General features: G+C 61.4%; 39 protein-coding genes (1 of these 39 running past the window's edge). 20 read left to right on the top strand and 19 right to left on the bottom strand.

Annotated features, from left to right (window positions below; all coding sequences use genetic code 11):
- From R3F00_RS14320 to R3F00_RS14295, 6 genes are all read right to left on the bottom strand, one after another.
- A protein-coding gene (locus tag R3F00_RS14320; protein WP_371282481.1) for an AAA family ATPase crosses the window boundary here: on the bottom strand, positions 1–929 show its 5' portion. The gene continues 67 nt to the left of window position 1, outside the view; the window shows 929 of its 996 coding nt (coding positions 1–929); it begins with the start codon at positions 927–929; its stop codon lies beyond the left edge, outside the window.
- 180 nt (positions 930–1,109) lie between these two features.
- The gene (locus tag R3F00_RS14315; protein ID WP_371282480.1) at positions 1,110–1,808 is read right to left on the bottom strand and encodes a DUF4159 domain-containing protein; all 699 of its coding nucleotides are present in this window, start codon (positions 1,806–1,808) and stop codon (positions 1,110–1,112) included.
- 110 nt (positions 1,809–1,918) lie between these two features.
- Complete coding sequence (locus tag R3F00_RS14310) at positions 1,919–3,253, bottom strand: TldD/PmbA family protein (RefSeq protein ID WP_371282479.1); 1,335 nt, start codon at positions 3,251–3,253, stop codon at positions 1,919–1,921.
- A gap of 18 nt (positions 3,254–3,271) precedes the next feature.
- On the bottom strand, positions 3,272–4,906 hold the full coding sequence (locus tag R3F00_RS14305) for a TldD/PmbA family protein (protein WP_371282478.1): 1,635 nt from the start codon (positions 4,904–4,906) through the stop codon (positions 3,272–3,274).
- A gap of 160 nt (positions 4,907–5,066) precedes the next feature.
- Positions 5,067–6,701 (bottom strand): TldD/PmbA family protein, encoded by a 1,635-nt coding sequence (locus R3F00_RS14300; protein ID WP_371282477.1) that lies wholly within the window; start codon positions 6,699–6,701, stop codon positions 5,067–5,069.
- 169 nt (positions 6,702–6,870) lie between these two features.
- Entirely contained in the window at positions 6,871–8,430 is a 1,560-nt protein-coding gene (locus R3F00_RS14295) for a YdiU family protein (RefSeq protein WP_371282526.1), read from the bottom strand.
- 448 nt (positions 8,431–8,878) lie between these two features.
- On the opposite strand from R3F00_RS14295, the gene ykgO reads away from it, so the two are divergent.
- The 11 genes from ykgO (at position 8,879) to R3F00_RS14240 (ending at position 25,897) form a co-directional block, all read left to right on the top strand.
- On the top strand, positions 8,879–9,004 hold the full coding sequence (gene ykgO / locus R3F00_RS14290; RefSeq protein WP_092410730.1) for a type B 50S ribosomal protein L36: 126 nt from the start codon (positions 8,879–8,881) through the stop codon (positions 9,002–9,004).
- Between the two features lie 367 nt (positions 9,005–9,371).
- Positions 9,372–9,671, top strand: a complete 300-nt coding sequence (locus tag R3F00_RS14285) for a hypothetical protein (protein ID WP_371282476.1) — start codon at positions 9,372–9,374, stop codon at positions 9,669–9,671.
- A gap of 13 nt (positions 9,672–9,684) precedes the next feature.
- On the top strand, positions 9,685–10,764 hold the full coding sequence (locus R3F00_RS14280) for an agmatine/peptidylarginine deiminase (RefSeq protein ID WP_371282475.1): 1,080 nt from the start codon (positions 9,685–9,687) through the stop codon (positions 10,762–10,764).
- A 183-nt stretch (positions 10,765–10,947) separates the two neighbouring features.
- Positions 10,948–11,835: a carbon-nitrogen hydrolase gene (locus R3F00_RS14275; RefSeq protein ID WP_371282474.1), complete on the top strand. Its 888-nt coding sequence runs from the start codon at positions 10,948–10,950 to the stop codon at positions 11,833–11,835.
- An 11-nt stretch (positions 11,836–11,846) separates the two neighbouring features.
- Positions 11,847–13,085 (top strand): TraB/GumN family protein, encoded by a 1,239-nt coding sequence (locus R3F00_RS14270; protein WP_371282473.1) that lies wholly within the window; start codon positions 11,847–11,849, stop codon positions 13,083–13,085.
- 34 nt (positions 13,086–13,119) lie between these two features.
- Positions 13,120–15,804, top strand: a complete 2,685-nt coding sequence (locus tag R3F00_RS14265; RefSeq protein WP_371282472.1) for a DUF349 domain-containing protein — start codon at positions 13,120–13,122, stop codon at positions 15,802–15,804.
- Between the two features lie 264 nt (positions 15,805–16,068).
- Positions 16,069–20,532 carry a glutamate synthase large subunit gene (gene gltB / locus R3F00_RS14260; protein ID WP_371282525.1) on the top strand — a complete coding sequence of 1,488 codons (4,464 nt, stop codon included), beginning with the start codon at positions 16,069–16,071 and terminating at the stop codon, positions 20,530–20,532.
- A complete protein-coding gene (locus tag R3F00_RS14255; protein WP_371282471.1) occupies positions 20,529–21,938 on the top strand; it encodes a glutamate synthase subunit beta in 1,410 nt (469 codons plus the stop codon). The genes gltB and R3F00_RS14255 overlap by 4 nt, the downstream gene beginning before the upstream one ends.
- 310 nt (positions 21,939–22,248) lie before the next feature.
- Positions 22,249–22,908: a response regulator gene (locus tag R3F00_RS14250; RefSeq protein ID WP_371282470.1), complete on the top strand. Its 660-nt coding sequence runs from the start codon at positions 22,249–22,251 to the stop codon at positions 22,906–22,908.
- A gap of 152 nt (positions 22,909–23,060) precedes the next feature.
- Positions 23,061–24,602 carry a CRTAC1 family protein gene (locus R3F00_RS14245; RefSeq protein ID WP_371282469.1) on the top strand — a complete coding sequence of 514 codons (1,542 nt, stop codon included), beginning with the start codon at positions 23,061–23,063 and terminating at the stop codon, positions 24,600–24,602.
- A gap of 281 nt (positions 24,603–24,883) precedes the next feature.
- A complete protein-coding gene (locus tag R3F00_RS14240) occupies positions 24,884–25,897 on the top strand; it encodes an NADP-dependent oxidoreductase (protein ID WP_371282468.1) in 1,014 nt (337 codons plus the stop codon).
- 233 nt (positions 25,898–26,130) lie between these two features.
- Here R3F00_RS14240 and R3F00_RS14235 read toward each other — a convergent pair whose 3' ends face one another.
- The 4 genes from R3F00_RS14235 to R3F00_RS14220 form a co-directional block, all read right to left on the bottom strand.
- Complete coding sequence (locus R3F00_RS14235) at positions 26,131–26,580, bottom strand: hypothetical protein (protein ID WP_371282467.1); 450 nt, start codon at positions 26,578–26,580, stop codon at positions 26,131–26,133.
- A complete protein-coding gene (locus R3F00_RS14230) occupies positions 26,577–27,476 on the bottom strand; it encodes a c-type cytochrome (protein WP_371282466.1) in 900 nt (299 codons plus the stop codon). The genes R3F00_RS14235 and R3F00_RS14230 overlap by 4 nt, the downstream gene beginning before the upstream one ends.
- Positions 27,477–27,650: 174 nt before the next feature.
- Positions 27,651–28,196, bottom strand: coding sequence for a hypothetical protein (locus R3F00_RS14225; protein ID WP_371282465.1), 546 nt, complete (start codon positions 28,194–28,196; stop codon positions 27,651–27,653).
- A gap of 164 nt (positions 28,197–28,360) precedes the next feature.
- The gene (locus tag R3F00_RS14220) at positions 28,361–29,116 is read right to left on the bottom strand and encodes an isoprenylcysteine carboxylmethyltransferase family protein (RefSeq protein ID WP_371282464.1); all 756 of its coding nucleotides are present in this window, start codon (positions 29,114–29,116) and stop codon (positions 28,361–28,363) included.
- A gap of 283 nt (positions 29,117–29,399) precedes the next feature.
- On the opposite strand from R3F00_RS14220, the gene R3F00_RS14215 reads away from it, so the two are divergent.
- On the top strand, positions 29,400–31,121 hold the full coding sequence (locus R3F00_RS14215) for a sialidase family protein (RefSeq protein WP_371282463.1): 1,722 nt from the start codon (positions 29,400–29,402) through the stop codon (positions 31,119–31,121).
- Positions 31,122–31,378: 257 nt separating this feature from the next.
- A complete protein-coding gene (locus tag R3F00_RS14210) occupies positions 31,379–32,449 on the top strand; it encodes a DUF481 domain-containing protein (RefSeq protein WP_371282462.1) in 1,071 nt (356 codons plus the stop codon).
- Positions 32,450–32,542: 93 nt separating this feature from the next.
- Here R3F00_RS14210 and R3F00_RS14205 read toward each other — a convergent pair whose 3' ends face one another.
- The 5 genes from R3F00_RS14205 to R3F00_RS14185 all read right to left on the bottom strand — a co-directional run bounded on the left by R3F00_RS14205 (position 32,543) and on the right by R3F00_RS14185 (position 39,670).
- On the bottom strand, positions 32,543–33,709 hold the full coding sequence (locus R3F00_RS14205; protein ID WP_371282461.1) for a BamA/TamA family outer membrane protein: 1,167 nt from the start codon (positions 33,707–33,709) through the stop codon (positions 32,543–32,545).
- Between the two features lie 242 nt (positions 33,710–33,951).
- On the bottom strand, positions 33,952–36,150 hold the full coding sequence (katG, locus tag R3F00_RS14200) for a catalase/peroxidase HPI (RefSeq protein WP_371282460.1): 2,199 nt from the start codon (positions 36,148–36,150) through the stop codon (positions 33,952–33,954).
- 286 nt (positions 36,151–36,436) lie between these two features.
- On the bottom strand, positions 36,437–37,282 hold the full coding sequence (locus R3F00_RS14195; RefSeq protein ID WP_371282459.1) for a cytochrome c: 846 nt from the start codon (positions 37,280–37,282) through the stop codon (positions 36,437–36,439).
- A gap of 85 nt (positions 37,283–37,367) precedes the next feature.
- Positions 37,368–37,907 (bottom strand): hypothetical protein, encoded by a 540-nt coding sequence (locus tag R3F00_RS14190; protein ID WP_371282458.1) that lies wholly within the window; start codon positions 37,905–37,907, stop codon positions 37,368–37,370.
- A 185-nt stretch (positions 37,908–38,092) separates the two neighbouring features.
- A complete protein-coding gene (locus R3F00_RS14185; RefSeq protein WP_371282457.1) occupies positions 38,093–39,670 on the bottom strand; it encodes an arylsulfatase in 1,578 nt (525 codons plus the stop codon).
- 301 nt (positions 39,671–39,971) lie between these two features.
- On the opposite strand from R3F00_RS14185, the gene R3F00_RS14180 reads away from it, so the two are divergent.
- Complete coding sequence (locus R3F00_RS14180) at positions 39,972–40,568, top strand: DUF502 domain-containing protein (protein WP_371282456.1); 597 nt, start codon at positions 39,972–39,974, stop codon at positions 40,566–40,568.
- 134 nt (positions 40,569–40,702) lie between these two features.
- Here R3F00_RS14180 and R3F00_RS14175 read toward each other — a convergent pair whose 3' ends face one another.
- The 3 genes from R3F00_RS14175 to R3F00_RS14165 form a co-directional block, all read right to left on the bottom strand.
- A complete protein-coding gene (locus R3F00_RS14175; protein ID WP_371282455.1) occupies positions 40,703–42,913 on the bottom strand; it encodes a TonB-dependent receptor family protein in 2,211 nt (736 codons plus the stop codon).
- Positions 42,914–43,242: 329 nt separating this feature from the next.
- Positions 43,243–43,833 (bottom strand): hypothetical protein, encoded by a 591-nt coding sequence (locus R3F00_RS14170; RefSeq protein WP_371282454.1) that lies wholly within the window; start codon positions 43,831–43,833, stop codon positions 43,243–43,245.
- A gap of 162 nt (positions 43,834–43,995) precedes the next feature.
- Positions 43,996–44,985 (bottom strand): NAD(P)-dependent alcohol dehydrogenase, encoded by a 990-nt coding sequence (locus R3F00_RS14165; protein WP_371282453.1) that lies wholly within the window; start codon positions 44,983–44,985, stop codon positions 43,996–43,998.
- A gap of 39 nt (positions 44,986–45,024) precedes the next feature.
- Between R3F00_RS14165 and R3F00_RS14160 the strand changes: the two genes are divergently transcribed.
- The 6 genes from R3F00_RS14160 to R3F00_RS14135 all read left to right on the top strand — a co-directional run bounded on the left by R3F00_RS14160 (position 45,025) and on the right by R3F00_RS14135 (position 56,121).
- Positions 45,025–46,134 (top strand): MBL fold metallo-hydrolase, encoded by a 1,110-nt coding sequence (locus R3F00_RS14160; RefSeq protein ID WP_371282452.1) that lies wholly within the window; start codon positions 45,025–45,027, stop codon positions 46,132–46,134.
- A gap of 335 nt (positions 46,135–46,469) precedes the next feature.
- Positions 46,470–49,052 carry a hypothetical protein gene (locus R3F00_RS14155; protein ID WP_371282451.1) on the top strand — a complete coding sequence of 861 codons (2,583 nt, stop codon included), beginning with the start codon at positions 46,470–46,472 and terminating at the stop codon, positions 49,050–49,052.
- 196 nt (positions 49,053–49,248) lie between these two features.
- Positions 49,249–50,907 carry a 7TM diverse intracellular signaling domain-containing protein gene (locus tag R3F00_RS14150; protein ID WP_371282450.1) on the top strand — a complete coding sequence of 553 codons (1,659 nt, stop codon included), beginning with the start codon at positions 49,249–49,251 and terminating at the stop codon, positions 50,905–50,907.
- 157 nt (positions 50,908–51,064) lie between these two features.
- A complete protein-coding gene (locus tag R3F00_RS14145) occupies positions 51,065–53,035 on the top strand; it encodes a TonB-dependent receptor (protein ID WP_371282449.1) in 1,971 nt (656 codons plus the stop codon).
- Positions 53,036–53,660: 625 nt separating this feature from the next.
- Positions 53,661–54,446, top strand: a complete 786-nt coding sequence (locus R3F00_RS14140; protein ID WP_371282448.1) for a DUF2189 domain-containing protein — start codon at positions 53,661–53,663, stop codon at positions 54,444–54,446.
- 238 nt (positions 54,447–54,684) lie between these two features.
- Positions 54,685–56,121: a hypothetical protein gene (locus R3F00_RS14135; RefSeq protein WP_371282447.1), complete on the top strand. Its 1,437-nt coding sequence runs from the start codon at positions 54,685–54,687 to the stop codon at positions 56,119–56,121.
- A 77-nt stretch (positions 56,122–56,198) separates the two neighbouring features.
- Here the strand turns inward: R3F00_RS14135 and R3F00_RS14130 are convergent, their stop codons facing one another.
- On the bottom strand, positions 56,199–57,323 hold the full coding sequence (locus R3F00_RS14130) for a DUF2855 family protein (RefSeq protein ID WP_371282446.1): 1,125 nt from the start codon (positions 57,321–57,323) through the stop codon (positions 56,199–56,201).
- Positions 57,324–57,671: the final 348 nt, after the last annotated feature.

Raw genomic sequence — 57,671 nt, 5'->3', positions numbered from 1 at the left:
TCGGCGGCAAACGAAAGCAACAGCCGATGCCGCAGAACCGGTGAGGCCAGTGCGCGAACGTCCTCGCGTGTGGCGGCAAGGCGTCCGTGGATCAGCGCACGCGCCTTCGAAGCGAGCACCAGCGACTGACCAGCACGCGGACCCGCACCCCAGCGTACCCATTCGCGCACCTCGTTGATGACACTATCCTGCGGACGCGATGCACGCACGAGGCGGGTGATCCAGGTCAGCAGATCTTCGCTGACGTGCACCTCGCGAACCAGCTTCTGCAAGGCGATCACCTCGGCACCATCCATGACTTCGCTGACCTTTCCGGAACCGCTGCCGGTAGTACGCACGAGAATGGAGCGCTCCTCCTCCTCACCCGGATACTCGACCCGGATGTGCAGCAAGAAACGGTCAAGCTGCGCCTCGGGCAAGGGATAGGTACCGGCCTGCTCCAGCGGATTCTGCGTGGCCAGCACGAAGAATGGTTCCGGCAACGGATAGGTTGTACCGGCATAGCTGATGGTGTGCTCCTGCATCGCTTCGAGCAGGGCCGCCTGGGTTTTCGGCGGCGTGCGATTGAGCTCATCGGCGAGCAGCAGGCTGGTGAACACCGGCCCCTTCTGGAACTTGAAGTAGCGCTTGCCGGTGCCATGATCCTCTTCGAGGATTTCGGTGCCGAGGATGTCGCTGGGCATCAGGTCGGGCGTGAACTGGATGCGCCTGAACTCCAGTCGCAAGGCTTCGCCGAGCGAACGCACGAGCAGCGTCTTGCCGAGCCCGGGCACGCCTTCGAGCAGGCAATGTCCGCCTGCCAGCAAGCCGATCAGCAACTGTTCGACGACCTCATCCTGGCCGACGATGGCTTCGGCGATCGAGCTGCGCAGTTGCGCGAGCTTCTCGATTTGCCGCTTTACGCTTTCTTCTGTCACTGCACTACTCATGGTGTTGTTCCAATGTCAGTCTCTGAACCGCTTTGCCAGGAGCAAGCTTCAGCTGCGATGCTTTTCGGCAAGATTCTTGAGAAGCATGATGCTCGAAAGCATCGCGGCTGAAGCCTGCTCCTGCAGTGCAAGATGCCAGCGTCCACGCGACCGAAGAACCTTGCGTTCACCACAGCGCCTTCACGTCGTCATCGCGTAGACGGCGATGTTGACGGCGAACCTGGTGTTGTCTTCGGCCAGGAATCGCTTGTTGCGCCAGTCGTAGTCCCATTCGCATCCGTAATCCTTGTTGCTGTAGAGCACGCCGAGACGGCCGTCGATTTCGATGCCCTTCAGATACTCGTGAACCAGATCATCGCCCCAGCCATTCAATTCGAATCCGGTGGCCGGCGGCCCGTCGAACTTGAAGAAGCAGGAATACAACGGGTGGTTGTTCGGCAGTTTCTGCATCGCAGCGGGGCCGAAAATGGAGGCCATCTCCGCTTCGAAGGACTTGGCGAACAATCCGTCGATATCGTGGTTGCAGTCGTCAACCAGGACGAAGCCCCCGTTGCGCACGTACTTCTCGAAATTGCGTCGTTCGTCCGGATTGAATTCGACCAGCTTGTGTCCGGCCAGATAGCAGAAGGCCGCGCCCAGCATGCGCGGGTCGCCGAGCGGAATAACCTGCTCCTTTGGATCGACGCGCAAGGTCGTGTACTGGATCAGCGCATCGATCAGGTTCGAAGGCATGCGCTGGTCGACATCCCAATCCCCCGATTCGTACATGAGCCGGGTGAACACGAAGTCGTAGGCAGACTCCGCCGCACGCAGCGAACGAGGCAGCAGCGGAGCAAACGCGCAGGCTGCCATCAATCGAAGAAACTCCGCGCGCGTCATCGGACAATTCCGCGCAACAGAATCGGGAAATCGGGCCTCACATCGCAGTCTGCATTTGCCCTGCTTCGCTCAGCTTTCACGATTCCCGATTCCCGATTCCCTGTTCCCGGCTATACGGCATCCGACAGCGATGTAAACGTGAAGTCACGGATCTTGAGCGGCGGGATCATCATCACGAACGGTGATTCATCATCACCGACGCGGACCGGCTTGCCGATCTCCTCGATGTTGTTGAGCATGATCACGGGCGATTCGTTGAAACGGAAATTCTTGACCGGATACTTGATCTCGCCATTCTCGACGTAGAAGGTGCCGTCACGCGTCAGGCCGGTCAGCAGCACGGTCTGGGGGTCGACCATGCGGATGTACCAGGTACGCGTAACCAGGATGCCCTTCTTGGTCGACTTGACCAGATCCATGGTCGACTTGTCGCCGCCGATCATGATCAGATTTCCCGGCTGGCCAATGGCCTGCTTTTCCTTGAGCTTGGCCCAATAGCGGGAATACTGCAGGTATTCGACCTTGCCCTTGGTGATGATCGGCGTGCGCTCGCGGACCAGACCATCGTCATCCCAGGGCAACACTGCCGCGATCGGATCGGCCGGATCGGCATACAGCGTCACGCGCTCGTCGTAGAGTTTTTCGCCCACCTTGTTGCCGCCGCCCTTCTTCGAAAGGAAGCTGCGGCCCTCGTCGGCCTGGCGTGCGTCGAAGCCGAACATCATGTACGAGATCAGGCCCGATGACGCGGCCGGCTCGAGGATCACGGTGTACTTGCCCGGTTCCAGGGCCTTGGCGTCCTTCGAATCCTGCGCCTTCTGGATCGCGATCTTGATTTCCTCGTCGGCGTTGAACTGCGAGACGTCAGCCACATTGCGCGCCACCCAGCCCGAGCCGGTGCCGTCCTCGGTGCGCACGGTGCAGGTGAAGTCGACATTGGTGCTGGTCTGGTAGCCGAAGTTGCCATTGCTGTTGGCGATGGCCGAGAAGCGATTGCTGTCGGAAAAGAAGCCGGCCGCAATCAGCTTGGCCTTCTTGCAGGGATCGATCGAATCGGCAGCCACGGTGGCCCGATATTCCGGCTTGATCTCTGCCGTCGTCTTGAACCAGGTCGGAGTCGGCTTGTAGGTCTGCTTCTTGATCGCCGGCATGAACTCGGGATTTTCGGGTGCCAGCCTGGCCAGCTCCTCCGCGCGCCTGACCACTTTTTCCAGCGAGGCGTCGTCGAATTCGTTGATCGTGGCCGTGCCGACCCGCTTGCCGAATGCCACCTGCACGACCAGTTCGGCATCGCTGACGATGCCGCTGGTGGATACTGCATTGATGGCGTAGCGGATGTTGCCGTCAATCTGGCCGTTCAGCGTGGCCGTGCATTCGTCGGCTTTCGACAGCTTGATGACCTTGTCGAGGATCGCCTTGGCGTCCTGTTCGGAATAGATGCTCATCGATTGGATCTCCTGTCCTCAGCCGAGGCTGCGTGCGGTGTTGATGACGTTGATGCCGTCGAAACGTGACGTGCTCGATCCGTGCGAGACGGCCGAAATCTGGCTCGGCTGACCCTTGCCGTCGAAGAACGAACCGCCCATGCGGTAGTCGCTCTTGTCGCAGATGGCCGAGCAGGCGTTCCAGAACTCCGGCGTGCGGATCTGGTAAGCCACGTCCTCTATCATCTCGGTGATCTTGCCGTCCTTGATTTCGTAGAACATCTGGCCGCCGAACTGCGCGTTGTAGCGCTGCTGGTCGATCGAGAACGAACCATCGCCAATGATGTAGATGCCGTTTTCGACATCCTTGATCATGTCGGCCGGGCTGAGCTTTTCCTTGCCTTCGGCCAGGGACACGTTGGCCATGCGCTGGAACTGCACGCTGGACCAGGAATCGGCATAGCAGCAGCCGTGCGACTCTTCCTCGTTGATGATGTGTGCCTGGTCACGGATGGCCTGGTAGTTGACCAGGATGCCGTCCTTGACCAGATCCCAGTTGCGCGTCTTGACGCCTTCATCGTCGTAGGCGACCGCGCCCAGCGAGTACTTCTGGGTCTTGTCGGCGAACAGGGTGACCTTGTCGCTGCCGTACTTGAAGTTCTTCGACTTCCACTTGTCGAGCGTGGCGAAGCTGGTACCGGCGTAGTTGGCTTCGTAGCCGAGCACGCGATCGAGTTCCAGCGGATGGCCTACCGACTCGTGAATGGTCAGCCACAGATGGGTCGGATCGAGGACGAGATCGTACTTGCCGGGCTTGACCGAGCGCGCCTTGAGCTTCTCGCGAGCCTGCTTGGCGGCGGCGATTGCGTCCTCTTCCATGTCGTAGGAATCGGAATAGGCGACGACGCCACCTGGTAGCTGGATCTTGCCGGATGCTGCGCCATCGAGGTATTCGTAGCCCATGCCCATGGGCGCCGAGAGACCATCGCGGCTTCTGAACTTGCCGCTTTCCTTGTCGATCGCATTGACCGTGAACGGCGCCCAGATGCGATGCACGTCCTGATCGATGTAGGAGCCATCGGTCGAGGCGAAATATTTCTGCTCGTTGACCTGGAACAGGATCGAGTTGATGTAGTCGGCGCCGGCCTTCATCGCGGCTGCATTGACGCCCAGCAGGAGCTCGACCTTTTCCTTGATCGGCACTTCCATCGAATTCTTCTTGATCGGCGTCGACCAGGAGACTTCACCCACTCCCTTGGTCGGGGCAAGTTCAACCGCTGAACTGGTCAGCGAGGAATTGGCCTTGGCGATCTGCACGGCCTGGCGTGCCGCCCTGGCCACCGAATCGGGACTGAGATCGTTGGTTGCGGCGAAGCCCCAGGTGCCGTTGGCGATCACGCGCACGCCCATGCCGGTCGATTCCGTATTGACGACGTTCTGAACCTTGTCTTCGCGGGTGATGACGAACTGGCGCAGATAGCGCCCGATGCGCACGTCGCAATAGGTCGCGCCATCCGCCTTCGCCGCCGTCAGCGCCGTGTCCGACAGGCGCTTCTTCAGCCCCACATCAAGCTTGGAGACCAGCTCTTCCGCCGCGATGACCCGCCCGTAGGCTGGAAGCATCAGGGCCCCAAGTCCAAGGCTGGTCGCCTTGATGAAATCTCGTCGTTGCATCGTCTTCCTCCGCAGGAAACGGGTGTCGGGAACGCTGAAAGCGGTCAGCTGCCGGTGCAGTGCGCGGGGAAGTCCTTCCCGCACGCCCTTGTTTACCGACCAAGAATGGTCGCAGGTGAGTGGATAGTCATGTGGCGAATGGCATGGTCCTTAAGAATGCTCAGCCCAGGCTGCGCGCCGTGTTGATCACGTTGATGCCGTCGAAGCGCGTCGTGCTCGATCCATGGGATACGGCAGATACCTGCCCCGGTTGCCCCTTGCCGTCAAAGAAAGTGCCGCCGATCCGGTAGTCGCTCTGGTCGCAGATGGCGCTGCAGGCATTCCAGAATTCGGGGGTGCGGATCTGGTAGGCCACATCCTCGATCATCCCGGTCACCTTGCCGTCCTTGATCGCGTAGAAAAGCTGGCCGCCGAACTGTGCGTTGTAACGCTGCTGATCGATCGAGTACGAGCCTCGGCCAACAATATAGATACCGTTCTCGACGTCCTTGACCATCTGTTCGGGCTTCAGCGGGTCCTTGCCGGCGGACAGGGACACATTGGCCATGCGCTGGAACTGCACGCTTGACCACGAGTCGGCGTAGCAGCAACCGTGCGATTCTTCCTCGTTGATGATGTGGGCCTGATCGCGAATGGCCTGGTAGTTGACCAGGATGCCGTCCCTGACCAGATCCCAGGCGCGCGTCTTCACGCCCTCATCGTCGTAGGCCACGGCCCCGAGCGAATGCTTCTGGGTCTTGTCGGCAGTCAGCGTGACGATGTCGCTGCCGTAGTGGAAATCCTTCGAGCGCCACTTGTCGAGCGTGGCGAAACTGGTGCCCGCGTAATTGGCTTCGTAACCGAGCACACGATCCAGTTCCAGTGGATGGCCGACGGATTCATGGATCGTCAGCAGCAGATGGGTCGGATCGAGCACGAGGTCGTACTTGCCCGGCTTGACCGAGGGCGCCTTGAGTTTTTCCCTGGCCTGCTTCGCTGCAGCCACGGCATCCTCGAGCATGTCGTAGGAATCCTTGTAGACGACCACGCCGCACGGCAACTCGACCTTGTCGGCCGCCTTGCCATCGAGGTATTCGTAGCCCATGCCCATCGGCGCACCCAGTCCGTCGCGACTGCGGAACTTGCCGCTGGCCGTGTCCACGACGGTGACCGAGAACGGTGCCCAGATGCGATGGATGTCCTGGTCGATATAGGAACCGTCGGTCGAGGCGAAATACTTCTGCTCGTTGACCTGGAACAGGTTCGAGCTGACGAAACTGGCACCGGCATTGATTGCGGCTGCGTTCACTTCAAGCAGGCGCCCGACCTTTTCCCTGATTGGCACGGCCATCGGGTTCTTCACGATCGGAGTCGCCCACGACACTTCGCCGGAACCGGTAACCGGGGCCAATTGCACCGGCGTGGTCGTCAGGCGCGAATTGGCCAGGGCAATCTGCACGGCCTGGCGCGCAGCGCGGGTGACTCCGTCGACACTGAGATCACGGGTGGCGGCGAATCCCCAGGTGCCCTTGGCGATCACGCGGATGCCGACGCCGGTCGATTCGGAATTGACCACGTTCTCGATGCGGTCTTCGCGCGTGTTCAGGAACTGACGCAGGTAGCGTCCGATGCGCACGTCGCAGTAGCTGGCGCCGCCTTCCCTTGCTGCGGACATGGCAGCATCGGCCAGTGCCTTCTTTACTGCCACATCGAGCTTGCCGACGAGCTCTTCGGCGGCAATGACACGGCCCCAGGCCGGAGCCAGCAGAACGCCCAGCCCGATACCGGTGGTTTTCAGAAAGTCGCGACGTTCCATCCGGGGTTCCCTCCTGCCCTATGAGAAAACCGGCACGATGCCGGGTCCGCGGCGTCGCGGAAAGTCTGCAATCCTGACCTGTTCACCCGGATTCGTCATGTGCAAATGGGCATGTCCGCCATGGCTCCAGATCGAATGCCGCCCGGGCAGCGGTGCGCTCCGCTGATCATCACGAGCTGCAGGAAAGCATCGAGCAGCCTGCCTTGTGGCGCGCCCAGTCCGGTCGGCGGGCAGCGTAGCCTTCACTGCCCGGCTGGTCGTCATAGGGGCGCCGCATCACATCGAGCAGCCTGTGGATTTCCGACTCGTCGCCCTCGGCGGCCTTGTCGATGGCTTGCTGGGCCAGCCAGTTGCGCAGCACATACTTGGGATTGGCAGCACGCATGCGCTCGCGTCGCTGCTCGGCGGATTGGGGATCCTCGCGCAAGCGGCTGCCATAGCGATCAAGCCATTGTTGCAGCGTGACCAGGCCTTCCTCTTGCAAGCCCGCATCGTAGAACGCGTCGCGAAAAGACTCCGATGTCATTGATGTTGAAGAGTCTTCCGACAGCGTCCTGAAGAAGATCGTCATGTCGATCTCGGTCGCGGCCATCCATTCGTAGACGTCCTGCATCAGGGCCACGTCCTCGTCGCGGCATTCAATGAGACCGAGCTTGGCGGCGATATTCGCGCCTTCCGCGCGGGCGTAGGTTTCGGCGTAGCCCTTCAAACCTGCCTGCAAGGGTTCGATCGAGGCGAACGCAGGGGCCAGCGCCTGGGCGAGTGCGGCCAGATTCCAGTGGGCGACCTGGGCCTGCTGACCGAATCGATAGCGGCGGTTCTGCCGATCGGTCGTATTCGGCGTCCAGTCCGGATCGAAATTGTCGATCCAGCCATAGGGACCGTAGTCGATGGTCAAGCCCAGAATCGACATGTTGTCGGTGTTCATCACGCCATGCACAAAGCCGACCCGCATCCAGTGCGCGATCATCGTTGCCGTGCGCGCGCAGACCTCGGCAAACCAGTCGGCGCGCAGTGTCTCGCCCATGCCGTGCAGATCCGGGAAATCGCGCCGAATGGTGAAATCGATCAGGCGATCGAGCAAGTCGAGTTCGCCGCGAGAGGATGGCAGTTCGAAGGTGCCGAAGCGGATGAACGAAGGCGCGACCCGGCAGACGACAGCGCCGGGCTCGGCGGCCGGATGGCCGTCATAGAACATGTCGCGGACGACGCTCTCGCCTGTCGCGACGAGGCTGAGTGCGCGCGTGGTCGGCACTCCCAGATGATGCATGGCCTCGCTGCAGAGGAACTCGCGGATCGACGAACGCATCACGGCGCGGCCATCCGCACTGCGAGAGTACGGTGTCGGCCCGGCGCCCTTCAGTTGCAGCTCCCAGCGCTGGCCCTGGCGGTTGACAACTTCGCCCAGCGAAATGGCGCGACCGTCACCGAGCTGACCGGCCCAGTGGCCGAATTGGTGTCCTCCGTAGTTGGCCGCATACGGCCGCATGCCGTCCAAAAGCGCATTTCCGGCGAAAACATCGGCAAACTGCTTCGAATTGACGTCATCTACCGAAAAACCGAGGAAATTCGCCACTTCTTCGGAGTGCGCCACCAGCCTGGGCGCACGCACCGCAGTCGGATCGACCCACGACCAGGTTGCCTCACGTACCTCGCGCAGGGCGGAGCCGGAGACAGGGTCGCCCGGCAGATCACGGGTAAACACATTGTCGAACTCGAGACGGGTCATCGGCGGGGAGTCTGGCATGGGAACCAAGCTCGGGCCCTTTCCGGATCAAATCAAGACCGGGCCGGGTCGGCAGAATTCGCGCATGCAATGCGCCCGAACCCTCGTGAACAGGGGCTTTGCCCCTACTCCATTCGAAGGATCGTGCCCGCAGGGCGGATCGAGGAACGCAGCGCCAGGAAAGGCCAGATTTGGCCCAGACTTCGAGGACCGCTTCCCGATTGCCTGAAGTTGTTGCTCCAACCGCACCCTCGGCAACTGCTCCATGCGTCGCTCTACCTCCTGCATCCATGCAGTCGTCACCCCAACCCCTCTCCCGAGGGGAGAGGGGCTCAAGACAGCGCCCTCCTGCCGCCGCTGCACATTCGGCACCCGATAATGCTTTGCAACATTCTGAATTCACCGATATACTTGCGCGCTTTGCTCAAGCCCGTTCGCCCCGAGGTTTCCCATGAAAGTCCTTTCTTCGCTCAAGTCCGCCAAGTCCCGCCACCGCGATTGCAAGATCGTGCGCCGCCGCGGCAAGGTTTTCGTGATCTGCAAGAGCAACCCGCGTTTCAAGGCGCGTCAGCGCTAAGCGGCAGCCTGCAGATTCACCGTCGAGAGGCCGCGAAAGCGGCCTTTTGCGTTTCCGGGGTGGTGTGCAGCCGGTTCGAACAGGAACCGGATGAACAGCCATTCGGCTGAATTGAAGTGCTTCCAGCCTGCCCTGGCACGACCGCGTGACGCGAGAAGCGGCACTTCGAGCCGGCGATGATTTCTCGTGGAGCTTCTGCAATGCAGGGAGCTCAATCAACAAGCTTTCGTCATCCCGGCGCAGGCTTGGGTCCAGCTCCTGATCTGCTTCGGCCCCACAATGTGCAAGCCAGCATGGAACTGGCGCGACGCTTCTGATACAACTGCGCCATTCGTCAATTCACCCATTGAGATCAGGAGGTTCGGTGATGAACTTGAAGTTTGTTCTCGCAAATACGCTGCTGGCTTCAGGCCTGTTCGTGGCCGCTCCGATGATCCATGCGGAAACCGTGACCCTGGGCCAGACCAATGTGCGCGCCACCAACGTGCCCCAGCGCGGCCTCAACATGAGTCAGGTCGAAAAGCGCTTTGGCGCGCCGGAAGCCAAGCTTCCTCCTGCGGGTGGCGACACACCGCTGCACCCGGTGATCAACCGCTGGCAGTACAACGGCTTCACGGTCTACTTCGAAAAGAACATCGTGATCCACAGCGTCCGCGACGGCGCCTGATTCCCGACACTCCATGAACACACCCCGATTGCGCCTGCCCGCCGAATGGGAGCCGCAGGACGCGATCCTTGTCGCCTGGCCACATGCGGATACGGATTGGGCCGACCGGCTCGAGTCGGTCGAGGCAACCTATGTTGCGCTGGTTGCCGGCATCACCCGTTTTCAGCGAGCCATCGTCCTGGTGGGTGATGCGTCCGTGCGGCAGCGAGCCGAACAACTGCTGACTGCGGACGGCATCGATTTGGCACGCCTGCAGTTCGTCGAGGTGCCCTATGACGACACCTGGCTGCGAGATTCCGGTCCGATCTGCTTGAAGAACGCCGACGGCTTCACCCTGAATGACTTCCGCTTCACCGGCTGGGGCGGCAAGTTCGAGGCCAGCCTCGACGACCGGATCGTCAGCGAACTGATCCGTCGCAAGTTGTTCGTCGAATCCGCGCATCGCCCTATTGACTGGGCGCTGGAGGGTGGTGCCATCGAATCCGACGGCGCAGGCACGATCCTGACCACCTGGAAGTGCCTTGCCCTGCGCCACCCGGATCAGTCTCGCGAAGAGATCGATGCCGTGCTGCTCGACACCCTGGCCGCAGAACGCGTGCTCTGGCTCGATCACGGCTATCTTGAGGGTGATGACACCGACGCCCACATCGATACCCTCGCAAGGCTGGCGCCTGACGAGGCCATCGTGTTCCAGGCGTGTGACGACCCGGGAGACGCGCATTTCAACGAGCTGGGCAGGATGCGGGACGAACTGGCCACCCTGCGAACGGCCGAGGGCAGACCCTATACCCTGCATGCCCTGCCCTGGCCGCAGCCCATTGTCGATGGCGGTCGCCGCCTGGCCGCCTCGTATGCGAACTACCTGATCATCAATGGCGCCGTGCTCGTTCCGGCCTATGCTGACAAGGCCGATGATGAAGCCGCGCGCATCATCGGCATCGCCCATCCGGGCCGGGAAATCGTCCAGATCCCGTGCCGCCCGCTGATCTGGCAGAACGGCAGCCTGCATTGCGTGACCATGCAGTTGCCGAAGGGCGTACTTGCGATGGACGCGGGCGCTGCTCCCACTCCCCCCGGGAGAGGGTTGGGGTGAGGGTAAGCGCGGAACGGAATTTCCGGCACGCGCGCACGCTCATCCGCCCAATCGGGCACCTTCTCCCGAGGGGAGAAGGAAAAGCAACCTCCAGATCCTGCGGACTTCGCGTTTCTGCCCTTTCGTTTTCCTCGCAACAGGCAATCCGCGTTACCATTCCGCCTTTGCCCGTTTTCGAATCCAATGAGCCAGAAATCCCTCAAGGTCGGCCTGCTGCAGGAGATCGACCACGGCAGTACCGAAGCGAATCTCGACGCCATCGAAGCCGGTCTGCGCCAGGCAGCCCGGGACGGCGTTGAACTCGTGCTGCTGCAGGAACTGCACAACGGCCCATACTTCTGCCAGCACGAAAGTGTCGACGAGTTCGATCGCGCCGAATCGATCCCCGGCCCTTCGACCGAGCGCATCGGCGCCCTGGCCGAGGAGCTCAAGCTGGTCCTCGTCTGTTCGTTGTTCGAACGCCGTGCTGCCGGGCTTTATCACAACACCGCGGTGGTCTTCGATCGCTCGCGCGCGATCGCCGGCACCTACCGAAAGATGCATATTCCGGACGACCCGGCGTTCTACGAGAAGTTCTACTTCACGCCGGGCGATCTCGGCTTCGAGCCGATCCAGACTTCGGTCGGAAAGCTCGGCGTGCTGGTCTGCTGGGACCAGTGGTATCCGGAGGGCGCACGCCTGATGGCCCTGGCCGGTGCCGACTTGCTGCTCTACCCGACCGCGATCGGATGGGATCCGGACGACAGCAAGGAAGAAAAAGACCGACAGCGCGATGCCTGGATCACGATCCAGCGCGGCCACGCCGTTGCAAACGGCATTCCCCTGCTCGCGGTCAATCGCACCGGCTTCGAAGCCTCGCCCGATGGCGGCCGCGGCATCGATTTCTGGGGCTCCAGTTTTGTCGCCGGACCGCAAGGCGAGTACCTCGCCCAGGCTTCGATCAAGCAGCCCGAACTGCTGATCGCCGATATCGACCTCGCTCGCAGTGAATCCGTGCGGCGCATCTGGCCTTTCCTGCGTGACCGGCGCATCGACGCCTATTCCGACCTGCTCAAGCGATATCGCGATTGAACACTGAAACCTTGCAACACCCCCAACCCGAACATGAAGCCAGCGAGACGCTCGCGGCGCAGCCGATTGCACGCGTCCATCGCGATGGCATCGAATACGTCCTGCTCGGCACTGCGCATGTCTCGCGCGCGAGTGTCGAGGCCGTGCGCGAAATCCTCGAGCGCGAATCCTTCGATGCCGTGGCCGTGGAATTGTGCGAACCGCGCTACAAGTCGATGCGCGATCCGGAATCGTTCCGCAATCTCGATCTGTTCCAGATCATCCGCCAGGGCAAGGCCGGCCTGGTCGCCGCCAATCTCGCCCTGTCCGCATTCCAGCGTCGACTTGCCGAACAGTTCGGAATCGAACCCGGCGCGGAAATGAAGGCAGCCATCGATGGTGCGGAAGCGCGCGAACTGCCGGTTTGGCTGATCGATCGCGAGGTCGGTATCACCCTCAAGCGGGCCATCCGCAGTGTCGGCTTCGTCGACCGGCTTGGCATCATGGGTGGGCTTGCCGCGAGCCTGATCTCGCGCGAAGACGTCGAGGAAAGCGAAATCGAGAAGCTCAAGGAAGGCGACATGCTCGGCAGCATGTTCAACGAGTTCGCCAGGGAGTCGCCCCCGCTTTTCGAGGCCCTGATCTCCGAACGCGACCGCTACATGACCGCGCGATTGCGCGAAGAGTCGGAACAGGCATCGAATGCCGGCAAGCCGGTGCAGCGCGTACTTGCGGTGATCGGCGCGGGTCATCTGGCCGGCATCGAGAAAGCCATCGAGTCGCAAGTCGATGCACCGGGACCGATGCAGAAGACCCTTTCCGAGTTGCCACCCGGATCGCCATGGCCGAAGCGCATCGGATTCGCGATCTTCGCCATCATTGCAGTGGCCATCGCCAGCCTGTTCTACCGTGGCGCCGAATTCGGCACCGACGCCTTGTGGGTCTGGATTCTGTGCACCGGCATCGGTGCAGCCATCGGCACCTTCGCCGCAGGCGGACATCCGCTCAGTGCGCTGGCCGGCTTCATCGTTGCTCCGCTGAAACCGTTCCGGCCGGGTGTTCCGGTGGGTGCGGCAAGCGCGGGTGTCGAAGTCTGGATTCACCGGCCGCGAGTGGCGGATTTCGACAGTCTTCGCGACGACGTCATCCACTGGACCGGCTGGTGGAAGAACCGCATCTCGCGCACCCTGCTGGTCTTCGTGTTTACCAATCTCGGCATGATGTTCGGCACCTGGATAGCCGGTTTCCGCATCATCAAATCCCTGCTCTGAGCCTCGCGCTCGACAACTTCCTGCGAATCCACCCATGAGTCTTGCCCGTTTTTTCTCCAAGCCGCGCTGGCAGTCCAAGGACGAGTCCGTGCGCCGCGCCGCAGTCGCCACCGACAAGAGCCCCGAGCTGATCGAATCCCTGCCAAGGCTGGTCCGTGAGGACACCGATGCCGGCGTTCGCATCGCCGCACTGAAACGACTTGCCGATCCCGCCCTGGCCCAGAGCATGGCCACCGATGACCGCGACGAAGGCGTACGCAAGATCGCGCGGAACCTGTTCGTGGAACTGTTGGCGGGAACGCATCCCTCCGCGCCCGCCCTGACCGATCGCCTGCGCCTGCTGCGTGCCCAGGATGACCCACGTCTTATCGAGCAGATCGCCACCAGCGCACCGGAGGCGGAACTGCGCATGGCTGCGTTGCAGCGCATCGACAAACCGGCCTTCATGCTGGATCGCGCGACCGCTGATTCGGATCCAGATATCCGACAGGCCGCACTCGAACGCATCACCGAGGAATCCCAGCTCGCCCGCATCATCGAACGCACACGCAAGACCGACAAGTCCATCAGTCGCCGTGCCGCCGAACGCCTGGAGAATCTTCTGGTCGATCGTGGCGACGCAGTCGCAATCGAAACACGGGCACGTCAACTTTGCGAACAGATGGAGCGCCTCCTGCGCGAAGGCGAAGGCGGCGATGGTGCAAGCCGGATTGCCGAAGCCTGGCAAAGCGTTGCCGGCAAGGCCGATCAGACACTTGTCACGCGCTACGAGAATGCGCTCGAGCTGTATGCGCTGAGCCGCGACCCGGACCAGGTGGCAAGGCTTCGCCAGCGCGCGCTCGACCGTCAGCACATCGAGCAAGAGCTCGAAGCCATCGCGCAGGTGCTGGCCGGCGGCTCTGCCAGAAGCCGCTGCGAGGAGTTGCTGCAGCGCTTCGAGGCGCTGACCGGCTTGCACGCCGCCTACGCACGCGACGGCGATGAAGCCAGTGCCGTGGTGTCGGTGCGCTTCACGCGTCTTGGCGCACAGCTGGCTGCGCTGCAATCGATGCCGGAAACCAGCGACTCCGAAGCAAGAGCCATCGCCGTGGCGGAAGCCAGGGCCGACCAGGATGCCGCGATTGCGGCACGTAACGAATTGCAGGCGGAGGCACGTGCCGAACAGGCCCTGAAACAGAAGCGGGCCGTGGAAGCCTTGCAGGCTGCGATCGCGACCACGTCCGAAGCGATTCGGGCTGGAAAGACCGCCGAAGCGCACAAGGGTCACGCTGCGGTGAACCGGCTCCGGCGCCAGATGAAAACCATACCTGCAGCCATGCGCGACCAACTGGCTGACATCGAAAGCGAATACGCGAAGATAGCCGAGTGGCAACGCTGGAGCGACAACGAGCGTCGTCAGCAACTGTGCGAAGAACTGGAAGTCTTGCCGGAAACAGGACTGCATCCGGACGCGATCGCAACGCGCGTTCGCGAGATCCAGACGGAATGGGCGCATCTGGACCAGATCGAAGCACGCCCGGCGCGCTCCGCCGACGGCATGACCCGGCGTTTTCGCGCGCTCTGTCACAAGGCCATTGAACCGGCCAAGCCCTATTTCGAGAAGCGCGACGAGTTGCGCAAGCAGGGCACCGGGGAAACCGAGGCACTGGTTGCCGAAGCCAGGGCAGCCGCCAGTGCGGAAGAAGCGGACTGGCGCGGCTTGGCCAATCTGCGCAAGCAGGCCACCGACGCCCTGCGCCGGCTCGACCGGGTCAACCCGCGCGAGCGCAAGCACCTCGCCGCCGAACTCAAGGCGGCCCTGAGCGCCATCGATGAGCGCATTAGTGCGCAGTACGCACTGATCGAAACAGCCAAGCAGGATCTGATCGCGCGCGCGCTGGCCCTTTCCGAACAAGCCGACTTGCGCACGGCGATGTCGCAGGCACGCGATCTGCAGAAACTCTGGCAGAAATCGGGCAACGGCAAGCGATCACGCGACCAGGCGCAGTGGAAGCAGTTCCGTGCGGCGCTGGATGCCGTGTTTGCACGCGCCGACACCGAGCGCGACGCACGTGCCGCGCAGGAACAGCAGACGCTCGATTCGGCGGCCAATCTGTGTGCCGAGATGGAAGCCCTGGCCCATGCCAGCGCCATGCCGGAGCGCAGCAGCGTGCAGCGCGTCGAAAACGAGTGGCGTGCGCTCGGCATCCGGGATGGCGCACTGCGCCAGCGTTTCGAATCGGCCCGAAGCGCACTGTCCGCGCTCCAGGCGCGGCATGACCGTGAGCAGCGACGTGCCGAGTTCGATATCTGGCTGGCTCATTATTCCCTGGCTCGAAGACTCGAACGTGGCGAAATCGACGCGTCGGCGTTCAACGCCTCCCGCTCCGGGCTGGCCCCGCTGAGCCTGGCTGCCGAGGAAATCGAGGCTCGCATCCAGCCCTTGCTCGACGGCAATCCCGTTGCGACCGGTGAGCGAGATGCGCTGCGCGATTGCGTACTCGAGATCGAGCAACTGGCCGGCATGGAAGCGCCTGCCGAAGACCGTCAGCGCCGCATGGACATGCAGGTCGAAAAGCTTGCTGCCCGCATGCGTGGCGTGCAGGCCCCGGCACCCGGCAATGCCCTGCGCGAGTTGATTGCGACCTGGTCGCAACTGGGAACCGTTGACGATCGCGACGCGGCACTCGAATCGCGCTTCGAGCGTGCCCTGCAAGCGACACTGGAAACACTGGCCTGAGGCCACGCTGACTGCGTCGTCATTCCAGCCCCCGCCGGGATGACGAGCAGAAACATTCCGGCGCTCCGCCTGTCCCGAAACAGGATTCAATGGTTTCCGTTGGAACCATTTGGACGTCCAAACAGTTTGACGCATAGCAGCATTTGTGATTGATTGGGATCACGCCGACACCCGGTCGGCGACGCTGCGTCATGGAACCACGACAGCCCTCCCGAGCACATCCGCCATGGATAGGTGCGCTCATCCACCGCGCAGGACGCCTTGATGACACCGCTGCAGACGACCGGACTCTACGATCCCGCTTTCGAACACGACAGCTGCGGCTTCGGGCTGATCGCGAGCATCGACGGCAAGGCCAGCACGTGGCTGGTCGACCAGGCGTTCTCCGCCCTGGCGAAGATGTCGCATCGTGGCGGCGTCAATGCAGACGGCATCACCGGCGACGGCTGCGGCGTGCTGATCTATCGGGCCGATACCTGGTTGCGCACGCTGGCCGAGGAAGCGTCGATAGCGCTGGCGTCGAGTTTTGCAGCGGGCCTGGTCTTTCTCGATCACGATGCGAGTGCAGCGGCGAGCGCCCAGTCGCAACTCGAAGCGAGCTTGCGTGAGGAAGGACTGGAGCCAGCCGGCTGGCGTGACGTGCCGGTGTCCGATTCGCCCTGTGGTCCGCTGGGATTGTCCAGTCGGCCGCTGATCCGTCAGATCTTCGTCAATGCGCCGAGCGAGCTGGAAGAAGCCGTGTTCGATCGCGCCCTGTTTCGTGCGCGCCGTCGCGCCGAACTCGCGCTGGCCGAAGATGCCGCCTTCTATGTGGTCAGCCTCTCGGCTGCGACAATAGGCTACAAGGCGATGGCGGCACCCGGACAGTTGCGCGCTGTGTTCCCGGACCTTCAGCGTACGGAGTTGCTGAGCAGCGCAGTGACCTTCCATCAGCGCTTCTCCACCAACACCCTTCCCAACTGGCGTCTGGCCCAGCCATTCCGGATGCTTGCCCATAATGGCGAGATCAACACGATACGGGCCAATCGCAACTGGGCCCTGGCCCGCCAGCCCAAGCTGCATTCGCCGCTGCTCGACCTCTCGGACATCGGCGATCACGTCAGTCGTACGGGCTCGGATTCACAGAGCCTGGACAACATGTTCGAGTTGCTGGTCGAGGGCGGCATCGATCTGCTGGCAACTTCGCGCATCCTGGTGCCGCCGGCCTGGAGTGCCGATGAAAACCTCGACCAGGATCTCGAGGCTTTCTACCAGTATTACGGCCTGCACACCGAACCCTGGGATGGCCCGGCCGGCCTGGTCATGTGCGATGCGCGACACGCGGTCTGCGCGCTGGACCGCAATGGCCTGCGACCGGCCCGATGGGCGCGCAGCGATGACGGTCACCTGATTGTCGCGTCCGAAGCCGGTCTCTGGGACGTGCCGGAACAGCACATCCTGGCCAAGGGTCGCCTCGGTCCAGGCCAGATCCTTGCCGTTGACCTGGTCGAACACACTCTGCTCGATAGCGCGGCCGTCGATCGCATCAATGCGCAGCGCGCGCCGTTCCGCCAATGGCTGCGCGAGGGCGTGGTCTACCTTGAATCGCATCTGATCGACCCGGCCCTGGCCGCCGAGCCGATGCCAGCGGACATGCTCGCCCGATTCCAGAAGCAGTTCGCCCTGACCTGCGAGGAACGCGACATCGTCCTGAAGACGCTGGCCGAAACGGGTGCCGAAGCAACCGGATCGATGGGCGACGACACGCCGATCGCGGTGATGTCGCAACAGTCGCGTTCGCTCTACGACTACTTCCGCCAGGGCTTCGCGCAGGTCACCAACCCGCCGATCGATCCGTTGCGCGAACGCCTGGTCATGTCACTGGTGTCGCAGATCGGACTCGAAGGCAATCTGTTCGATCTTTCGGTCGACAGCGCCCGCCAGGTACTGCTGAGTTCGCCCGTGTTGTCGCAGCGAAAATTGCGCCAGTTGCTGGCCTTGCCGCACCTGGTCGATCGTCAGGTACGCATCGACCTGTACTACGACGAAGCCATCGGCCTGAGGAAGGCGCTGGAAAACGTCTGCGCGCAAGCCGAGGAAGCGGTCGCCAAGGGCGCGGCCATGGTCCTGTTGTCTGATCGCTATCCGCAGCCCGGATTGACCCAGATCCACGCGCTGCTCGCGACCGGCGCCATCCACGCACACCTGACCCGCAAGCAGCTGCGCTGCGACTGCAACCTGATCGTTGAAACGGGCACCGCACGAGACTCGCATCACTTCGCCTGCCTGATCGGATTCGGCGCCACCGCCGTCTACCCGTTCCTGTCCTATCAAACCCTGTTCGACATGAACCAGCGCGGCGAGATCAAGGGGGGCGAGAACGAGACCGTGCATGAAATCGGGCGCACCTATCGGCACGGCATCCGCAAGGGTCTGCTCAAGATCCTTTCGAAGATGGGCATCTCGACCATCGCCGGCTACCGCGGTGCGCAACTGTTCGAGATCATCGGCCTGGACAGCGAGGTCGTCGACATGTGTTTCCCGGGCACGCCTTCGCGGATCAGCGGTGCCGGCTTTGTCGACATCGAAAACGAGTACCGCGCCCAACTCGCGCGTTCACGCAATCCGAACTACACGCTGCCCGCCGGCGGCCTGCTCAAGGCGATCCCGGATGGCGAGTACCACATGTACAACCCTCCCGTCGTCGGGCATCTGCAAACTGCCGTACGCAGCGGCGAGATGCGCCATTATCGGAAATACGCGGACGCCGTGAATTCGCGACCGCCTTCGACCCTGCGCGACCTGTTGCAAGTGAGGGACGACTGCACCCCGATTTCGATCGATCAGGTCGAGCCGCGCGAGCGTGTGCTCAAGCGTTTCGACTCGGCAGGCATGTCGCTCGGCGCCCTGTCACCCGAAGCGCACGAAGCGCTCGCGATCGGCATGAACCGTCTCGGTGCGCGCTCCAATTCCGGCGAAGGCGGAGAAGACCCGGCCCGCTATGGCACCGAGCGCAGCTCGAAGATCAAGCAGGTGGCGTCCGGACGATTCGGGGTCACCGCCGCCTTCCTGGCCAGCGCGGAGGTCCTGCAGATCAAGATTGCCCAGGGTGCAAAACCGGGCGAAGGTGGCCAGCTGCCGGGGGACAAGGTGAATCCGTTGATCGCGCGGCTTCGCTATGCCAAACCCGGCATCGGGCTGATCTCGCCGCCGCCGCATCACGACATCTATTCGATCGAGGACCTGACCGAATTGATCCACGACCTGCGCGAAGTCAATCCGACCGCCCTGGTATCGGTGAAACTGGTTTCGCATGCGGGCGTCGGCACGATCGCGGCGGGTGTGGTCAAGGCGGGTGCCGATCTGGTCACGATCTCGGGCCATGACGGCGGCACCGGCGCGAGTCCGATCACATCGATCCGCTACGCAGGTACACCGTGGGAGCTTGGTCTGGCGGAGACCCACCAGACCCTGGTCATGAATGGCCTGCGCGATCGGGTCATCGTGCAGACCGACGGCGGCCTGAAGACGGGACTCGACGTGATCAAGGCCGCCATCCTCGGCGCGGACTCGTTCGGTTTCGGCACCGGTCCGATGGTCGCACTCGGCTGCAAGTACCTGCGCATCTGCCATCTCAATTCCTGTGCAACCGGCGTGGCAACGCAGAACGACATTCTGCGCCGCCAGCATTTTGTCGGCGCGCCTGAAATGGTCCAGCATTTTTTCCAGTTCATCGCCGACGATGTGCGCGGCCTGCTGGCCGGCCTGGGCCTGCATTCGTTGCAGGAACTGGTCGGACGCACCGACCTCTTGCGCATCCTGCCCGGCATCACGGCGAAACAGGGCAAGCTCGATCTGTCGCGATTGCTTCGCAGCCCGGAAGCGAATGCCTCGGTTCGCGATTACTGCGTGGCCGGACCGCTCGCTCCTGGGCCGACCGATCTCGCTCTGGCCACGGTCCGCGACACGCGTGCCGCAGTCGCCAACAAGCAGGGCGGCCAATTCCGCCATGCGATCAGCAATGTGGATCGTGCGATCGGCGGCCGCCTGTCGGGCGAGATCGCGCGCACCTGGGGTGATCAGGGCATGGTCGATGCACCGATCACCCTGACTTTTGACGGCGCGGCCGGACAAAGCTTCGGAGCCTGGAATGTCGGTGGGCTCAACCTGGTGCTGAATGGCGAAGCCAACGACGGCGTCGGCAAGGGCATGGCCGGAGGACGCATCGTCGTACGGCCCGTCGAGGGCGTGCAGTTCGCGACCCAGGAGGCCAGCATTATCGGCAATACCTGCCTGTATGGCGCTACCGGTGGAGAGCTTTTCGCCGCGGGTCGCGCCGGCGAGCGCTTTGCCGTGCGCAATTCCGGCGCGGTCGCCGTTGTCGAAGGCGTGGGCGACCACGGTTGCGAATACATGACCGGTGGAACCGTCGTGGTGCTCGGTCGCAGCGGCCTCAATTTCGGCGCCGGCATGACCGGCGGTTTCGCCTACGTGCTCGATCTCGAGCGCAACTTCTTCGACCGCTACAACCACGAACTGGTCGACATCAACCGCATTTCGCTCGAGGGCATGGAGAACCACCTGCAGCATCTGCGCGCCCTCATGCAGGCGCATATCGATGCAACCGGAAGTGCCTGGGCGCAGCAGTTGTTCAGCGATTTCCGCGATGTGCTGCACAAGGTCTGGCTGGTCAAGCCGAAGGCCGCCAGCCTTGCCGCGCTCAACAGCGAACTGAGGGAAGCGGCATGAGCGAACGCCCGTTTCCGTTCCTCAAGTTCGCCCGCGCCCTGCCGGCTGAAGTGTCGATTCCGATCCGGGTCGCCGACTTCAAGGAGATCAACAGGGATTTCGTCGATGGCGAAGCCGCCGACCAGGCCTCGCGTTGCATCGATTGCGGCAATCCCTACTGCTCATGGGGATGCCCGCTGGGCAACCGGATTCCGCAGTGGCTCAAGCTGGTCAAGGACGGGCGCATCGAGGATGCTGCGACGCTCATGCACGAGACCAATCCCCTGCCCGAGATCTGCGGACGCGTGTGTCCACAGGATCGGCTCTGCGAAGGCATCTGCACGCTGGATGAGGGCTTTGGTGCCGTCACCATCGGCGCCATCGAGCGCTCGGTGACCGATGAGGCCATCAAGCGCGGCTGGCGACCACCCGAGGCGACTTCAAGGACCGACAAGCGCGTTGCCATCATTGGCGCTGGTCCGGCTGGCTTGTCGGCTGCCGATCGTCTGGTGCGCGCGGGTGTCAGTGCCGACGTCTATGATCGTCACGAGGAAATCGGCGGACTGCTGACATTCGGCATCCCCGCATTCAAGCTCGAGAAGGACATCGTGCGCACCCGACGCCGCGTACTCGAAGAACAGGGCGTGCGCTTCCATCTGGGCGTCGAGATCGGGCGCGACATTGCCTTCGGGAAACTCGTCGACGACTACGACGCCGTGTTCATGGCCACCGGCGCCTATGCAGCGGTCGATGCGCGCTTGCCCGGGCAGGACATGCCAGGAGTCATTGTGGCCCTGCCCTTCCTGATCGCAAACGCGCGTCATCAACTCGGCACCGCGACTGATGCCGATGTGTTGCCCGATCTCAGGGGCAAGCGTGTTGTCGTCCTCGGTGGTGGCGACACCGCCATGGATTGCGTGCGCACATCGGTCCGTCTCGGCGCCGAACGGGTCACCTGCATCTATCGGCGCGATGAAGCGAACATGCCGGGCTCGCGCAAGGAAGTGAGGAATGCACGCGAGGAAGGCGTCATCTTCCGCTTTCTTGCGCAACCGCTGGCCATCGTCGGCAATGGCGTCGTCGATGGTGTCGAAATCGCCGAAACGCGGCTGGTCGAGGACGGCGATGAGCGTGCCCGATGTGAAGTCATCAAGAACAGCAGCCAGACCATTCCAGCAGACGTCGTCATCCTGTCTTTCGGATTTCTGGCCAGTCCGCCCGAGTGGTGCGCACGGTTTGGCATCGAAACCGACGACAACGGACGCCTGAAGGCAGGCGGCGGATCGCGTCTGCCCCTGCAAACCAGCCACGCGAAGGTCTTCGCCGGCGGTGACAATGTGCGCGGGGCGGATCTGGTCGTTCGGGCCGTGCTCGATGGGCGCGAAGCGGCACGCTCGATCCTGAGCCAACTGAATGTCGTTGCCTGACGCACAGACAATAGGATTGAACGCAGGCTTGCCTGACAATATCAGTCTGGTGTGAAACGAGGGGCGATATGAACGAGGGACGCTACAAGGCAATGCTGGACACGCTGTCATTCCAACGCAGGCCGAACGCTTTTCGGCGGTGGAGTGACGGCTCGTCCGGTTCTTGTACTGATCTTCGCAAATCAGGTGAAGAACTGGATGGCAATCCGTTCCAGCATGCCCTTCGGGCCACCGGCTTCCTGCCAGCACAGGCCAGTCCTTGCCGGGATGACGATGCCGGGCCTGGTCCGCGCTGCCTTTTTCCCTGCGCATGAACCGGATCCTGATCGCCGACGACCATCCGCTGTTTCGCCTGGCCCTGGTCCAGGCGGTCGGAAACCTGGGCGCGGACGTTGAAGTGCTCGAGGCGGACAGTCTCGATTCGGCACGTGTCGTGCTCGGCGATCGGTCGGACATCGACATCGTTCTGCTCGATTTGCACATGCCGGGCAGCCACGGCCTGATGGGACTGGTCGCGCTTCGCACCGAGTTTCCCTCGGTCGCGGTTGTCATGATTTCCGCAAATGACGACCCGCTGGTCATGCGGCGCGCGCTGACCTATGGTGCAGCCGGCTTCATTCCCAAACGCAGCAGCATTGCCGATATCCAGACCATGTTGCGCACTGTTATCGCCTGCGAGGAACCGCTGCCCCTGTCGCGTCATGCCAGCGAAGACACCGAGGCCGAACAGGACCGAAACCTTGCCAAGCGCCTGGCCTCGCTGAGCCCGCAGCAGCTCAAGGTATTGATCCTCGTTGCCGAAGGGCTGCTCAACAAGCAGATTGCGGACCGCCTGGATATCCAGGAACGCACGGTGAAGGCGCACATGAGCGCCGTGTTCGAGCGTCTCGACGTGCGCAACAGGACGCAGGCCAGCGTGCTGCTGCGTTCACTGGAAATTGCCGATCCGTCCCGCTCCATGGATGGTTGATCGACGCGCCGCAGCGGGACGCTCCCGGCGCGGTTGCCTGCCTTTCCGACCGACGCGTAGACTTCGCCCGGACGCTGGTCGAGTCTGGTGAAATTGCGGCGCAGCGGCGAAGTCATGAGGGTGGTACTTGCTGCCGCTGCGGAGGGGATCCCATGAGGAAAGGTTGGTCTGATGTCGCCCTGGTCATCCTGTCGGGCCTGACGGCGTTCTCCCCCGTCCTGGGTCAGGTAACAACCTTCACTGACCAGACCGCTGCCGCGGGTATCGGCAATACCTCGACCAGTATCGGCCTGGTCAGTCCCATTCTCGGCGGCGGAGTCGTTGCCGACTTCAATCGCGATGGCTGGCAGGACATTTTCTACCCGACCGGCGGTAATGGCGCCGACAGGCTGTTCATCAACAACGGCAACGGAACATTCACCAATCAGGCGGCTAGCTGGGGCATCAACCAGGTGCATCTTTCGAGCGCGGCTGCGGTGGGTGACTACAACGGCGATGATTTGCCGGATATTTTCGTCACCTGCTTCGGTCCGACGAGCACGCCGCAAATGGGTCACCATCATCTGTATCGGAATACGGGTAGCGCCTTTGTCGACGAAGCGGTTGCAGCGGGTGTCAACCGCTGCAGCACGATATCGCCGGATGGCTGGGGTGGATCCTGGGGAGACATTGACCTCGATGGCGATCTCGACCTCGCGATTTCCGGATTCCTTGACCCGGCGACCGGCAATTGCCTAATGCGCAACAACGGCAACGGCACGTTCACGGATATCACGACGAGCAGCGGACTGAGACCGTCGATACAGGGGTTGTCCGGGTATACGCCCCATTTCGTAGACATGAACGATGATCGTTATCCCGAATTGATCTGGATCGGGGATTTCTCGACAAGCCTCTACTACATCAACAACGGCGACGGAACATTCACCAACGGGACGGCCGCGTCGGGCACCAGCCAGGACTTCAGCGAGATGGGCATGACCGTGGGAGACTGGAACGAGGATGGCTTGTTCGATTTCTATGTTTCAACCATCGGCACCAACAATTTCTATGTGAATCAGGGCAATCATGTCTACCAGAACCAGGCGGACCTGGTCGGCGTGACCAACGGTGGCTTTGGCTGGGCAACGGTTACCTTCGATATCGATCACGACTCGCATATGGATCTGATCAACGTGGCCCAGGTCGGTCGAAACTCCGTCTTCAGGAATCGACTCGACAACGGCGTCCTTGCCTTTGATGAAATCGCCGTTCCGATCGGACTGGGGTTCAATGGTGATGGTCGCGGCCTGGCGCGTTTCGACTATGACAACGATGGCGATCAGGATCTGATCTTCTTTCCGGGCGGATTGCCCATCATATTGATGCGCAACGATCTCGGCGGACCCGACAGGAACTGGCTGAGAATCTTCCTCGAGAACGATGGCGTCCGTGGTGCGACACCGCACGGAATGGGCGCAAAGGTCAGCATCCAGATCGCGGGCCGAACGCTGATCAGCCGCATCGAAGGCGGCAGCAACTACCTCAGCCAGAACGAGGCCTCAGCGCATTTCGGATTGGGCGCTGCCACCAGCGTTGACCTGCTGCGAGTCGAATGGCCCAACGGAATGGTCACCGAAGCCGCCGATGTGGCGGCCAACCAGACTCTGACCCTGCACCCTCCGGACCTGATATTCCAGGCCGGGTTTCAGTAGGGACCTCTCGATCTCGGGTTGGCCTGCGAAAGACAGAGGCGCATTCCCGAGGCGCACGGGGCGGAATCAAGCCCATTGTCCGTGACCGCCTGGCGGCAGAGTTTCGAGGACCGGAACGGGAACCGTGAGCTCGCAGTAGCGCACTCGCGGGTTCGCGATGACTGGTTGCCTGCATACGCTATTCTTCGAACAGCGATTGCGACTATGGTGTCATCCTGATCGTGCACGGCACTGCAGCGCCGCGCGATCCACATCCTCTTCCCCCAGCAAGCGAGTAGCTCATGCCCTCAAGTATCAACCGTCAATTCAAGCTGGCCCAACGACCGGTTGGCATGGTCAAGCGCAGCGATTTCGATTTTGTCGAATCTCCGGTTCCGCAACCCGGCGAGGGAGAAATCCTGGTCAGGATCCTGTTCATCTCGCTGGATCCCGCCATGCGCGGCTGGATGAACGAAGGCAAGTCCTACATCGCTCCTGTCGGCATCGGTGAGGTCATGCGCGCCGGTGCCGCCGGCGTGGTCGTCGCCTCCAATAGTCCTGCGTTCTCCGTGGGCGATCACGTGGTCGGTGCGCTGGGCGTGCAGGACTACGCCATCTCGAATGGCAAGGGCCTGAACAAGGTCGATACGCGCCTGGCGCCCCTGCCGGTTTATCTCGGAACACTGGGCATGCCCGGAATGACCGCCTATTTCGGCATTCTCGACGTCGGCCAGCTGAAATCCGACGACACCGTGGTTGTTTCAGGTGCGGCCGGCGCAGTCGGACAGGTTGTCGGACAGATCGCAAAGATCAAGGGATGCAAGGTTATCGGCATCGCAGGTGGCGCCGACAAGTGCCGCTACATCACCGAAGACCTCGGTTTCGATGCGGCCATCGACTACAAGTCGGAAGACGTCAAGGAAGGCCTCAGGAAGCACTGTCCGAAGGGTATCGATGTCTACTTCGACAACGTGGGGGGCGAAATCCTCGATGCCGCCCTCTCACGACTGGCCATGCATGCGCGCATCGTGATTTGCGGTGCGATTTCCCAGTACAACAACACCGAGCCGGTTCGCGGCCCTGCCAATTACCTTTCCCTGCTGGTCAACCGCGCGTCCATGAAGGGCATGGTGGTGTTCGACTACGCGGCGCGCTATGCGGAAGCCGCCACGGAAATGGCGGGCTGGATGCAGCAAGGAAAACTGAAGACGCGCGAAGATATCGTTGACGGCCTCGAAAATTTCCCGGAAGCGTTGCTCAAGCTCTTCAGGGGCGAAAACACGGGAAAGCTCGTCTTGAAAGTCGCCGAAAGCTGAGGCCTGGCACGACTGAAGCTTTGCAAGAACAAAGCCCCGGCATTCCGGGGCTTTGCTTTCCGCGAGCCTCTGGAGCGGCGCCACGCTGTCGGTTTGGAAACATGCTCTTGCAGAGGTCCCTGATCCGGCGCCTTGAACTGAACAGGGTTTCCGCTTCGACCTCCACAAAGCGCCCGGCCCGAAGCTCGGCCGTCGTTGTCTCGAACAGTCTCGCGACCACGCTCATGAGACGTTCAAAGTGACCAGTCGACCTCGACGCCAGCTCGCTCGTTGTCCCAGATCATCGAGGTGATCTGCCACTCTCCGGCCGCGCTTCTAAACAACTGGATGGAATTGATGCCACGTCGTTCGGGCGTCTTGTCGTTGGGCGCGTTGCGCGCTTCATAGACGCTCCATACGTGCGCCATGTTCCCGAAAAGCTGGACGCGACGCGCGACTTCAACCTCGAAAAAATCATGCGTCTCGAAGAACGCACGCGTGTCCGCCGAATATTCGTCCAGCGTCATGATCTTCATCCAGGGCACGCCCTGATCATCGACACCGGTTCGCATCTGGCGCGCGTCTGGATGAAATACCCTCGCCTGCAGCGACCAGTCGCGCGGTCCGGCAGGGCCGGATACCATCGCGTACATGGCATCAATCACGCTGGAAAGTTTTCCTGGATCCAGAGTCGGCATGGTCATTGCTGCACTCCACTCGCTATTGCTGGTACGCTGCGAAGATAGGCGTACAGAGCGCTGACTTCATCGTCGGTCAGGTGCTTGGTCGCTGACACCGGCATGTATTCTGTCTGAAGCGGCCGGCCATCCCGCGATATGCCCTCGCGCAGCGCCTTCTTCAGATCGGCTTCGCTCCACTCGGCCAGTCCGGTCGGATCGGGCGTCAGATTGGCGGCATCCGGCCAACTCGGCGGCGTACCGGCGATATGACCTCCCGCGAACGTTTTTCCATGACAGCCCTGACAGGCGGCTGCAAGGTATGCCCCGTATTCGGCAGTTGCTCCGACAACAGGTTGTTCCGGCTTCGCCGCATGGTCGACGTGTTCGGCCGGCAGCAACGGAACCTGGTCCGCGACCAGCAGGATGCGACCAATCGGGCCCACGCGGTTTTCGGGTGGCGTGCGCTCCACGGCAGGCAAGCTGTGCAGGTAGGCGAGAAGATCGCCCATGTCCTGCTCGCTGAGACCGACGAATTCCTGGGAAGGCATCAGCAGCAGCGAACGCCCGTTCCTCCCTACGCCATGGCGAATGGCACGAACCAGATCCACGTCGCTGAGTACACCACCGCTCGCACCCGGGGTCAGATTGGGACCCGAAATGCGTGCAAACATCGCGTCGTCTATCAACGTGCCGCTGCCCATGTCACTGCCATGGCAATCCCTGCAACCGCGAATCGTGGCAACGTGGAGTCCGCGCTCGACTGCGCCAGGGTCGACCGGAACGGGCGGTACAGTCGGCTCGATGGCATAGACCCTGGCCATGCGCTGTTCACTGAGCAGGTAAACCGCGACGAGACCGACAGCCAGCAACAACACGACGGCCACCATCGAGCGGCCAATCCACTTCATCAGCTTGCGCATTTCGCTCCCCCAAAGAACGCTGGTTGCAAAGTGTATTGCGAAGCACAGGGTAGAGCCAATGCACCCGCCATTGCGCGTTGTGCAGGTCAACTCGCCCGAACGCACAGCCTTGTCGATCACTGGCGCGCTCCTCTCCCCGAGTCGGGGAAAGGAGCACTTCGGTCCTGTCCGGAACTACTGGAAGCCGTCCCTGAAGATGATGTCGGTAATCAGGGTGTTGTTGTCGGCGGCCGTATTGTTGCCGGGATTGGTGTCTGAAACAGGAGGCTGCACCGTGGCCGTCACCGAGGTATTGATCGAGGCCGGTGGGGTACCTGCTGGCGCGTTGACGGTAGCCGTCACCAGATAGGTCAGGCTGCTGTTCTTCGGCATGGCCCGGGTCTGATTGACGGCGCCGGTACCACTGGCCGGACAGGTCGCTCCGCCGGTTCCGGAGCAGGTCCAGCTGACATTGATCAGCAGCGCCGGCAGTGTTTGCACAATGGCCACGGCAGGTATGTCAATGATCGTGCTGGTGTTCGTGACGACAATCTCATAAGTGGTCGTGTCGAGTGGAGCCACCCAGTTGACGCCGTCACTATTGCTGACCGACACGTCGGCAAACAGGTCGTCGTTGACAATGAGCCCGGTTCCCTGAGCCTGGCTGACAGTCACGCCTGCCGTGGCGCTACCGAGATTGACGAAGTAAGTCTCGTCGGCCTCCGGCACGGCGTCACCCACGACGAGTCAAGCGCAGGTTTCCGAAAGCGGAAACGCTCGAATCCGGTCGAGCGGCACGGACTGTGCAACCCCGGCTGGCTGTGACCGGAACAGTTCCATGCCAGTGGCGCGCCCGGCTTTCGCATCCGCTTTGCGCCATCGTCTGGCCGGCGCGATGCCCTCGATCAGAAAACCCCCGGCAACAACCACCAGGTGCGCTTCCTGTACGCCGCCCATTCCGGATAGCGCGACATGCTCGCTTCCTTCATGACCATGTTGGTCGAGAACAGCATGCCCCAGAAATACGCGAGCACGAGCAGCGGGATCCAGTGCCAGGACAACAGTGCGAGTGCGCCGTAGATCATCATTTCACCCAGATAATTCGGGTGGCGAATGCTGCGGAACATGCCGTCGGTGATCAGGCCTGAATGCAATTTGAGCGTGCAGTACTTTTGCACGTCGGCAGCAACCATGATGACGCAGCCGAGCACGCACATCGACACGCAAAGGCAATACCAGGCCACGTCAGGCAGCGGATAATCCATACTCGTACGGCCCGAGATCAGCAGCCAACCCGCGAGCCAGTAGCCGGCAAGACCCAACGCGCCGACGACGCTGCTTGCGATCGTTGCCCGCCCCTGCCAGCTTGCATCGGGAAAGAGCAGGTCCTTGCCCAGCCAGACCAGACCGTAACTGCCGTGCAGCGCAAGATAGAGCCAGGCTGCCGTGGACGTCGCTGCAGGCGTGGTGTCTGCATACAACCAGATCAGCAACCCGAAGAATGGAAACGAGCCGGCCTTCTGCAGATTGATGATCCAGGCCAGCTTGAATGGACGCGGGCCACCGCCCAGATCAAACATGATCCACTGATTGAAGCGGCGCAATGACCTGGCCCAGGCGGGCGCGGGGTACTGTGTTGGCGAAACAGGCGCCTGATTCATCCAGAATTCTCCGAGATGACTCCTGCCTGGGTGTCAGCCGGAATCGATGCCGAGCGTGCTTCATCCTATCATCGGCATGGCGCATGGTTGCTGCGGTCGAATCAGCCAGCGGCCCTGTTTGCCCCGCAATGGCGTTGCCCGTGGCCATTCCTGCATGGGCCGGATGTCGTGACTGCTGCCTCTCCCTGGCCAAGAATTCGCCGTCCGATCCCGGGTGGAGTAACCTTCCGCATTGCGGCGACTTTTTCGGCGGCCGTACCCTCTCATTGCGGAGAACACAGTAATGCCCATTTTTCCCCTCGCCCACCGAATGGCGACCAGTCTTGTGCTCCTGCTCGTGCTGACCGTGGCATCGGCGAGCGCTCTTGCTGCCAACAGGGTCGTCCAGTCGCGCGGTGCGGATGCCGACGTCAACTACGCTTCCCTGGTCAACTTCGGCCCCTGGGATGATCGCAACTATGCACTGACAAAGGCCGACCTCGCCGTACTCTCCGACGACGAAGCCAGCGCCAAGGATCCCATTCCGGCGTTCTTCCGCGTCGAGATGCGCCGCGCCAATCCCGGCCTGGTCAGAACCGGCCCCGCGCAGTATCCGCGCAGCGCGCTGCAGCGCTTCGAGATCAAGTACTACGGCTACCTGATCAACGGTCGCATTTACCACGACATCAAGCTCGATGCGAATGGCAACTACGAAGTAATCCTTGAGGAAGGCATTCCCGAGAAGACCTACGCCAAGTCCCTGCTTGCAACCGAGATCCGGGTCAGCGGCCCCGCGCACGGCGGAGCGGAAACCGCCATCGCCATCAACCCGACCAATACCACTCAGGTCGTTGCCGGTTCCAACGGCCCCGGCGGCGGCCAGAAAATGTGGCTCTCCTCGGACAGCGGAGCCACCTGGACGCAGTCGGCCAACCTGCCCGGCTCCGGCATCTGCTGCGACCCCACCGTGGCCTGGTCGGGCGACGGCACCACTGCCTATTCCGCAACGCTTGGCAACGGCGTCTATGTGTATCGATCAACCGACGCGGGTGCAACCTGGGACGGACCGGTGGTCGTGCCGACAACCAATGGCAGCGTGGACAAGGAATACCTGCACGTCGATACCGAGCCGACGTCGCCGTACTACGAGAATGTCTACGTTTGCTGGCACCTGAACAACGTGCAGAAGTTCTCCAGATCCGAAGACATGGGCGTGACCTTCAGCACGCCGGTAACATTCGGCAGTTCGTCGTCTGAGCGCGGCATCGGCTGCGACCTGACATCCGACAGCAGCGGCAACGTCTACTACCTCTACCCGGTAACCTCGGCAAGAACGATAACGCTGCTGAAATCGACAGATGGCGGCGCCACGTTCGAGCCACCTGTGGTCGTTGCGAATACCGCGGATGGCTATGACTTCCCGATTCCGGCCATGCCGGTCCGGCGCGCGTTCATCTACGCCTCGGCGGATGTCGATCTGAGCAACAGCCCCTATCGCGATTCCATCTATGTCGCCTACACCGACAATACCGGGCCGGAATCGGGCACCGTAGCGAACAACCACGGCCGGATTCAGGTGGCTTACTCGCGGGACGCGGGCGCGACCTGGACGGTTCGCACCCCCCATCCCACCGCAGACGCCAACACGGTCGATCGATTCCATCCCTGGATGAAGGTCGACAACAACGGACGCGTCCATGTCGTGTTCTATGACACGACCAACAGCCCGGACAGAACGGGCGTTGACTACTACTACAGCTACTCGGACAACGGTGGCGATGGCTGGAGCGCGCCTACGCGCCTGACCAGCATCAACATGCCGAAACCGAGCGGCAGCTTCGAGTGGGGCGACTACAACGGAATGGACATGGTTCTGACACAGGCACTGGGCATCTACACCGACAATCGCGACGAAGGTGATGGTTCGGGCGTTTCCCGCGATGCCTATGCCGTCGGCGACTTCGCCATTACAGGCGCTGTGTCGGAGAACATCTTCACGTACGGATTCGATCCTCCCATCCAGTAAGACGTTGCCATCCAGGTGCGGATAGCGGGTCGAGGACCCGCCCGCACCGAACACCGGCATTGCCCGCGCCGGATCGCACGCAGACCAGCCTGTGTCCCGGGATTCCCGCGCCAGCGCGGCAGAGCTCGAGGACTTTCGGGCCAGATCGGACGCGCTTCGCAATTTCGGCCTTTCACCTCCTTCATGCAAAATGGCGCCCTGAACAGCATCGGCGCGCCATGGTGGTGCGTCGAACCGGCCGGTCGGGAGATGAAGCGATGAACAAGTTGTTGCCTGGATTTGCAGGACGCAGCTGGCAGGGTATCTCTGGCAGCCTGTTGATCCTCCTTCTGGCCTGCTCTCCTGCTCATGCGGCGCCCAAGACCGATATCGTCATCCTCAAGAATGGAGATCGGCTGACCGGCGAAATCAAGAAGCTCGAATACGGCGTACTGACGCTCAGTACCGACTCGATCGGTACGGTCAGCATCGAATGGCCATCGGTCGCACGCGTACAGACCAACCAGTTGCTCGAAGTGGAACGCTCGGATGGGAGTCGCCAGTATGGTCAGGTGCCCAAACTCGGCGAGTCCGGCGTGCTGGCCCTGGCCGAACCCGCCGAGAATGACAGCATCGACGACTTGCCCCTGGAGAGCGTCGTTCACATGGTGCCGATATCCCAGGGCAGCTGGCTTGACCGTGTTGATGCCAATGTCAGCCTGGGTGTCAGCGCCTCCTCGGCAAACCAGGATCGCCAGTACACCGTGAACGCCAATGTCACTTTTCGCAAGCCTACTCGCTACTGGAACATCAACTACAACGGCTCGCGTACCGATTCGACGAACAACGACTCATCATCCAGCAACTACCTCAATGCGCAGTTCCGCTGGCTTCGCGACAACCGCTGGTACTGGGCCGCGACCGGTGGCCTGACGACCAATGAACAGACCGACCTCAACCTGCGTACGGTGCTCGGCGGTGGTATAGGTCGCTACTGGGTGCGTACCGAACATCAGGAATTCACGGCATTGACCGGGATCGCCGGCACTCGTGAAAACTACACCGACGGGATCAGCCAGATCAGCACGGAAGGGGTGCTGCAACTCAACTACCAGTACTTCAGCTTCAACGATCCGAATCTCGGACTGTCGACCGCCCTTTCGCTGTACCCCAGCCTGACCATCGCGGGGCGCCTGCGCAGCCAGTTCGACATTACCGGCAGCTACGAGATCTTCAAGGATTTCACCTACCAGCTTTCCTATACGCGCAGTCACGACAGCAAGCCGCCCGCGCCGGACCTCGTGAAGACGGACTGGTCACTGACCAGTTCGTTCGGCTACAACTTCTGAGCCCGCCAGCGCCCGATTTCCGGCCCGCAACGCCGTGCATCCGCAAGAAGGAAAAGGCCGGATTCAAGTCGCCATCCGAGGATGGGTATCTGCTCAGAACGCTTCGCCAATGGAGAAGTACAGCGCGTCGGAATTCTTGCCGACTGCGTAGTCCATCCTGACATTGACGTTGAACTTGGTCGAAGCCTTGAACCGAAGTCCGGCGCCTCCCGAAGGCAGCAAGCCACTCGAGTCGAATTCGCTGAAAGAGGGTGCGACCGCACCTACTCCGGCGAAAAAGACGGCACCCCAGCGCTCTGCGAATTGCCAGCGATACTCGGCTTGCGCCGCAAACATGCTGTAGTCGCGAAACTGGCCTGTCTCGTAACCACGCAGATCATTGTTCGCTCCAAACAGGCAGAGGTCGAAGAACGGAGCATCGGATCCTGCCTGACAAATGGAACCACGCAGGGCGAGTATTGCGTTCGGCCGCACACGTCCGTAATGGTTGATCGATGCATTCAGCTTGGCGTACTGAAGATCGGAGCCCCAGCCGGCCAGGTTCCACTGCGAGGTGGCCGTGACATAGAAGCCGCGAGTCGGGTAGGTCTCCGAGTCGCGCGTATCGAATTCGTAGATGAGACCCGGACCGACAAGATCGACATTGAGCTCCCGGTCCGGAATCTGCAAATCCGGAAAGGGCGGCAAGGAAACCGGAACGCGGGTCTTGACGTCGACCGCGCGGAGCCTGAGTCCCAGATAGTTTCCCGCAGCAATTCTTCTCAGCAGGTCGAATCTTGCGAATTCGGGCTCCTGATTGATTCCGATCGAGACATCACGATCGGCCGCTGCATCGCCGACACCGTAGAAATCAAGATCGAGGTCGGCACGCCCGACAGCCGCAGTAAGCCGATATCGGTCACCGCCCAGATAGGCCTTCTGGAACAGCCCGATGCCCCGGCTGCCATTGTCTGTCCAGAGCGCACCGGCACCCGTCATCCAGGGACGTGCGCTGCCTTCGGGCTGGTAGAAGGCCACGCCGGCCAGAACCAGTCCGCTGCCAAGAGCTGGATTGACCAACGGGATAGGCAAGACCACGAAACTGTGGCCGCTCTCTGCATTGCTGCTGCCGACACCCTCGACTTCGGCCTGCCCCGGCCCCTTGTCCACTTGCATCTCCTGGGCGTCCGCGAAGTGGGTAGCGAATGCAAACAGGACAAGGAGTGCCGCACGGCACCACGGCGGGTTCAACAGACCGGTAAAGCCGCATGACCGCCGCATGTCGATGACTGAATTCCCCGATTCGTGACCCATCCCGAGTCGGGCAGCCTAACGCATATTCGAGGATGCCAACAAAGCCGGACCTGACCACCTTCCGGAATGCGGACCCCGCCGGACTCACGGCGGCTTGAGTCTCGCCCGAGGTCGCGTGTCGAAACGCGGCCGCGCTGGCTTGGTCCATGGAAGGCCATGTTGTATTGCTGCTGACTGGCAACCGAGGGCTGCCAGTCAGCAGACAGGGATCACGCCAGATCGAAGCGATCCAGGTTCATGACCTTGTGCCAGGCCGCGACAAAGTCGTTCACGAACATGGTCTCGGCATCGCTGCTTGCGTAGACCTCTGCCAGCGCGCGCAATTGCGAGTTCGATCCGAAGACCAGATCGGCGACTGTACCTGTCCAGCGTGGCTCGCCCGAGGTCCGGTCGCTGCCTTCCAGCACGCCTTCCACCTCTGCAGACTTCTTCCACTGCGTGTTCATGTCGAGCAGGTTGACGAAGAAATCGTTGCTCAGGGTTTCAGGGCGTCTGGTGAAGACACCGTGTGCAGTCTGGCCCATATTCGCGTTCAGGGCACGCATGCCTCCAACCAGGACCGTCATCTCAGGTGCAGTCAGAGTCAGCAGGTTGGCTCTATCCACGAGCAACTCGGCCACCGAGCCCCGGACACCCTTCTTCGCGTAGTTGCGAAAGCCGTCGGCCGCCGGTTCAAGCGGAGCGAACGAATCGATATCGGTCTGTTCCTGCGAGGCATCCATGCGTCCGGGAGAGAACGGGACCCTGATGTCGTGCCCGCCCTTCCTGGCAGCAGCCTCAACGGCTGCGCATCCGCCCAGCACGATCAGGTCGGCCAGCGAAACTTTCTTGCCGCCGGATTGGGCGCCGTTGAATTCCTTCTGTACCCTTTCCAGGGCCTGCAGCGCCTTGGCCAGTTCCACCGGCTCGTTGGCTTCCCAGTCCTTCTGTGGCGCAAGCCGGATTCGCGCGCCATTGGCGCCACCGCGTTTGTCGCTGCCGCGGAAGTTGGCCGCCGAGGCCCAGGCCGTGGCGACGAGTCGCGAAATCGACAATCCGGCGTCCAGGATCCTGGCCTTGAGCGCTTCGATGTCCTGGTCGTTGATGAGCGGGTGATCGACAGCCGGGATCGGATCCTGCCAGATCAGCTCTTCCTTTGGCACCAGCGGCCCGAGATAGCGCGAAATCGGTCCCATGTCACGGTGTGTGAGCTTGAACCACGCACGCGAAAACGCATCGGCAAACTCCTGCGGGTTGGCCATGAAGCGGCGCGAGATCTTCTCGTAGGCCGGGTCCATGCGCATGGCCATGTCGGCCGTGGACATCATCGGTGCGTGGCGCCTGTTCGGATCGTGCGCATCGGGCACGGTACCTGCGCCTGCGTCACCTTTCGGCTTCCACTGCTGGGCGCCTGCCGGGCTCCGGGTCAGTTCCCATTCGTAGCCGAACAGGGTTTCGAAATAACTGTTGTCCCATTGAATCGGAGTCGGCGTCCAGGCGCCTTCCAGGCCACTGGAAATCGTGTCGACGCCCCTCCCGGTTCCGAAAGAGTTTTTCCAGCCAAGGCCCTGATCCTCGATATCGGCACCTTCCGGCGCGGGTCCGACATACTTGCCCGGATCGGCCGCACCGTGGGTCTTGCCGAAGGTATGGCCACCGGCAGTCAGTGCCACGGTCTCTTCATCATTCATGGCCATGCGGGCGAAGGTCTCGCGGATGTCGCGAGCGGATGCCAGCGGATCCGCGTTGCCGTTCGGACCTTCCGGGTTCACGTAAATCAGGCCCATCTGCACGGCCGCCAGCGGATTCTCGAGTTCGCGATCGCCGCTGTAGCGCTTGTCATCCAGCCATTCGGTTTCGGGCCCCCAATAGATGTCTTCCTCGGGTTCCCAGACGTCCTCGCGACCGCCGGCGAAACCGAAAGTCTTCAGGCCCATCGAGTCGAGGGCCACGTTGCCGGTCAGTACCATCAGATCGGCCCAGGACAGTTTGCGACCGTACTTTTTCTTGATCGGCCAGAGCAGACGACGTGCCTTGTCGAGACTGACGTTGTCCGGCCAGCTGTTCAGCGGGGCGAATCGCTGCGTGCCGGAACCGGCGCCGCCGCGACCATCCGCGATCCGGTAGGTTCCTGCGCTGTGCCAGGCCATGCGGATGAAGAACGGTCCGTAGTGCCCATAATCGGCCGGCCACCAGTCCTGCGAATCCGTCATCAGGGCATGCAGGTCCCTGATCACTGCATCGAGGTCAAGGGTCCTGAATTCTTCTGCATAGTTGAAATCCTCGTCCATCGGATTGGACAGGGATGAGTGCTGGCTCAGAATTTTCAGATTGAGCTGGTTCGGCCACCAGCCCGCATTCGACGGGCCGCCGGCCTGGGTGGGTTTGCGTGTACCGCCCGCGACCGGGCACTTTGATTCGTTCGACATGATCCTCTCCTGCGCTTGCGACACCACACGATGTGGGACCATTCTGGCGCAAGAGTTTTGATAGACAAAATCGTTTGTCGTGATCAAAAGGATAGCGTCCGCCTATTGAGAGGCAGGGACACCGTATTTGAGCTCTTCCCACGGCCGCGCGCTGCCGAACGTATCGTGGCGTCAATCGCCGGCGCAGCAGCTCCGGTTCGACAGTGGCTTTCGGTCGATTGAACGCACCGCAGGCCGTCTGCCATGAAGTTTTCCCGCTGCGTTGCGGTCGCGTCGTGGAGTCCGCTCATTGCGTTGCCGACGCGCGGGCGCTCATGTCGCGGAGAAAAGTGTACACGTCTTCGACTTCCTGGTCGGTGAAATGGGCGAAGCGACCTCTCGCAACACCGCTCATCATGTTCAGTTCACGATCGCCCAGCGCCTTGCCGGTACGCATCAGGTGCTGGAAGGCATCCTTGTCATAGGCCAGGACGATCATCAGGTCCGGCGCCGACTCGCCCTCCCAGGGCGAGTCGGCACGCAGGCCGAACCCGTGGCATTCGTTGCAAGTGGTCATCGCGATGTATTCACCCCGGACAATGGCCGGGTTGGCGTCCTCGGCACGGCGCAGGGGCGGGACGAGATCGAGATACGCCGGAATGGCAGCATCGTCGCCGAGAGCGATGTCGAGGCGCACGCTCCAGGGCAAGCTTCCTGCCGGCAAGTCCCTTTCGACGACAGGCTGGGTTCGCAGATAGGCGAAAATCGCGGCCACGTCTTCATCGCGCAAGCGCACAAAGTTGTAGGACGGCATGGAATACAGGGCCTTTCCGTCACGCCCGATGCCATGCCTCAGTGCCGCATCAAAGGTGGCGGCACTTTCGGTTCGGGCATAAGCCGCAAGATCGGGCGCGCTGGCCATGCCCCACATGATCTCTCCACCGAGGTCATCGCCGTGGCAACCCCTGCACCCGCGCGTTCGCACCAGATGGTCGCCACGCGCGATGGTCTCGGGGTCCGTGGCAATGGGGTATGCAAAAGGCGGGGGACGATCAAACGATCGGAGGTGCAGTTCGCTGGCCGCGTAAACCCAGCCGACTGCCGCCAATGCGACAACAACCACTGCCATAACGATTCGTGCAAGCCATTTCATGAATTCGACACTCCGTCAACGGAGTTTCGGCCGTTCAAAGGGCGTTTGCAGCCACGAGAAGTCTCCGTCGCTGCTTCTCAAGCCATTATCGAGGCCAGCCGACTGCCAGATCAAAAGACGCCGCGCAGTTCATGTCGGTGTCATTGTAAGGCGCTTCATGCGCCTCGCTGGTCAGCTTGCCGACGATACGAGTCGGACTATGGGTCTGCAGGCTTGCCCTTCCATTGCCGCCGTCGAGCCCGGTCAGTACGCCGTCATCGGCGAGATACATGAGATTGACTATCGAGGTCATGTCGAGCTCCCCGGCCACATGCTGCATTTCGATCCATCCCTCAGCCGTTGCCGATCGTTGCTTCTCGATTTCGTCACCGCGCGAGCTCATGAAAGTGTTCTCTCCAGGCGCACTCGCGCACTCTTCGCACGCAGCCAACGCCTTCCGATCCAGCGGCTTGGCCGTGAGATAGATCGCGGTCGTAGCGATACCGTCGGAATCGACCGCATCGACAAAGGCGATGCCATCGGTGAAGGTGATCCGCTTGCCATCTCGCTCGCAGTAACCCTGGACCGAGTCCGCCAGGACCGGCATTGCGAGGAACAGTGGAACCATCAGGGCCAGTCTGCGCATCTCTTCGTTCTCCCGTCAGAAATCGAGGCTTGATCCGCGGTCGCTTCCAACCGCCTTCATGAGCAGAAACGGAAAGGGCTGGTTTGAGGGGCCAGCCGGTTGCCGAGAACCCGCAACTGGAGCAGCCACGAAAAAGGGCGGACCGAATCCGGTCCGCCCTGAAGTCAGCGAGCACACGCTATGGATCAGCCGCCGCTCATCGACGCTTCGATCTGCTTCTGCACCTTTTCGAGGTTGAATGATCCCGGCGTCTGGCTGGGCGGATATTCCTTCATGGTCATCAGGAACTTTGCCGCGTACTGCTGCATGGGCGCCAGCACGAATACGCGCTCGAGGAACCAGTCGTTGTAGACCGTCGCATTGTGTTGCGCCCGCTCAAACGGATCGCGGCGAAGGTTGAACAGCAACGGAACACGCAGCTCGGTGAACGGTTCGCGCCACACTTCGAAAGCCTGCCCGCGATTCTCGAGGAAAACCGCCTTCCAGGCATCATATCGGATGGCAACGATCTGGCCGTCGTCATTGACGTACATGAACTCGTGACGCGGCGACTCATCCACCTTGCCGGTCAGGTAGTCAAGCTGATTGTAACCATCGATATAATTTCGATACTTGCGGCCATTCAGCGTCACGCCAGTCCTCAGCTTCTGCTTGATGTCCGGGGCTCCCGCAATGGCTGCGAATGTCGGCAGCCAGTCTTCGTGGGCGAGAATGCCATTCAGCGTCTCGTTGGCCTTGAACTTGCCCGGCCAGCGCACGAACGCAGGTACGCGATATGCGCCCTCCCAGTTCGAGTTCTTTTCGCTGCGGAACTCCGTCGTGCCGGCATCGGGCCAGGTGTTGTAGTGCGGGCCGTTGTCGGTGGAGTACATCACGACCGTATTGTCGGCAATGCCGAGATCGTCGAGGAGCTTCAACAACTGACCCACGTGCATGTCGTGCTCGATCATGCCGTCGGTATACTCGTCGTTGCCCTTGTGGCGATTTTCCTGCTTTACGTGTGTACGGAAGTGCATGCGAGTGCCGTTCCACCACGTGAAGAATGGCTTGCCAGCGGCAACCTGACGCTTGATGAAGTCGCTCGCTGCAGCGAGGGTCTCTTCATCGATGGTTTCCATGCGCTTCTTGGTAAGCGGCCCGGTATCCTTGCAATCCTGGCCACCCTTGCCGTCTGCCTTGCAATCGAGCACGCCACGCGGGCCGTAAACCTCCTTGAAGGTCTTGCCATTGGCCAAGACCATGTCCGCCGGATAGTCCTCGTTCTCGGGCTCTTCCTCGGCGTTGAGGTGATACAGATTGCCCTTGAACTCGTCGAATCCATGCATGGTGGGCAGATGTTCGTCGCGATCGCCCTGGTGGTTCTTTCCGAACTGGCCGGTCGCATATCCCTGGCTCTTGAGGACGGTGGCCATGGTTACGTCACTCTTCTGCCAACCCTCGGCGGCACTGGGCAGCCCCACCTTGGTCATGCCACTGCGCACGGGTACGCTGCCGCCGATGAATGCGGCACGGCCTGCCGTGCAGCTTTGCTGTCCGTAGTAATCGGTAAATGCAATGCCTTCGTTTGCGATCCGGTCGATATTCGGCGTGTGGTAGCCCATCATGCCGCGACTGTTGTGACTGATGTTCCACTGCCCGATGTCATCGCCCCATATCACCAGAATGTTCGGCTTGGATGCCTGCGCTGACGCCTGCGGCGCAAATGCCATGCTGGCGAATGCCAGACACAAGCTTGCGGACAGCGCCTGAGTGATTCTTCTCATGTGCACGTCTCCCTGGGTTTGTCGAAACGGAATACCGCACTCGTGAAGATACTATCGGGAGCCGGGCCTGTCATGCACAATCTGCCTTCAGGACAATGTGCACCTGCGAGAAGCCTGGCCTGGAACGCGCCAGGATGACGTCGCGGCGTCCTGTATCCGGATCTTCATGATGATCCTGTGGCCATCGCTGATCGACGCTCATTGGCAGCAGCTTTTGCGGCGGCGCACAATGGAGGCGCTCGCAATTGGGCCGGCGGTAGCGATCAATTCCAGTCTCCACTTTGCGATACCCGGAGGATCCATGAACGGCTTGCTCAAGTTCCTCAGGACCACAATCATCGGTGGCCTGCTTTTCCTGGTCCCGGTCGTGCTCCTGATCGTCATACTCGAAAAGGGGTTTGTAATCGCGCGCAGGTTGATCAAGCCGGTCGTGACCCATCTGCCGGACGTCCCCATGTTCGGCGTTCCCGGAGACACGATCGTCGCGATCCTGTGCCTGGTGGTGTTGTCGATCATCGCCGGCATCATCGCACGCACATCGGGGGCGCAACGTCTGGTCGGATGGATTGAAACCGTGATCCTTTCACGCATGCCCGGCTACACGATGTACCGCGGCATGGTCGGCGACATGACCCAGGGCATGTCTTCTCTGGAACGCAGTTCAACCGCGCATGCGGTACTGGTCCGGATCGAGGACGCATGGCAGATCGGCTTTGTCACCGACACGCTGAAGAATGGTGATCTGGCAGTGTTCGTGCCCGGCGCGCCGTCGCCGTTGTCCGGGTCGCTGTTCTTCATGCCCAAGGACAGGGTTCGCGAGAGCGGACTGACTGTCCAGGATGCAACCGCCATGTTGCGTCGAATCGGCATCGGCTCCGGGGAGCGGCTGACGCGCTAATCTGCAGGCTTGCCATCCTGCCCGGTCCGGCTCAACTGCCGGCATGCCGCGCGTGGCAGTTGCCGGCAGAGTGTCACGGGAGCGACGAAAGCCGCGCTCCCGTGAACGCGCATCCGATGCGCCTCAGCCCTGGCTCAGAATTCCCAGGATGCACCCACGTAGTAGTTGCGACCGCTGGCAGGATCCAGTCCTCCACCGAAGACGCGGGCGTAGTAGGTCTTGTCGGTGATGTTGTAGATCCCGCCGGTCAGGCGAACAGCCGGAGTGACCCACCAGTCCGCGGAAATGTCGCCCACCGTGTAGGAAGGAACCTTGGCCGGGATATAGTTGCTGTCGCCCGGCTCGCCAAGCGCAAGATTCGAATCCTGCCAGTACTGGTCGTCCACAGACACCACCGAGAACGCGAACTTGAACTTGTTGTCCTCGCGATAGGTGATGCCGAAGCGGGCCAGATAATCCGGCGCGAACGAAGTCTTGTTTCCCTTATAGCCCTTGTCCGATGCCGTGAACTTCGAGTCGAGGAGACTCAGGTTGGCGAACAGGGTGAGGTGGCGTGAACTCGATGGGTCCATCGCTGCGAGGAAGTCGTAGTCGATCTGCCCCTCAAAACCCTGGCTGCGCGTATCGCCGGTATTGGCATTGATCGTGTTTCCCGGGGGCGCGCCGGGAATCTGCTGCGATTCGATGCGATCCTTGACGTCGACCAGAAACAGGCTCACGTCATAGAACAGTCCGTTTGCAGGCGTGCCATGTACACCGGCTTCCCACGAAAGCACGTGGGTCGGATCGGGATCGTTGATCGGGTCCGGCGATGTGTTGCCGAACGGCGATCCAATATCGAAGTAGCGAACCGGGCGCCACCCCTGCGAGACATTGAAATAGGTCTCGTTGCCGCGACCAAAGTCATTGCCGAATCCAAGTCCGAACAGCGGCACGTTGTGCTTGACCGAGCGATCGACGAGGCCCCGCGACAGGTTGGGCGGCTTGATCGTTTCATCGACATCGATCTTCTCGTGCTCGATGCGCACGGACGGCACGAAATGCCAGCCCCCGGGAAAGCGGAAGACATTTTCGGCGAACACGGCGAAGTAGTCCGAGGAGCGGCTCTGGCGCAATCGCGCGCAATCGGTAGAGGCCGGCGTCGCGCAGGGAACGCCCCAGCGATCGTAGCGACCGGGCGTCAGGCCATCGGCGGTGAACTGGCGAAACGGCGCATCCGAGTGATAGAGCGTTGTACCGGCAGTCAGTGCATTGCCCCTGCCCCATCGATGCAGCACCCGCGCATCGATGCCGTAGAAGCGGAACTGGTCATCCTGCACGGTTGAGGATGTCGGCGCCGGACCGCGCGCCTGCGAGCGCGAGGCGTTGTCCTGGTAACCGCCCCAGAGTTTGGTCACGACTTCGGTATCTTCGCCGAAGAATCGGTCGTCGGTCAGAGCCAGCACGTATCGATCGGTCCACAAGCGATTGTAGGGCGTGGTGGTCTGGTCCGGATCTGCAATGAACTGAGGGTAGCTGAGTTTGCCCGGATCACCGGTCTCGAGTTGCCACGCATGCAAATCCAGCGATGTATGGGCTGAATCACCGGAGCTGTAACCCAGATGGAAATCCGCGCCGCCGAGGTTCGAATCGCCATTCTCGCGCTCGCCATCACCCTTTCGATAATTGACATCGACGAGATAGTCCCAGTTTCCGGAGGTACCCGAAATCTGGTTGAACGAACTGAATAGCCCGTTGCTGCCGACGGCCGCTTCCACATAGCCGGCAAGGGCACGATCAGTCACCGGCTTGCGACTGATCATGTTTACTACCGGCGGTGGTTCGGGGCCGTACAGCAGGGAGTTGCCGCCCCGAATCAGCTGCACTTCGGAGATCTGCTGGGGCCAGGGCAAGATGTAAACCGTTGGATAACCGATCCAGTCCGAGAGCAACGGAATGCCATCCAGCATCACGGTCACGAATTCGGATTCCTGTGGATTGCCAATACCGCGATAGCTCAGATTGGCCTGGCCAGGCGATTGCTGCTCGGACACGAACAAGCCGGGCGTTTGCGAGAATAGTGCCCGCAAGTTGTTGTCCATTACCGTCGGAACGGTATCCAGCTTCGTGATCGAGGTCTTCTTGGTCACCGTGATCAGGGGCCCATCAACCTCCTTCATGATGTATTGCAATTTGGGGCGCGTGTCGTCCTGTGGACGCCTTTCCCGGACCTCGATCTTTGGCAGTTCGGTCTTGTCCTCGCCGGTATCCGTCGACTCGGCGCTGGTCTGTGCGAAAGCCGGGCCGACCAGGGCATTGGCTATCAGAACCGAAAGCAGACCTTTCGAAACAGCAGGCAAATTCATGTGTTCCCCCTGGTGAATTCCGGCGCCCCCCGAGGGCGCCGGCCAAGAGGCCTTTATCGCAATTGTCGATCGAGCCTGATACCGCAGGCAGACCTAGTCCCGGCGACCGAGCCGATTGCTCCGGCAGAACGAACGGCCGTGGCAGCGACGCTGGAAATCAATTCATGGGAGAGGTCGCCGCATGCTGCAAGCGGCAAGGCATCTCAATGCCTGAAACCAGATCAGCGAGCGGATGCCCTTGCACAATCCCGCTTCCACTTTCCGACGGATACCGTCTGGCCGGCTTGATGCCTGCGTGGCACGTCCGGCTGGGCAGACGCAGCCTGTCCTTAACCGTCCGCGGAATCTTCCGGGGCCATTTCATCTGCTTGGACCGAACTGCCTTCGCCCTCGGTCGTGCGCAACCGAACGTTGTCAGCCCAGCCGGCACCGCCGTCCAGCAGCATGAAGCCAATCTCTATATGACTCGTGGCCGGTGGCGCGGTCTTTCTGATGACGACGTCGGTCCATTCGCTGTCGCCCGTGACCGGCTCCGCTCGCACCTGGTCGAGGATGTTGCTGTGGTGATTGAAGGTCAGCACCATCACCCAACCCTTTTTCCCGACATCCTTGCCCTTGAGTGCCGCGATCAGCTCAACCGGCTTGCCGCCCAGATCAGGAGTTTCCACTTGCTGCGAGATCAATCCATAAGCCTGTTCGGTCGTTCGCAGCATCCGGATGCTGGATTTGCCTTTCGCAAAACTCTCTGTGTCGGTGGCAATTTCATAGGCGCGCACGCCGGCATGCTGGGTTCGTGACCACCCCGGAATCCGCTTACCGACCATCGGCTCTTCGAAATCGGGGTTGCTCAACGCAATCTCGGCCGCCGATGCACTGGCGGAAAACAACAGGATAGCGACAAGGAAGGCTGGTCCGGGCATGCTTGACTCCGATACGGGCCACACAGGAGGCGCCAGAGGGATTGTGCCGCAAATGGGCGCGGCATTTTGCGGCGAAGCGGGACACCGGGCAAGTCATCGACCACATCATCGCGAAACCTCCGTGTCGAGCGGAACTGCCCCGGGCCCCCTGGCCGTCACTTCTCATGAGTCGATCGCATCGTCCATGGCTATCACGATGGCACCAAGTCGCTGTTCGGTTTCAACGAGACGATGCGCTTCGGCCGCCTGATCCATGGGAAAGACGCGATCGACAATGGACCGGATCCGCCCCTCCTCTATCAACTTCGTCAGTTCTCGCAACTCCGCAATCGACTCGCGGGCGAAAGCAAAACTCGCTGTCCTGCTCGAGAACAGATGGGTGAAAAGCGAACGCAGCATGACCGAGAGTCGCGGATTTCCCGACAGATAGCGCCCGCCCGGGGCCAGAACCCGCATGCGATCGGCATAGGCGCCCGATGGCACCATGTCGAAGATCACGTCGTAGAGTCCGTCTGACTGAAAAGGATCTTCGCGAAGGTAATCAATGTAATGATCCGCGCCCGATCTTCTGCACAGGATTTCCTTGGCCGTGCTGTCGACTGCCGTGACCTGGGCACCCATGGCCTTTGCTATCTGGATACCATGCAAGCCGATGCTGCCGCCTGCACCAAGAACCAGCACTTTCTCTCCTGGCCTGATTTTCGCCAGACGCATGAAGTGCAGCGCGTTCAGACCCCCCAGAGGTACTGCTGCCGCGTCGGCAAAGCTCATGCTCGATGGTTTCGGTGAAATCGTGGAGGTCGCGGGCAAGACAAGATATTCGGCGTAGGCCCCCATTGCCAAACCGGTCGCCCCGAACACGGCCTGTCCAGGCGAGAAGTTGGCAACGCCGCTTCCGCATGCAACGATCTCTCCGGAAAAATAGCCACCCAGTATCTGGCGTCGCGGCCTGCGAATGCCGAGCGCGATTCGCAATGGCAGCCAGAACCACTTCACCGAGAACTTGAAACTGCGCATCTCGCAGTCGGACTTGGTCGCCTCAGCCGCCCGCACGCGGATCAGAATATCGTTCACTCCGGGCTGGGGATCCGGCACATCCTGCGTTTGCAATACCGAAGGTGGCCCGTAGCGTGCGTAGGTTATTGCTTTCATGCGATCAGCGCCCAGGGTGGGATGCCGGCGGCTTCCAGCATGAAGACTGTATCCGAATCGGGAATGACGGACGACTTCGCCGCTGACGCGAATGCGGCATACTGGGACGTGGCGTCTCGGAGGCATTCACGCATGCGGCTTTGCCGTGCAACAGCAACACTGCTTGCGTTCCTGCTCGCACCTGTCGCCCTGGCGAACACGAAGCAGGATGCAACACCACCATCGCGATGCGCGGTCGAGATTCTCGTCCTGGGGATTGCGCAGGATGCCGGCATCCCGCAAATCGGACAGCGCAGCGATTCCGCATGGGACGATCATGCCAACTTGCGGCCCGAATACGCGAGGCTGGCCACTTCTCTGGCCCTGCTCGACCATCGTAGCGGCAAGCGCTACCTGTTCGAGGCCACGCCCGACCTCAGACAGCAACTGCAGCGACTCGATCTGCACGCAGCGGGCACGACCGCGGGATTGGCCATTGACGGTATTTTCCTGACCCATGCGCATATCGGCCACTATGCCGGCTTGATGTTCCTTGGCCACGAATCGGCTGGAGCGAGCGGCGTACCAGTCCATGCGATGCCGCGCATGCTCGCCTTCCTGAAGAACAACGGCCCCTGGCAACAGTTGGCAAGCTTCGGAAACATCACGCTTCGACCCATGCAGGACAATGTCGCGGTATCCCTGGGCGAAGCGCTCCGGGTCATTCCGCATCGGGTGCCGCATCGCGACGAATATTCCGAGACAGTCGGATTCAGCATCGAGGGACCAGGCGCCGCCGTGCTGTTCATTCCGGATATCGACAGTTGGGCACGCTGGCAGGACGAGTATGGCCAGAGCATCGAGGATCAGATCCTCCGCCACGACGTGGCCTATCTGGACGCGACCTTCTACGATGACAATGAGCTGCCCGGCCGCGACATGTCGGCCATCCCGCATCCGCGCATCGCGGCGATGATGGAGCAGTTTGACGCCCTGCCCTCCGAGCAGCGCAGCAAGGTACGCTTCATCCATCTGAATCATTCGAATCCGGCTCGCTACGCCGACTCGGCCGCCAGCAAGGCCATCCGCAAACGCGGCTATCGGGTGGCACGCGAGGGAGAGTCGACCTGTCTCGCAGCCGCTCCTGCTCCGCTACACCCGGAATCGTGAATCGCCAGGAGACACGCTCCCCTGATGAAGGCAGAGACTGATCCGAGCCGGTGGAGCCCGCTTCCAATTCAGATTGGACGATAACGGGACCGAGACCCCCTTCGCGAGCAGCCAGGCGCATGCGGCACGCAATGTTACGGGGCCGTCACAAATCAATGATCTTCGTTTCCAAACCTGCCAGTTCGAGCGCCTGCGCGACCTCGAGAATTGGCCGCAGACTCGCTACTCCACATGCTAGAATTTTGCGACAAATGCGATCAATCGGCGGGCCCTGCCTGGATCCTGGCTGGCATCGTCGTTGACCCGGTCCGGTTTCCATCAAGGAGGTCTGATTCATGCGTTCGCTGGCGAATCCACTGTTCACCCGTTGCCTGATCCTGCTCTGTGGACTGCTGTTTTCCACGACAATCCTGGCCCAGTCCGCCGACGGTGCTCCAAGGACGATTGACGATCGCCCCTGGCCACACCAGTACACGATAGACGGAACCTCGTTCACGCTCTACTACCCGCAAGTCGACGCATTCAGCGGCAACCGGCTCAGTGGGCGCATGGCCATGGCGGTCAAGACCGGCACGGTCACCGGCAAGGACGGCAAGACACAGGACAAGCTGTCCTACGGAGGCATCTGGTTTGAGGCGCGCACTGAAACCGACAAGGAATCGCGCGAAGTGGTGCTTGACGATTTTCGCATCAAGCAAGCGAAATTCCCGACCGATGCCGACAACCAGGAAAAATACCTCGCACTGGCCAGAAAGATCATCCCGGGCATTCCAACGATTGTCAGCCTCGATCATGTGGAAGCGGCACTCGCAATCAAGAACAACAAGGCGGCCGCCAATCAACCCGTCGAGAATTCGCCGCCAACGATCATCTTCGCCTTTGATCCGTCCTTCCTCGTCAACATCCAGGGCCAACCGGCCTTGCGCAAGACGGAAAGCGCAGGCGTGGAGCGCGTCATCAACACCAAGTCGCTGCTGCTGCGCGCCGATGACACGTTCTATCTGCGCTTCGCCGATCATTGGGCCAGTTCTGCAGCACTCGCAGGCCCCTGGGTCGAAGCGGCAACCGTTCCTCAAGCGGTCACCGACGCCATGCACGCTGCGGTAGGCGCGAAGCGGGTCGACGTCATGGATCATCCGCACGGCGACATCAAGCAATGGCTGGCCGAAGGCAAGTTCCCAGGCGTGTATGTGGCGACGTCACCCACCGAGTTGATCGTCTCCAGCGGCGAGCCGACCTTCACGCCGATTCCGGATACCCAACTCCAGTACATGGACAACACCAATGCGGACGTGTTCATTGACGGCAGCGCCGACAATGCCTGGTATGTGCTGATATCGGGACGCTGGTTCACCTCGGAATCCAGCAAGGGGCCATGGAGCTTCGTGGCTGGCGACTCGCTTCCGGCGGATTTCGCCCAGATTCCTTCTGACAGTCCGAAGAGCGCCGTGCTTGCATCGATTCCTGGCACGCCGGAAGCCAGGGAGTCCCTGGTCGCAAACTCGATTCCGCAGACTGCCACGATCCATCGCTCGCAGGCGAACTTCAAGGCAACTTACGACGGCGCACCCAGATTCGAATCGATCAGCGGCACCGATCTCAGGTATGCGGTCAATTCACCATCGGCCATCATCGAAATCAATTCGAACAGCTACTACGCAGTCGACAAGGGCGCCTGGTTCAGCGGACCGACCGCGAATGGACCCTGGACCGTCACCGACACCGTGCCCGCCGCCATCTACACTATTCCGACCAGCTCACCCCTGCACTACGTGACCTATGTCCAGGTCTATGGCAGCAAGGGTGATGACGTCTACGTCGGCTACACGCCGGGCTACTACGGAACCGTTGTCAGCAACAATGTCGTGGTCTACGGAACCGGCTATTCCTGCACCGCCTGGGTCGGCACCTACTGGTATGGCTGCCCGGTAACCTATGGACTGGGAACGGCGTTTGGCTGGAGCCCGTACACCGGATGGGGCTTTGCATGGGGCTGGGGCTACAACCCGTGGTACTACCCGTGGTGGGGCCCGTTCGGCTGGGGCTACGCTGCGGCCTGGGGCTGGGGTTGGGGCGGTGGCTATTGGGGTTATCCCGGCGTCTGGGCCGGCGCAGCCGCTTTCAATGTCTACGGCAGCTGGGGAAATCATGTCGTCAGTGGTACAGGGGCGGCATGGGCCAACCCGTGGACGGGCAACTACGGCCGCGGTTTCGCCGGCAACACGTACAACAGCCGAACTGGCGCGCAAGGCTATGTCCAGGGCGGACGCAACTACAACGCCTACACCGGCAACCTCAGTTCGCGCGCACGCGGAACTTCCTACAATCCGAACACCGGTCGCGTGTCCGCCGGCGGCGAGACATCGGTGCGCAATGCCTATACCGGCAGTGGCGCCGCACGGGCCGGTGGCACGACATTCAATCCGGGCAATGATCGCCTGACCTCCGCAGCGGGCGGCGCCGCCTACAACCGCAACTCTGCCGTAGCCGGCGGCGCGTTCCGTTCGCAGGGGCCCGGTGGAAACGTATCCGGCATCGGCGGTGCCAGCTACGACCGCAATACCGGTGAACTCAACTCGGGCGGCATCATCCATTCAAACAGCGGCACCTACGTCGACCACAACGGAAATGTTTACCAGCATGATTCCAGTGGCTGGTCGCAGCACGGCTCCGACGGGCTGCTGAGCCCTTCGCGGAACTCGCCGGCCGATGGTGGCGTTGTCCGCGATGACCTCGCCAATAGTCGCGGCTTCGAACGTGGCGGCGGCTTCGGCGGTGGCGACCGCTTCGGCGGTGGCGGCGGCTTCGGCGATGGCGGGCGCTTTGGCGGCGGCGGTTTCGATCGTGGCGCGTTCGGCGGCGGCTTCCGCGGTGGCATGGGCGGGTTCCGTGGAGGTGGTTTCCGCGGAAGGCGCTGATCTGAAACGCCAGGCTGCCGCATTGCACAGCGGCAGCCTGGCCAGTTGCGGGGCGGTTTTCTTCAACCGGCATGGATCGCAGCGAGCCGACTATCCCGGCGTCCCGGACTGCTACCCTAGGGCAACGCGACCGCCACAGGGGAGCAGAAGCAGCGAAATGTGCCGGCACTGGACGCGAATACAGCTCGTGCTGCTGATGTTGTCGATTGCAGCGTCCGCGTTTGCGGGCGAACCGCCGACGAGGGTCGATCGCGACTTGTCGCACATGACCGCGATTCCCGACCTGCAGGTGCTTGAGGATCCCGGCGGCGTGCTGGATCTTGACCAGGTCCGCAACTCCGACGCCTTTGGCCCGGCCCCTGCCGTGGGCACGAATTTCGGCTTTACCCATTCCACCTGGTGGATACGCTTCTCACTGGCCAATCCTGCATCGGGTGATCGCCACGTCCTGCTGCGTGAAGACTATCCGCTGCTCGATTACCTCGATCTCTGGGCTCCGGACGGCAAAGGCGGCTGGCGCCATATAGCGACAGGCGACCGCACACCATTCTCGAGTCGTGAAATCGATCATCGCGACTTCCTCTTCGACCTTGAGGTGCCCGCTGGCAGCGAGCGCACCTTTTATCTGCGTGCGCAATCCGGCGGCCCGGTCGACCTGAGCCTCAGCCTGAACGACACCAGCAGCCTGATTTCCAAACTCAGTACAGAGCAGCTTGCCTTTGGCGCCTACTACGGCGGCTTCATCGTGCTTGTGCTGTACAACTTCTTCATTTTCCTGGTCGTTCGCGATCGCGCATTCGTCTACTACCTGCTCTACGCGGCAAGCTACGGGCTCTACTTCGCCATTCACAACGGCCTGGCTTTCCAGTTTCTCTGGCCAGACAGCCCGAATTGGGCCAATCAGGCATTGCTGGTGATGTTGTCGCTCACGCTGGTGTTCGGCATGCAGTTCACTCGCACGTTCCTCGACAGCGCAAGCATGGCCCCAAGGCTCGACAGACTTGCGATCGCTACGCAAGGCCTGGCCGTGCTCGGACTCCTCGCCTCCTTTCTTGTGCCGTATGCGGTTCTCATTCTGCCGATCTCGGTGCTGACGATCGCGGTCACCGCATTGATCCTGCTCCTGGGCACGCTGGGCCTGGTCAAGGGCTACAAACCTGCCCGCTTCTTCATGATCGCCTGGGCCATGCTGCTGGTCGGCGTTCTTGCCTACATGCTCAAGGTATTTGGCCTCCTGCCGCATAATCTGCTTACGCAAAATGGATTCCAGGCCGGTTCTCTGGTTGAAATGGTGCTTCTCTCCCTCGCTCTCGCCAGCCGGGTTCGCGAGCTTCAGCGCCAGAGTCGCACCGATACGCTGACGCGCGTACCCAACCGTCGCCACTTCGATGAAGTGGCTGCTTCGGAGTTCGAACGTGCGCGCCGTACCAACGGCGCCCTCTCGCTGCTGGTTGTCGATATCGACAACTTCAAGCAGTTCAACGATCGTCACGGGCATGCCCGGGGCGATCAGGTGCTGCGCAAGGTCGCCGAACAACTCGGCAATGGCGTACGCCGCGGCGATCATGTCTGCCGCTTCGGCGGCGAAGAGTTTGCACTGATACTGCCAGGCACGGATGGCAATGAAGCGATGCGGGTGGCCGAGTCGCTGCGCGTCATGATCGAGGAGTCCTGCCTGTCCGAGGAGCGTGTAACGATCAGCGTGGGCACGTCGAGCACCCGTGACCACCCCTTTGCCAGCCTGGATGAACTTTTCAATGCAGCCGATCGCGCGCTCTATCGCGCCAAGAATCTTGGCCGCAACAGGGTCGAACGGCATGCGGCTGCGGACGCAGCCGGTCGGGAGTCGACCTGACCCCGGTTCGCCGTTGCCTCGGCGCCCCTTTCATCCCATTGAGCCTGCAGGACCATCACGATATCCGTCTCCCGGCGGATCTTGCCGCACGGACTTTTAACTAGACTCGGGAGTCTTGCCATCCCGATCGGGATACGGGCGATCCTGGAAAACACTCATGTCTTCAGCTCTTCGGCGCAGCACACTGGCTGCCGCAACCAGCACCGCAATCCTGTTCACGATGCCCGTGCTGGGTCAGGAAAACTCCGGCAATGAGGCGGAAGCTCGCGAAGAGGAGAAAGCGGAGGCCTATTTGCAGACCTCCCGAGATCCTCTGATGCAGGACACGCCATGGACGACCGATGCGATTCGCGTCACTGCGCGTGGAACCGCCAACGACTGGCCGTCTGCACTGGCCACCGACGTCATCACCTACGAAAACGCGGTCGCTGCCCCGGCGGATTTCCAGGATCTGGTCACTCGCATTCCTGGAATTGGCGTCACCGGCCAGAATGGCCTGTTCGAGACTTTCTCGATCCGCGGAAGCGGTGCCAATGGAATTCTCATCCTGTTCGGCGGCATGCCCCTTACAGCGCAACGCCGTGCGGGAATTCCTGTGGCGTTCGCGGAACCCATCCTGCTTGGCGACATCAACGCCACGCGCGGTCCCGCCGTGGTTCATTTCGGCGCCGGAGCCTTGGGCGGTGCCATTTCAATAGAGCCGCGCTGGTTCAATACCACCGTAGTAGACGCGGGCTATGCCACATCCGGCAATGAGTCCATCATCGCGGGCGCTACCGGTTCGGAGAGCTTCTCCATTGCCGCTGCACGTCACCGGGCGGGAGACAGCGAAGCGCCGAATGGCACCCCGCTCAATACCGGCTACACCCGCGAGAGCGCAACCTTGCAGTTCCGCACCCAGCTCGGCGGCTTTGACCTCGACGCTTTGCTGTTGCCCTCGCGCACGGAAAACATCGGCAAGTCGAATATTCGCTATCCAACCCGAGACACGACCTACCCGGAAGACAGCCACACCCTTGGCCGCATTCGCCTGCGCAACGATTCCGGATTCGAAGCGAGCGTGCATGCGCACCAGCAGTATCTCGGCACCTACAACCAGCGACCGAACACGCCTGACACATTTGCAGCAGTCAGCAGTACGGATTTTGCCGGAAACGTCCAGCAGACATTCGTGACCGGAGACTTCACCAACAACATCGGCCTGGAGTATCTGGGCCGGCGGGACGTGGATGCCTACGACGCCAGGGGCAACGTTCACAACCGCACCTACTCGCTCAAGAACGGCGAAGAGAATGCACTGTCCCTGTTCGCCCTGACCGACTGGCGTGTCGCTTCCGATTTCGGCTTTGAATTTGGCGCACGCACGACCTCGATCGAGCAGGAGCAGGCATCCGCCCGTTCCAGCGATTCGGGAACGGCGTTCACCGCAGGCGCAATCTGGACACCGGGGCGATGGAGTCGATTCACTCTGAACGTGGCCTCGGGATATCGCTTCCCGACGCTTGAAGAGCGTTTCTATACCGGCGTTACCGCCCAGGGCGAGATCCTCGGGAATCCCGATCTCGGTACCGAATACTCTCTGGCTATCGACCTTGGCTACTCCCTGAACGCCGGCAACTGGTCGGGCGAAGCGCATCTGTGGCGCAGCAATGTCGATGACCTGATCCAGTTGATCGAAGTCTCCCCGGATCTGAATGGCTACACCAACGTCGGCAAGGCCAAATTGCATGGCGTCGAGGCTGCGCTGTCCTGGATGCCCACCGACGCACTGACACTGCGCACGACCGCCACCTACGTGCGCGGCACCGATGAGCGCAGTGGTGATCCGCTGTATGGCATTCCGCCAGTCAATGCGGACATCGAGGCCCACTACAAGGCCGGGAACTGGGACGCCAGCCTGCGCTATACGCACAACTGGGCTTTCGACCGCCCGGGTTTCGAGGAACTGGAGCGCGACTCGGTCAATATCGTCGACGCGGATTTCCGCTACTACTTCACGCCGAACTTCAACATGCAGGTGTTCATCAGGAATGCCTTCGACGAACTGTACTTCGCGACCGCGGACGAGCTGTCGACGTATGCACCCGAACGCTCGGTGGGCATCAACCTGCACTGGTCGATGAACTAGGGCAACGCTGACCAAGTGGCACAACCGTCGTGGCATTCAGAAGGTCTGCCAGTCGTGCTGCGAGGCGAAGTGAAGGCGGGTGGCCTTGGCAAGACTCGCGGTGCGGCTGGCGGGCCTTATGAAAGCCACCTGTTTCAGTAAAGAAACAATTGGTCAGGCGACGCCTGTCAGCGCGCAGCTCCTTGTTGCGCTGCCTTGAAGCGACTGCATGGATGCAGGAGGTAGAGCAACGCAGGAGCAGTTGCCGAGACGGCCGGTCCATCTGCGTCAGCGCGCCGCGATCTGCACGCAGACAGACGTCGTGACGGTTGCGCCACTTGTTTAGCGTTGCCCTGAGGTATCGGCATCCGACCTCAGTCGCGTGAGTCCCGTGCAGATACCGCGAAGTAGCTCCTGTTCCTCGCCGAATCAGATCCGGAGCAGGCTGACAGACCATGCGCATGGCGGATCCGGCCCCGACGGGAAGACACCGTTCGCACCGAGCCTGTAGTAGGGCGCTCCCAACTCACCCGGGACGGGAACGGTCGGTGGAGCAGCCCCGCTTGCCCTGCCGACGCGCCGCCTGTACTTTCGCGACTGTCCGATCCGATATGACTGGCTTGTTCCGGAAGCGAGGTAGTTGTTCGTGGCCGAGTCTTCAGCAAAGCAGGAATCCGATAACGACCCGGCGCAGCGCCCGTTTGTGGTCCCCTGTCGCGAGCTCGATCTCTCTGCACCCTGGCGCTGGCTGCAACTGGGCTGGCGCGATCTGCGCCGCGCTCCCGGCTTGAGCGCGCTCTTTGGTCTCGTCATCGTTCTGATCAGTGCTGCGATCTCCTGGCTGGCGTGGTCGCTCGGCCGCTTTGCGTTGCTGGCCACCCTGCTCTCCGGTTTCGTCTACGTGGCTCCGCTGATCGGGGTCGGCCTCTATGCTGTCAGCCGTTGCCTGCTGAATGACCGATCACCAGGAATAGCCGACTCGATGATCATCGTGCGCCGGGTTCTGGGACACGCAGGCATATTCGCCCTTGTCCAGTTTGTCATTGTGCTGATCTGGTCTCGGTCCGGAATGATGCTGACCGCATTCTTTCCAGACCAGCAAGGCGATCCCGGTCAGTTCATCGAGTTTCTGCTGGTTGGCTCGGCAGTCGGATCCATCTTCGCCGCGCTCACATTTTCCATTGCGGCATTTTCCCTGCCCATGATCGCTGATCGCAACGTCGACATGGTCACTGCATGCATCTCGAGCATCAATGCAGTACTTCGCAACAAGCTGGTCATGCTCGAATGGGCATTCATGCTGTGCGTGTTGACGGCGCTGGGATTCGCAACCGGGTTGCTGGGTCTCGGCCTGATCATGCCCTGGCTGGGCTACGCAACGTTCCATGCCTACCGCGAAACCATCGATGCATCGGAGTGGCCCGCGGCGTAGACAACCGGGGCTCATGCTGGCGACCTGCTGCTTTTGCTCAATACCCGACACGCTGCGTGCGGGCGGCGCTGCTGGCATCTTCAAAACTGTTGGCGCGGACTGCGCCAGACCGGGACGAAGATCAAGACAACCGCGAGCAGAGATTGGTCGGAAACCGACTCGCCAGGCACTCCAGACGATGATCGAGCGGTCGATCATTGGCTACACTGCCCGCTTGAACTTCATTCGGACAGCTGCGATGAGCGATGCAGACCACGACGACATGCCCGATTCAAGGCCGGAGCCGGCGCCTTCACGCCGCGTTGCCTTCGAGCAGTTGCGCGAACGCACCGATGAGCTGGAGCTGCTCATCTCCGGTATCAGCCTTCTGGCGCTGATCGCGCTGCCGAATTGGCTGCTCGATCGATGGGTCGGACTGGCCTTGCACCTCGATGGTGACCGGCTCGCAGTCGTGACGATGGCTTTTCCCCTGGCCATTGGCCTCAGCTATTCCTTGGCAGGTGCCTTCCTGCTGCACCTGGCGGTGCGTGCCTATTGGGTCGGGCTGATCGGGCTCAAGGCGGTCTTCCCCAGCGGCATCCGCTGGCAGAGCCTGCGCAATATCGGTCCGATCACCCGTGAATACTATCAGCAACGCATTGTCGATCTGGAGACTTCAATCCATGCTGCAGACAGGGCGGCCTCAATCATCTTTGCGACGATCAGTCTCATCGCCCTGTCTGTTCTGTGGGTGGGGCTGCTCCTTGTAGGAGTCATCCTGCTCGGCATGCTGGCCGGTTACCTGCTTTCGGTACACGAAGGAACTACCGATCAGATCGTCACTACGCTTGCGCTTTCCTTGATCACCATACCGTTATTGATCGTTGCACTCGATCGAGGCTCAGCATACTTGAGACCGCCCGACGCGATGCCACCGACCTGGCTGCGGCGGCTTCTGCGTCTCCTGATTGCCGTGCAATCCGCGCTGATGCCACAACGTCTGGTATTGCCTGTCCAGCTGTCACTTGAATCGAATCTGCCAAGACGAACATTTTCGCTCGCCTTCATGGTCATTCTCTTTTCAACAATAGCGATCGGCCTTGTCCAGCCACGTCTGGCGCGCGAGTTTGCCCCACTGGGGAACTACGAATACATGAGCGATTCGAACATCGAATCGGGGCTGCGATCGGCCAGCTATGAAAGCCTGCGCACCGATGCAGATCGACTTCTCTTCGTACCGATGATTCCGTCCGACCTGGTTTCGGATTCCTACCTGCGCGTCTTCCTGCCCTATGTGCCGGACAGGGATAACCACATCATTCGCAGCACCTGCGCAAGAGCAAACACGACAGAGGATCGCCAGCGCTGTCTCTCCGAAATGTGGATTGTTCGCCTCGATGACGTACCGGTAGATACCTCGACTTTTGTTGCGGCCGAGCGACGCGATCTTGGCTTGCGCGGAATTCAGGGATACGTTTCTCTGAATGGACTCAAACCCGGTGCGCATCGATTGACAGCCACCAGGCGGACAAACGGTATCGCGGCGGGCGACACCGCCGAAATGATCCATCAAATCCCGTTCTGGTTCGCGCCGCCCTATCAACTCGACCTTCCCATGGTTCCGGAGGCACCGAACCCGGCAGAGAAGAATCCTGTTTCCGCTGTCAGCGAGCCACCTGGCAAGCGAAACCCCTGATTCGGTTCCCGACTTGCGATGGCTCTTGCATCTGAAGCCAATGGCTGCCGGCTCCGCTGTCAGGCACTCCCGGGGCGTCAGTTGCCGTTTGCATCCAGACGCACGATATGACCTGCGCGCGGATCCATTCGGCCCGCCACAAGATCGGCTATCAATGCCTGCGCAGACTCGATTCCGTTGTGCTCGACAATTCTCATCCAGTCGTTGCCCGGGTCGCTGAGTTTCGCAATGAAACCACCCTCGGCTGCAGCAAAGCGCTCATTGAAGCCTGCCGGGCCCCAGTCTGCCGTGCGTTTGCGGATTTGCTCTGGAGCAAAGAAGAACTTTGGCGGCGGGCCGGACAGTTCACGCTGCCCTGCAGAGACCATCTCGCTGGTTTGCGTGAACCCGACAAGGCAGTCGTGGACCAATGCATTGCCAAAATGACGATGAATGCGGGAGCGCAGTTCAGGATCTCCGGAAAAATCCAGGTAAAGCGTATCCCCGTCGCTGTCGATTTCTTCAAGCTGATCGTACGAAAACGTTTGCGCGTAGCAGCCCAATGCGTCGACAAATTCCAGATTGGCCGCCGATGTCAGTGCCACCAGTTCCACGTCGGCGTGCTCGCTCAACCATGCCGCGGCACCATAGGCCGTCTTGCTGGAGGCACTGGATACCACCAGCCGCCTGGCCCCGAAAAACTGGTTGTCCTGCAGATAGTCGGCCAGCATCCACGACGTCACAAACAGTGGGCGCAACAGGGCCAGATAGTTCTCCAGATCCTGCGAGTACGCAGGATCGGCACTGCATCGTGTGTAGAAGTTGTAGGCAGAGGTCAGTGGCAGTCGATGCGGCATCGCATCGAAGAAACCTCGCGCATTGATCCGCTCGGGGCGCATGCGCAGAAGAGTGGCGATCGGGAAAAACCCGTAGAAGCGCTCGCCGCATTCGATCCCCGATACCGTGGACTCGACCACGTCGGCAAAACCCCACACCGGCATGTGCGCATGGTCCGAGTCGCCTGTCGGAAAAAACGACCAGTAGTGCAGTGGCGCCTCTCCAAAAGTCAGATACGTCACATTGTTGGTCGTGATTGAAAATCGCTCAATCTGCAGAGTGATCTCGCCCTCCTGCAACGGTGGCAGGGGTTCAACCTGCAGGCGCGACTTTTCGAGAGCGGCCTTGCTGGACTGCAGGCGAGCAAGCGTATTGAATTGAGCCATTCTGGATTCCGGAGTTTCGATCACCGAAGCTTACTGCCTTCGTGGTCATTTTCGGGAGCCGGCGGTCGAATCGTCCATTTCGAAACTCGGGGTGCCTGCGGGAGGGTGGAACGTCCCGGGCGCCACCAGACAGTCCGCAAGAATCGACACCCCCTAGGGCAACGCTGAACAAGTGGCGCGACGGCCATGGATGGCCGAAGTGCAGGAAACGCAGGAGCAGGTTCCAGCCAACCGTCACGACGTCTGTCTGCGTGCAGATTGCGGCGCGCTGGCGCAGACGGACCGGCCGTCTCGGCAACTGCTCCTGCGTTGCGAAGCACAGGGATGTGCGAGTGTCGCGAGCGCAGG

Origin of the sequence: Dokdonella sp. (assembly GCF_041395345.1) — a bacterium.
GTDB lineage: Bacteria > Pseudomonadota > Gammaproteobacteria > Xanthomonadales > Rhodanobacteraceae > Dokdonella.
Note: the sequence above shows the minus strand (reverse complement) of the source record. Positions and strands in the feature narration are given on the sequence as shown.

Coding starts and splice junctions, on each gene's coding strand:
- R3F00_RS14255 (WP_371282471.1), top strand. CDS start 20,529: ATGAGCGAACGCCCGTTTCCGTTCCTCAAGTTCGCCCGCGCCCTGCCG.
- R3F00_RS14195 (WP_371282459.1), bottom strand. CDS start 37,282: ATGAAATGGCTTGCACGAATCGTTATGGCAGTGGTTGTTGTCGCATTG.
- R3F00_RS14220 (WP_371282464.1), bottom strand. CDS start 29,116: ATGAATCAGGCGCCTGTTTCGCCAACACAGTACCCCGCGCCCGCCTGG.
- R3F00_RS14250 (WP_371282470.1), top strand. CDS start 22,249: ATGAACCGGATCCTGATCGCCGACGACCATCCGCTGTTTCGCCTGGCC.
- R3F00_RS14230 (WP_371282466.1), bottom strand. CDS start 27,476: ATGCGCAAGCTGATGAAGTGGATTGGCCGCTCGATGGTGGCCGTCGTG.
- katG (WP_371282460.1), bottom strand. CDS start 36,150: ATGTCGAACGAATCAAAGTGCCCGGTCGCGGGCGGTACACGCAAACCC.
- R3F00_RS14205 (WP_371282461.1), bottom strand. CDS start 33,709: ATGCGGCGGTCATGCGGCTTTACCGGTCTGTTGAACCCGCCGTGGTGC.
- R3F00_RS14295 (WP_371282526.1), bottom strand. CDS start 8,430: ATGACCCGTCTCGAGTTCGACAATGTGTTTACCCGTGATCTGCCGGGC.
- R3F00_RS14145 (WP_371282449.1), top strand. CDS start 51,065: ATGTCTTCAGCTCTTCGGCGCAGCACACTGGCTGCCGCAACCAGCACC.
- R3F00_RS14265 (WP_371282472.1), top strand. CDS start 13,120: ATGAGTCTTGCCCGTTTTTTCTCCAAGCCGCGCTGGCAGTCCAAGGAC.
- R3F00_RS14245 (WP_371282469.1), top strand. CDS start 23,061: ATGAGGAAAGGTTGGTCTGATGTCGCCCTGGTCATCCTGTCGGGCCTG.
- R3F00_RS14215 (WP_371282463.1), top strand. CDS start 29,400: ATGCCCATTTTTCCCCTCGCCCACCGAATGGCGACCAGTCTTGTGCTC.
- R3F00_RS14185 (WP_371282457.1), bottom strand. CDS start 39,670: ATGAGAAGAATCACTCAGGCGCTGTCCGCAAGCTTGTGTCTGGCATTC.
- R3F00_RS14235 (WP_371282467.1), bottom strand. CDS start 26,580: ATGACCATGCCGACTCTGGATCCAGGAAAACTTTCCAGCGTGATTGAT.
- R3F00_RS14240 (WP_371282468.1), top strand. CDS start 24,884: ATGCCCTCAAGTATCAACCGTCAATTCAAGCTGGCCCAACGACCGGTT.
- R3F00_RS14170 (WP_371282454.1), bottom strand. CDS start 43,833: ATGCCCGGACCAGCCTTCCTTGTCGCTATCCTGTTGTTTTCCGCCAGT.
- ykgO (WP_092410730.1), top strand. CDS start 8,879: ATGAAAGTCCTTTCTTCGCTCAAGTCCGCCAAGTCCCGCCACCGCGAT.
- gltB (WP_371282525.1), top strand. CDS start 16,069: ATGACACCGCTGCAGACGACCGGACTCTACGATCCCGCTTTCGAACAC.
- R3F00_RS14305 (WP_371282478.1), bottom strand. CDS start 4,906: ATGCAACGACGAGATTTCATCAAGGCGACCAGCCTTGGACTTGGGGCC.
- R3F00_RS14135 (WP_371282447.1), top strand. CDS start 54,685: ATGAGCGATGCAGACCACGACGACATGCCCGATTCAAGGCCGGAGCCG.
- R3F00_RS14210 (WP_371282462.1), top strand. CDS start 31,379: ATGAACAAGTTGTTGCCTGGATTTGCAGGACGCAGCTGGCAGGGTATC.
- R3F00_RS14160 (WP_371282452.1), top strand. CDS start 45,025: ATGAAGACTGTATCCGAATCGGGAATGACGGACGACTTCGCCGCTGAC.
- R3F00_RS14190 (WP_371282458.1), bottom strand. CDS start 37,907: ATGCGCAGACTGGCCCTGATGGTTCCACTGTTCCTCGCAATGCCGGTC.
- R3F00_RS14155 (WP_371282451.1), top strand. CDS start 46,470: ATGCGTTCGCTGGCGAATCCACTGTTCACCCGTTGCCTGATCCTGCTC.
- R3F00_RS14150 (WP_371282450.1), top strand. CDS start 49,249: ATGTTGTCGATTGCAGCGTCCGCGTTTGCGGGCGAACCGCCGACGAGG.
- R3F00_RS14300 (WP_371282477.1), bottom strand. CDS start 6,701: ATGGAACGTCGCGACTTTCTGAAAACCACCGGTATCGGGCTGGGCGTT.
- R3F00_RS14280 (WP_371282475.1), top strand. CDS start 9,685: ATGAACACACCCCGATTGCGCCTGCCCGCCGAATGGGAGCCGCAGGAC.
- R3F00_RS14130 (WP_371282446.1), bottom strand. CDS start 57,323: ATGGCTCAATTCAATACGCTTGCTCGCCTGCAGTCCAGCAAGGCCGCT.
- R3F00_RS14285 (WP_371282476.1), top strand. CDS start 9,372: ATGAACTTGAAGTTTGTTCTCGCAAATACGCTGCTGGCTTCAGGCCTG.
- R3F00_RS14175 (WP_371282455.1), bottom strand. CDS start 42,913: ATGAATTTGCCTGCTGTTTCGAAAGGTCTGCTTTCGGTTCTGATAGCC.
- R3F00_RS14180 (WP_371282456.1), top strand. CDS start 39,972: ATGAACGGCTTGCTCAAGTTCCTCAGGACCACAATCATCGGTGGCCTG.
- R3F00_RS14315 (WP_371282480.1), bottom strand. CDS start 1,808: ATGACGCGCGCGGAGTTTCTTCGATTGATGGCAGCCTGCGCGTTTGCT.
- R3F00_RS14275 (WP_371282474.1), top strand. CDS start 10,948: ATGAGCCAGAAATCCCTCAAGGTCGGCCTGCTGCAGGAGATCGACCAC.
- R3F00_RS14310 (WP_371282479.1), bottom strand. CDS start 3,253: ATGAGCATCTATTCCGAACAGGACGCCAAGGCGATCCTCGACAAGGTC.
- R3F00_RS14165 (WP_371282453.1), bottom strand. CDS start 44,985: ATGAAAGCAATAACCTACGCACGCTACGGGCCACCTTCGGTATTGCAA.